Annotated in this window: 52 protein-coding genes (1 of these 52 cut by a window edge); 25 read left to right on the top strand and 27 right to left on the bottom strand. The window is 73.2% G+C overall.

Annotated elements, in window-relative coordinates; genetic code table 11:
* On the bottom strand, positions 1 to 1,118 hold the 5' portion of the coding sequence (locus tag ACZ6RC_RS28625) for a saccharopine dehydrogenase family protein (protein ID WP_453619116.1). 112 nt of this gene lie to the left of the window's left edge; the window shows 1,118 of its 1,230 coding nt (coding positions 1-1,118); its start codon is at positions 1,116 to 1,118; its stop codon lies off the left edge, out of view.
* 182 nt (positions 1,119 to 1,300) lie between these two features.
* On the opposite strand from ACZ6RC_RS28625, the gene ACZ6RC_RS28630 reads away from it, so the two are divergent.
* The 6 genes from ACZ6RC_RS28630 to ACZ6RC_RS28655 all read left to right on the top strand — a co-directional run bounded on the left by ACZ6RC_RS28630 (position 1,301) and on the right by ACZ6RC_RS28655 (position 7,590).
* Positions 1,301 to 2,023, top strand: a complete 723-nt coding sequence (locus tag ACZ6RC_RS28630; RefSeq protein ID WP_469588504.1) for a TetR/AcrR family transcriptional regulator — start codon at positions 1,301 to 1,303, stop codon at positions 2,021 to 2,023.
* Between the two features lie 128 nt (positions 2,024 to 2,151).
* Complete coding sequence (locus ACZ6RC_RS28635) at positions 2,152 to 2,535, top strand: VOC family protein (RefSeq protein WP_469588507.1); 384 nt, start codon at positions 2,152 to 2,154, stop codon at positions 2,533 to 2,535.
* A 236-nt stretch (positions 2,536 to 2,771) separates the two neighbouring features.
* Positions 2,772 to 2,906: a hypothetical protein gene (locus tag ACZ6RC_RS28640; protein ID WP_391136297.1), complete on the top strand. Its 135-nt coding sequence runs from the start codon at positions 2,772 to 2,774 to the stop codon at positions 2,904 to 2,906.
* Between the two features lie 123 nt (positions 2,907 to 3,029).
* Positions 3,030 to 3,239 carry a helix-turn-helix domain-containing protein gene (locus ACZ6RC_RS28645; protein WP_391136300.1) on the top strand — a complete coding sequence of 70 codons (210 nt, stop codon included), beginning with the start codon at positions 3,030 to 3,032 and terminating at the stop codon, positions 3,237 to 3,239.
* A complete protein-coding gene (locus ACZ6RC_RS28650) occupies positions 3,239 to 3,808 on the top strand; it encodes a Clp protease N-terminal domain-containing protein (protein ID WP_453619251.1) in 570 nt (189 codons plus the stop codon). Before ACZ6RC_RS28645 ends, ACZ6RC_RS28650 begins: the two co-directional genes overlap by 1 nt.
* A gap of 161 nt (positions 3,809 to 3,969) precedes the next feature.
* Positions 3,970 to 7,590: a LamG-like jellyroll fold domain-containing protein gene (locus ACZ6RC_RS28655; RefSeq protein ID WP_469588511.1), complete on the top strand. Its 3,621-nt coding sequence runs from the start codon at positions 3,970 to 3,972 to the stop codon at positions 7,588 to 7,590.
* 115 nt (positions 7,591 to 7,705) lie between these two features.
* Here the strand turns inward: ACZ6RC_RS28655 and ACZ6RC_RS28660 are convergent, their stop codons facing one another.
* Both ACZ6RC_RS28660 and ACZ6RC_RS28665 read right to left on the bottom strand, forming a co-directional pair.
* On the bottom strand, positions 7,706 to 8,587 hold the full coding sequence (locus tag ACZ6RC_RS28660; RefSeq protein WP_391136306.1) for a diacylglycerol/lipid kinase family protein: 882 nt from the start codon (positions 8,585 to 8,587) through the stop codon (positions 7,706 to 7,708).
* A 30-nt stretch (positions 8,588 to 8,617) separates the two neighbouring features.
* Entirely contained in the window at positions 8,618 to 10,213 is a 1,596-nt protein-coding gene (locus ACZ6RC_RS28665; RefSeq protein ID WP_469588516.1) for an FAD-binding oxidoreductase, read from the bottom strand.
* Between the two features lie 73 nt (positions 10,214 to 10,286).
* On the opposite strand from ACZ6RC_RS28665, the gene ACZ6RC_RS28670 reads away from it, so the two are divergent.
* Positions 10,287 to 10,886 carry a TetR/AcrR family transcriptional regulator gene (locus ACZ6RC_RS28670; RefSeq protein WP_469588518.1) on the top strand — a complete coding sequence of 200 codons (600 nt, stop codon included), beginning with the start codon at positions 10,287 to 10,289 and terminating at the stop codon, positions 10,884 to 10,886.
* A complete protein-coding gene (locus ACZ6RC_RS28675; protein WP_469588521.1) occupies positions 10,883 to 12,481 on the top strand; it encodes a glycerol-3-phosphate dehydrogenase/oxidase in 1,599 nt (532 codons plus the stop codon). Before ACZ6RC_RS28670 ends, ACZ6RC_RS28675 begins: the two co-directional genes overlap by 4 nt.
* Positions 12,482 to 12,538: 57 nt before the next feature.
* On the opposite strand, the gene ACZ6RC_RS28680 is transcribed toward ACZ6RC_RS28675, so the two are convergent.
* Both ACZ6RC_RS28680 and ACZ6RC_RS28685 read right to left on the bottom strand, forming a co-directional pair.
* Positions 12,539 to 13,366, bottom strand: coding sequence for a PaaX family transcriptional regulator (locus ACZ6RC_RS28680; RefSeq protein WP_469588524.1), 828 nt, complete (start codon positions 13,364 to 13,366; stop codon positions 12,539 to 12,541).
* 82 nt (positions 13,367 to 13,448) lie between these two features.
* Complete coding sequence (locus tag ACZ6RC_RS28685; RefSeq protein WP_469588528.1) at positions 13,449 to 13,949, bottom strand: ATP-binding protein; 501 nt, start codon at positions 13,947 to 13,949, stop codon at positions 13,449 to 13,451.
* A gap of 207 nt (positions 13,950 to 14,156) precedes the next feature.
* Here ACZ6RC_RS28685 and ACZ6RC_RS28690 point away from each other — a divergent pair, with 207 nt between their 5' ends.
* Both ACZ6RC_RS28690 and ACZ6RC_RS28695 read left to right on the top strand, forming a co-directional pair.
* Complete coding sequence (locus ACZ6RC_RS28690) at positions 14,157 to 15,110, top strand: alpha/beta hydrolase fold domain-containing protein (RefSeq protein ID WP_469588531.1); 954 nt, start codon at positions 14,157 to 14,159, stop codon at positions 15,108 to 15,110.
* Between the two features lie 96 nt (positions 15,111 to 15,206).
* Entirely contained in the window at positions 15,207 to 15,980 is a 774-nt protein-coding gene (locus tag ACZ6RC_RS28695) for a phosphatase PAP2 family protein (RefSeq protein ID WP_469588534.1), read from the top strand.
* 184 nt (positions 15,981 to 16,164) lie between these two features.
* Here the strand turns inward: ACZ6RC_RS28695 and ACZ6RC_RS28700 are convergent, their stop codons facing one another.
* A complete protein-coding gene (locus tag ACZ6RC_RS28700; protein ID WP_391136330.1) occupies positions 16,165 to 17,172 on the bottom strand; it encodes a LacI family DNA-binding transcriptional regulator in 1,008 nt (335 codons plus the stop codon).
* Between the two features lie 411 nt (positions 17,173 to 17,583).
* A complete protein-coding gene (locus ACZ6RC_RS28705; RefSeq protein WP_469588537.1) occupies positions 17,584 to 18,300 on the bottom strand; it encodes a phosphatase PAP2 family protein in 717 nt (238 codons plus the stop codon).
* 597 nt (positions 18,301 to 18,897) lie between these two features.
* Here ACZ6RC_RS28705 and ACZ6RC_RS28710 point away from each other — a divergent pair.
* Together ACZ6RC_RS28710 and surE are read left to right on the top strand one after the other, a co-directional pair.
* Positions 18,898 to 20,238, top strand: coding sequence for an MFS transporter (locus ACZ6RC_RS28710; protein ID WP_469588541.1), 1,341 nt, complete (start codon positions 18,898 to 18,900; stop codon positions 20,236 to 20,238).
* Between the two features lie 218 nt (positions 20,239 to 20,456).
* Positions 20,457 to 21,368, top strand: a complete 912-nt coding sequence (gene surE / locus ACZ6RC_RS28715; RefSeq protein ID WP_469588545.1) for a 5'/3'-nucleotidase SurE — start codon at positions 20,457 to 20,459, stop codon at positions 21,366 to 21,368.
* Positions 21,369 to 21,664: 296 nt separating this feature from the next.
* Here surE and ACZ6RC_RS28720 read toward each other — a convergent pair whose 3' ends face one another.
* Positions 21,665 to 22,375: a TetR/AcrR family transcriptional regulator gene (locus ACZ6RC_RS28720; protein WP_469588548.1), complete on the bottom strand. Its 711-nt coding sequence runs from the start codon at positions 22,373 to 22,375 to the stop codon at positions 21,665 to 21,667.
* A 66-nt stretch (positions 22,376 to 22,441) separates the two neighbouring features.
* On the opposite strand from ACZ6RC_RS28720, the gene ACZ6RC_RS28725 reads away from it, so the two are divergent.
* A complete protein-coding gene (locus ACZ6RC_RS28725; RefSeq protein ID WP_469588551.1) occupies positions 22,442 to 24,055 on the top strand; it encodes an FAD-binding oxidoreductase in 1,614 nt (537 codons plus the stop codon).
* A gap of 32 nt (positions 24,056 to 24,087) precedes the next feature.
* Here ACZ6RC_RS28725 and ACZ6RC_RS28730 read toward each other — a convergent pair whose 3' ends face one another.
* Both ACZ6RC_RS28730 and ACZ6RC_RS28735 read right to left on the bottom strand, forming a co-directional pair.
* Positions 24,088 to 24,627 (bottom strand): DoxX family protein, encoded by a 540-nt coding sequence (locus tag ACZ6RC_RS28730; protein ID WP_469588553.1) that lies wholly within the window; start codon positions 24,625 to 24,627, stop codon positions 24,088 to 24,090.
* 168 nt (positions 24,628 to 24,795) lie between these two features.
* Positions 24,796 to 25,185: a VOC family protein gene (locus tag ACZ6RC_RS28735; RefSeq protein WP_469588556.1), complete on the bottom strand. Its 390-nt coding sequence runs from the start codon at positions 25,183 to 25,185 to the stop codon at positions 24,796 to 24,798.
* 104 nt (positions 25,186 to 25,289) lie between these two features.
* Between ACZ6RC_RS28735 and ACZ6RC_RS28740 the strand changes: the two genes are divergently transcribed.
* The gene (locus ACZ6RC_RS28740) at positions 25,290 to 26,417 is read left to right on the top strand and encodes an Lrp/AsnC family transcriptional regulator (RefSeq protein WP_469588559.1); all 1,128 of its coding nucleotides are present in this window, start codon (positions 25,290 to 25,292) and stop codon (positions 26,415 to 26,417) included.
* A 43-nt stretch (positions 26,418 to 26,460) separates the two neighbouring features.
* Here the strand turns inward: ACZ6RC_RS28740 and ACZ6RC_RS28745 are convergent, their stop codons facing one another.
* The 4 genes from ACZ6RC_RS28745 to ACZ6RC_RS28760 all read right to left on the bottom strand — a co-directional run bounded on the left by ACZ6RC_RS28745 (position 26,461) and on the right by ACZ6RC_RS28760 (position 29,658).
* Positions 26,461 to 27,876 carry an amidase gene (locus ACZ6RC_RS28745; RefSeq protein WP_469588562.1) on the bottom strand — a complete coding sequence of 472 codons (1,416 nt, stop codon included), beginning with the start codon at positions 27,874 to 27,876 and terminating at the stop codon, positions 26,461 to 26,463.
* 116 nt (positions 27,877 to 27,992) lie between these two features.
* The gene (locus ACZ6RC_RS28750) at positions 27,993 to 28,385 is read right to left on the bottom strand and encodes a VOC family protein (protein WP_391136359.1); all 393 of its coding nucleotides are present in this window, start codon (positions 28,383 to 28,385) and stop codon (positions 27,993 to 27,995) included.
* On the bottom strand, positions 28,382 to 28,684 hold the full coding sequence (locus ACZ6RC_RS28755) for an ArsR/SmtB family transcription factor (protein WP_453619152.1): 303 nt from the start codon (positions 28,682 to 28,684) through the stop codon (positions 28,382 to 28,384). Before ACZ6RC_RS28755 ends, ACZ6RC_RS28750 begins: the two co-directional genes overlap by 4 nt.
* A gap of 116 nt (positions 28,685 to 28,800) precedes the next feature.
* Positions 28,801 to 29,658: an alpha/beta fold hydrolase gene (locus ACZ6RC_RS28760; protein WP_469588567.1), complete on the bottom strand. Its 858-nt coding sequence runs from the start codon at positions 29,656 to 29,658 to the stop codon at positions 28,801 to 28,803.
* A gap of 67 nt (positions 29,659 to 29,725) precedes the next feature.
* Here ACZ6RC_RS28760 and ACZ6RC_RS28765 point away from each other — a divergent pair, with 67 nt between their 5' ends.
* Positions 29,726 to 30,688 (top strand): ArsR/SmtB family transcription factor, encoded by a 963-nt coding sequence (locus ACZ6RC_RS28765; protein WP_391136368.1) that lies wholly within the window; start codon positions 29,726 to 29,728, stop codon positions 30,686 to 30,688.
* A gap of 93 nt (positions 30,689 to 30,781) precedes the next feature.
* On the opposite strand, the gene ACZ6RC_RS28770 is transcribed toward ACZ6RC_RS28765, so the two are convergent.
* From ACZ6RC_RS28770 to ACZ6RC_RS28790, 5 genes are all read right to left on the bottom strand, one after another.
* Positions 30,782 to 32,185 carry a carbohydrate-binding protein gene (locus ACZ6RC_RS28770; protein WP_469588570.1) on the bottom strand — a complete coding sequence of 468 codons (1,404 nt, stop codon included), beginning with the start codon at positions 32,183 to 32,185 and terminating at the stop codon, positions 30,782 to 30,784.
* Between the two features lie 219 nt (positions 32,186 to 32,404).
* Complete coding sequence (locus tag ACZ6RC_RS28775; protein WP_469588573.1) at positions 32,405 to 32,854, bottom strand: hypothetical protein; 450 nt, start codon at positions 32,852 to 32,854, stop codon at positions 32,405 to 32,407.
* Positions 32,855 to 32,938: 84 nt separating this feature from the next.
* Complete coding sequence (locus ACZ6RC_RS28780; RefSeq protein WP_469588575.1) at positions 32,939 to 33,085, bottom strand: hypothetical protein; 147 nt, start codon at positions 33,083 to 33,085, stop codon at positions 32,939 to 32,941.
* 199 nt (positions 33,086 to 33,284) lie between these two features.
* On the bottom strand, positions 33,285 to 33,590 hold the full coding sequence (locus ACZ6RC_RS28785) for an outer membrane protein assembly factor BamB family protein (RefSeq protein ID WP_469588578.1): 306 nt from the start codon (positions 33,588 to 33,590) through the stop codon (positions 33,285 to 33,287).
* 1,511 nt (positions 33,591 to 35,101) lie between these two features.
* The gene (locus ACZ6RC_RS28790) at positions 35,102 to 35,674 is read right to left on the bottom strand and encodes a hypothetical protein (protein WP_469588581.1); all 573 of its coding nucleotides are present in this window, start codon (positions 35,672 to 35,674) and stop codon (positions 35,102 to 35,104) included.
* Between the two features lie 1,075 nt (positions 35,675 to 36,749).
* Between ACZ6RC_RS28790 and ACZ6RC_RS28795 the strand changes: the two genes are divergently transcribed.
* A complete protein-coding gene (locus ACZ6RC_RS28795; RefSeq protein ID WP_469588585.1) occupies positions 36,750 to 37,163 on the top strand; it encodes a hypothetical protein in 414 nt (137 codons plus the stop codon).
* A gap of 500 nt (positions 37,164 to 37,663) precedes the next feature.
* Here the strand turns inward: ACZ6RC_RS28795 and ACZ6RC_RS28800 are convergent, their stop codons facing one another.
* From ACZ6RC_RS28800 to ACZ6RC_RS28815, 4 genes are all read right to left on the bottom strand, one after another.
* Positions 37,664 to 38,590, bottom strand: coding sequence for a LysR family transcriptional regulator (locus ACZ6RC_RS28800; RefSeq protein ID WP_469588587.1), 927 nt, complete (start codon positions 38,588 to 38,590; stop codon positions 37,664 to 37,666).
* Between the two features lie 114 nt (positions 38,591 to 38,704).
* On the bottom strand, positions 38,705 to 40,978 hold the full coding sequence (locus ACZ6RC_RS28805) for a protein kinase domain-containing protein (RefSeq protein ID WP_469588589.1): 2,274 nt from the start codon (positions 40,976 to 40,978) through the stop codon (positions 38,705 to 38,707).
* Positions 40,979 to 41,131: 153 nt separating this feature from the next.
* Positions 41,132 to 41,935: an endonuclease I family protein gene (locus tag ACZ6RC_RS28810; RefSeq protein ID WP_391136394.1), complete on the bottom strand. Its 804-nt coding sequence runs from the start codon at positions 41,933 to 41,935 to the stop codon at positions 41,132 to 41,134.
* Between the two features lie 229 nt (positions 41,936 to 42,164).
* Positions 42,165 to 43,022: a hypothetical protein gene (locus ACZ6RC_RS28815; RefSeq protein WP_469588592.1), complete on the bottom strand. Its 858-nt coding sequence runs from the start codon at positions 43,020 to 43,022 to the stop codon at positions 42,165 to 42,167.
* Between the two features lie 186 nt (positions 43,023 to 43,208).
* Between ACZ6RC_RS28815 and ACZ6RC_RS28820 the strand changes: the two genes are divergently transcribed.
* The gene (locus ACZ6RC_RS28820) at positions 43,209 to 43,505 is read left to right on the top strand and encodes an antibiotic biosynthesis monooxygenase (protein WP_391136401.1); all 297 of its coding nucleotides are present in this window, start codon (positions 43,209 to 43,211) and stop codon (positions 43,503 to 43,505) included.
* Positions 43,506 to 43,606: 101 nt separating this feature from the next.
* Here ACZ6RC_RS28820 and ACZ6RC_RS28825 read toward each other — a convergent pair whose 3' ends face one another.
* Together ACZ6RC_RS28825 and ACZ6RC_RS28830 are read right to left on the bottom strand one after the other, a co-directional pair.
* Positions 43,607 to 44,188: a YdeI/OmpD-associated family protein gene (locus ACZ6RC_RS28825; protein ID WP_469588597.1), complete on the bottom strand. Its 582-nt coding sequence runs from the start codon at positions 44,186 to 44,188 to the stop codon at positions 43,607 to 43,609.
* 4 nt (positions 44,189 to 44,192) lie between these two features.
* The gene (locus tag ACZ6RC_RS28830; protein ID WP_469588876.1) at positions 44,193 to 45,107 is read right to left on the bottom strand and encodes a DMT family transporter; all 915 of its coding nucleotides are present in this window, start codon (positions 45,105 to 45,107) and stop codon (positions 44,193 to 44,195) included.
* Positions 45,108 to 45,239: 132 nt separating this feature from the next.
* Here ACZ6RC_RS28830 and ACZ6RC_RS28835 point away from each other — a divergent pair, with 132 nt between their 5' ends.
* Positions 45,240 to 46,169, top strand: a complete 930-nt coding sequence (locus ACZ6RC_RS28835) for a LysR family transcriptional regulator (RefSeq protein ID WP_469588880.1) — start codon at positions 45,240 to 45,242, stop codon at positions 46,167 to 46,169.
* Between the two features lie 44 nt (positions 46,170 to 46,213).
* Here the strand turns inward: ACZ6RC_RS28835 and ACZ6RC_RS28840 are convergent, their stop codons facing one another.
* Positions 46,214 to 46,729 carry a putative immunity protein gene (locus ACZ6RC_RS28840; RefSeq protein WP_469588600.1) on the bottom strand — a complete coding sequence of 172 codons (516 nt, stop codon included), beginning with the start codon at positions 46,727 to 46,729 and terminating at the stop codon, positions 46,214 to 46,216.
* Between the two features lie 80 nt (positions 46,730 to 46,809).
* Between ACZ6RC_RS28840 and ACZ6RC_RS28845 the strand changes: the two genes are divergently transcribed.
* The 7 genes from ACZ6RC_RS28845 (at position 46,810) to ACZ6RC_RS28875 (ending at position 53,559) form a co-directional block, all read left to right on the top strand.
* Positions 46,810 to 47,385 (top strand): DUF6368 family protein, encoded by a 576-nt coding sequence (locus ACZ6RC_RS28845; RefSeq protein WP_469588604.1) that lies wholly within the window; start codon positions 46,810 to 46,812, stop codon positions 47,383 to 47,385.
* Between the two features lie 296 nt (positions 47,386 to 47,681).
* Positions 47,682 to 48,812: a flavodoxin-dependent (E)-4-hydroxy-3-methylbut-2-enyl-diphosphate synthase gene (gene ispG / locus ACZ6RC_RS28850; RefSeq protein ID WP_469588607.1), complete on the top strand. Its 1,131-nt coding sequence runs from the start codon at positions 47,682 to 47,684 to the stop codon at positions 48,810 to 48,812.
* The gene (locus tag ACZ6RC_RS28855; RefSeq protein WP_469588610.1) at positions 48,809 to 49,879 is read left to right on the top strand and encodes a polyprenyl synthetase family protein; all 1,071 of its coding nucleotides are present in this window, start codon (positions 48,809 to 48,811) and stop codon (positions 49,877 to 49,879) included. The genes ispG and ACZ6RC_RS28855 overlap by 4 nt, the downstream gene beginning before the upstream one ends.
* 161 nt (positions 49,880 to 50,040) lie before the next feature.
* Complete coding sequence (locus ACZ6RC_RS28860) at positions 50,041 to 51,138, top strand: terpene synthase family protein (protein WP_469588613.1); 1,098 nt, start codon at positions 50,041 to 50,043, stop codon at positions 51,136 to 51,138.
* Between the two features lie 169 nt (positions 51,139 to 51,307).
* Positions 51,308 to 51,631, top strand: coding sequence for a hypothetical protein (locus ACZ6RC_RS28865; protein ID WP_469588616.1), 324 nt, complete (start codon positions 51,308 to 51,310; stop codon positions 51,629 to 51,631).
* A complete protein-coding gene (locus ACZ6RC_RS28870) occupies positions 51,628 to 51,948 on the top strand; it encodes a polyhydroxyalkanoate synthesis regulator DNA-binding domain-containing protein (protein WP_469588619.1) in 321 nt (106 codons plus the stop codon). Before ACZ6RC_RS28865 ends, ACZ6RC_RS28870 begins: the two co-directional genes overlap by 4 nt.
* A gap of 81 nt (positions 51,949 to 52,029) precedes the next feature.
* Complete coding sequence (locus ACZ6RC_RS28875; RefSeq protein WP_469588621.1) at positions 52,030 to 53,559, top strand: ABC1 kinase family protein; 1,530 nt, start codon at positions 52,030 to 52,032, stop codon at positions 53,557 to 53,559.
* Between the two features lie 96 nt (positions 53,560 to 53,655).
* Here the strand turns inward: ACZ6RC_RS28875 and ACZ6RC_RS28880 are convergent, their stop codons facing one another.
* On the bottom strand, positions 53,656 to 54,741 hold the full coding sequence (locus ACZ6RC_RS28880; RefSeq protein ID WP_391136413.1) for a S1 family peptidase: 1,086 nt from the start codon (positions 54,739 to 54,741) through the stop codon (positions 53,656 to 53,658).
* Positions 54,742 to 55,226 lie beyond the last annotated feature (485 nt).

Consider the following 55,226-nt stretch of genomic DNA (forward strand, 5'->3'; position numbering starts at 1 on the left):
CCGGTGGCGATGAGTTCCAGGGCCACGACCGGGTTGACGGCGGTCTGCCAGACGACGGCCTGGGAGCCGTACTCGCGCATGGACCACTGGTTGTCCACCACGTGGTAGAGGTAGACCTCGCGCGGCCTGCCGTCCTTGGTGCCCTTCACCCAGGTGCCCGCGCAGGTCTTGCCGGTCATGCGCTCCCCCAGGGTGGCCGGGTCCGGCAGGCAGGCGGCGACCACGTCACGCGGGGAGACGCGTACGGAGGTGCCGTCGGCACCTCGGACGGCGACCGGCTCGGTCGCGTCGAGGCCGAGCGCGTGCAGGGTCTTCAGCTTGCCGATGAAGTCGTCGCCCAGGCCGTACTTGAAGGTGACGCGCCGGGCGTCCACCCAGCGCGGGACCAGCAGCACTTCCTCGTGCTCGACGTTGACGCACTCGACCGGGCCGATGCCTTCCGGGAAGTCGAAGACCTCGGGCTCGCTGAACGGCTCCGTGGTGAACCATCCGCGTTCCCGCTCGTAGACCACCGGCGGGTTGAGGCACTCCTCGATGGTCGTCCAGATGTTGAAGGACGGCGCGAAGTCGTATCCCTCGACGGTGAGGTTCGCTCCGTCGCGGATGCCGATCTCCTCGATGTCGTCGAAGAGTTCGTCGGCGGCGTACCGGGCGAAGACGTCCGAGAGCCCCGGCTCGACCCCCATGCCGACCAGTGCGATCCGGCCCGTCTTCTCCCACGCGTCGGCGCGGGCGAACTGTTCGTCGCCGAGCTTGACCCCGCACTCCCGGTGGGGCAGGTCGGGGTGCGGCCGGGACAGGGACATCGCCATGTCGAGGTAGTGGCTGCCCGAGGCGAGCGAGGCCTCGAACAGTGGCATCACGAAGCGCGGATCGGTGGCGTTGAGCAGGAGGTCGCACCGCTCGTCGGCGAGGAGCGCGGCGACCGCGGTCTCGTCGGAGGCGTCGACGCGGCGTGCGACGAACCGGCCGGCGGCGTCGTCGAGCGCGGCCACGGCGGCCTCGGCGCGGGCGAGGTCGTAGTCGGCGACCACGAAGTGGTCGAAGAAGTCCCGGCGGGCCGCGATCCGGGTGATCGCGGTGCCGACGCCGCCGGCCCCCACGAGCAGAACACGCATGACGAAACCCTCTCTCGGTGCGGGGAGGCGCAGGTCCGCGCCTCCTGGGAGGGGATGAAAGCCGGGCGGACGGATTAAGGTCAATGGTGTTGGCATAAGGTGCGGGGCGCCGGAGGACGAACCGGCGCGGCGGATTCCGGTGGGGTCCGGCGGTCGCTCGGACGGAGTGCGGGAGGTACGGGATGGCGAAGCAGGTGGTCCCCGAGGGGGCGCGCAGGAGGCGGCGTCCGACCCGGCAGGGCACCGTCCTGTCCGAGCGGCTGATCGTCGAGACGGCCCTGCGGATGTTGCGCGAGCACGGCAGCGACGGGCTGTCCGCCCGTCGCCTCGGCGCCGCCCTCGGCGCGGATCCGAGCACGCTCTACCGCTATTTCCAGGGTATGGACGGGCTCACGCTCGCCATCGGCGAGGAGCTGATCGGCCGGGCCCTGGACGGATGGGCCGCGACCGGCGAGTGGCGGCACGATCTGCGGGAGCTCGGCCTGCGGATCCACGGCGCCTATCTCGCGCATCCTCAGGCGGCGTTGCTGACGGCCAGCCGTGTGACGGGCCGGCCGCGCGAGATCGCCGCGGACGAGGCCGTCCTCGGCATCCTGCGCACCGTCGGCTTCCCCGACGCCGACGCGGTGCCGATCTACCACGCCTTCATCGACCAGAGCCTGGCCTTCGCGGCCCTCGACGCCGGTTCCCTGGCCCTGAGCGAGACGTCCCGGGCCTCCGACGAGCGGCAGTGGGAGTCGACGTACGCCCGCCTGCCGGCGGAGACGTACCCGCACATCGCGGCGACCGCGCGGCTGCTCTCCGCCCGGATGACCCACAGCGCGTACCCGGTGGCGCTGGACATGCTGCTGACGAGCGCGGAGGCGCGCCTTGCGGCGCTGCGCGCGGACGGTTCGGCTCCCTAGCCGGGGCGCTACGGGGGCGCGGCGGCCGCCGCCTCGCAGGCGGCGGACCGGGGTGCGCGACACCGCCCGACGTGGGCCGGGTGACATTCGACGATCGGTTTCCGGCGTCGCTGCGTACAATGCCGGGCATGGCATGCCGCATCAGTGAGCTGGTCATCGACGCCGCCAACCCCGAGCGCCTCGCCGCGTTCTGGAGCGAGGTCCTCGGCTATGTGGAACTCGGCCGGGAAGACGACGGAAGTATCGAAATCGGGCCGCCCGACGCCGGTTTCGGGGGGCCGCAGCCGACCCTCATCCTCAGTCCCAGCAGCGAGCCCCGGCGCGGGAAGCTCCCGCTGCACCTCGACGTGAACCCCACCGACCGTGACCAGGACGCCGAGTTGGAGCGCCTGCTCGCCCTCGGCGCCAAGCCCGCCGACGTCGGACAGACGGGTGAGGAGAACTGGCACGTCCTGGCCGACCCGGAGGGCAACGAGTTCTGCCTCCTGCACCGCAGGCTGCAGCCTCTCTAGCCCGCTGTACGGCGCGGAGGACGGTTGCCGGCGCACGCCCTGCGGGACGGCCGGCGGTCCGAGGCGGACCGGGACGCGAAGGCGGTCGGGTGCCGACCCGGCCGCGTTCCCCGGGGTTCGGTCAGGGCTGCGAGGGCACTCGGTCTCCGTACCGGCTGGGAGCGCGGCGGGCTCCGGTCCACCGACACGACGGCGACGGCGTGCTCTCATCCCCCCGCGGACCGCGAGGAGTTGCCATGAACGTCACCGCAGACTCGGTCAGCCTGTCCTACAAGGGTCTGGACGGCGTTCCGACGTGGGTGCTCCTGATCGTCGTGGTGCTCGTCCTGGTCTGGATGGCGGTCAGCCGGCGACGACGGGACAAGTCCTGAGCCGTGTCCGCGGCGCCCGTCACCGGGACATGAGGCGCCGATTCCGCGGAGTGGCGTGACCACCCCACCCCTGACTGTCAACCCGCATTGACACGGCCTCCGGTGTCAACGTAGATTGACGTCATGACGGAAGCAACGGATCTGGCCGAACGGGCGGGCGACCGCGACCCCCGGGTGGGGCTGCGGGCGGTCGCCGCACTGCGCAGGCTGCTGGAGCAGCTGGAAGCCGTTCAGGTCAGAAGCGCGCGCAATCAGGGCTGGTCGTGGCAGGAGATCGCCGCCGAGCTGGGCGTGAGCCGCCAGGCCGTACACAAGAAGCACGGGAGGTCGTGATGTTCGAACGGTTCACCGAGGACGCCCGGGCCGTCGTGATCGGCGCCAGGGCCTGCTCCACGCGGGCCGCCGCGTCCGAGGTCACCAACGAGCACCTGCTGCTGGCCCTCCTGGACCTCGAGGGAGCGGCGCGGACCGGCTTCGCCTTCCACGCGCTGGGAGTGCTGGACCGGCGGGCCTCGCTGGAGGCCTCCCTCGACGACGCGCGACGGCACGGGGGCATGACCCAGGCCGACCAGAAGGCGCTCGCGGCGCTGGGGATCGACGTGGCCGGTATCGTCGCCCGGGTCGAGCAGACGCACGGAGCCGGCGCGCTCGTCGGCGGCCGCAAGGAGCGGCGCCGGTGGTCCGGCGGGCCCTCCTTCGCCCGCGAGGCGAAGACGACCTTGGAGAAGTCGCTGCGGATCGCGCTGGGCAGGCGGGACCGGTTCATCGGCGCGGAACACATCCTGCTGGCCCTCACCGCGCAGGACGGCGTCGTCGCCGAGGTCCTGGCGGACCACGGAGCCACCTACGCGGCCCTGGAGCGGGCCATGTTCGGTCAGCCGGAGGCCGGTTCGGCGGCCTGAGGCTTCCCCGCGGGTCGCGGGTCGCGCCCTCCGGGTGCGGTGGGCGGAACCGGGCTGGGGAGCGGCCGTCCCGGGTGGGTCCCCGAGGCGTCCGCTCCCGCCGGCCGGTGCTCGTCGGGGCGTACCGCCGCAGCCGAAAGGGCGTCAGGTACCGTCCCGGCATGGCTACTTCAAGATCAAGACCGGTCCGGCGCGGTGTCGCGCTGCTGGCCGGGCTCGTGTCCGTCGTCTCGCTCCTCGGGGTCGGCGCCGGGGCGCCGGACGCCGTCGCGAGCGGGACCGAGCTGTCCGGCGCCCAGCGGCTCGGGACCCAGCAGGTGCTCTTCCGGTCGGGCACCGCCGGTTACGGCTGCTTCCGGATCCCCACCCTCGTGCGCACGCGCAAGGACACGCTGCTGGCGTTCGCCGAGGCGCGCACCTCCCCCACCTGCGCCGACCGCGGGCCGATCGACATCGTCGTACGCCGCTCCACCAACGACGGGCGGACCTGGAGCCCGATACGCGTGGTCCTGTCCGGGGACGAGAAGGATCCGTACGCGCCGCACGTCCGGGGCAACGGCTCCCCCGTCGTGGACCACGAGACCGGTCATGTCTTCCTGTTCTCCAACTCCGAGAGCCACATCCCCAAGACGGGCGAGTACCGGCGGTCGTGGGTGCAGCGGAGCACCGACGACGGGCTCTCCTTCGAGACGCCGCAGCCCGCCCCACGCCTCCTCTCCGGCGGCAGGGGCTGGTTCGGCACGGGCCCGTCCGCCGGCATCCAGCTGCGCGGGGGCCCGCACCCCGGCCGCCTGGTCGTCGGGGCGTACGAGACCTCCACGGACGGGAAGGAGCAGCGGATCGGGCTGCTCTACAGCGACGACGGCGGAGCCTCCTGGCAGGCGAGCACCACCCAGAACTCCCTCCGAAAGGACGCCGCGGGGAACCCGACCGCCAAGCCGGGTGAGCCGGTGGTCGCGGAGCTGCCCGGGGGCAGGGTCTACGTCAGCGCCCGGACGCCGTACGGCGACGTGCGCCGGATGCACGCCATCACCCCGGCCGGCGGGTCGAGCGTCCCGGCGCTCGACTTCACGGCCGGCTGGCAGGGCGCCGACGTCCAGGTGTCGGTCCTGGCACCCGCCAAGACGTACGAGCAGGACCCGGGCGACTTCCTGCTGATGTCCGCGCCCTCCGACGCGAACGGCAGGCGGCAGGAGATGCGGCTGCAGTACGCGCGGCTGCGGGATCCCGCGCACCCGGTGCCCAGCTGGCAGAACGTGGCCGGCGGACTCGTCAGCGCGAAGCCGGAGGACCGCGCGAGCTACTCCTCCATGGCCGAGCTGTCCTCGGGCGAGATCGGCCTCGTCTACGAAGGCGGCACCGTCTTCTCCGCGCAGTACATCTACTTCAACCGGTTCGCCCCGGACGACAGGAACGTTCCGGCGGCCGCCCGCCTGAACCTCCCGGCGGAGGTACGGACGCGGGGCACCGCGCTGCCGCACCCCTCCCCCGCCCCCGGCCGGACCACACCGGACGCGAGCCCGGAGGCGAACGACGGCTACCTGTCCCCGAGTGCGGCCCTCGCCGACGGCGCCTCCTTCGGGACGACGCCCGCCGACACCGTCGACTTCGGGCAGGGCCTCCGCCTCGACGGCGCCACCGGCCACGCCGAGCTGCCGTACAGCCGGTCGCTCACCCCCGGCGCGGGCGACGTCACCTACTCCCTGTTCTTCCGCTACGACGCGACGGCCGCCACCGAGCAGCAGGCGCTGCTGTGGGCGTACGGCGTCGGCGCGAACACGCCACAGGTGTGGGTGCGCGCGCAGCCCGGAGAGAACCGGATCATGGCACGGGTCGAGGGCGTCAACGGGCATGTGACGGCCGTCGTCCCGGGGCCACACGCCGCGCGCCCCGCGTTCGGTGACGGCGCTTGGCACCATCTGACCCTCACCCGGCGCCTCCCGACGCCGACGCAGCCGAAGGAGAGCGTCACGCTCCAGGTCGACGACCGGGTCGTCACCCAGGCGTACGAACCGGCCGTCGGGGGCGCTCCGACGCTGGGCGCGCTCGCCGAGGAACCGCTCGACCACCCGCTGGGCGTCCGGCTCGGCGACAAGCCGCCCGTGGACCCGGTCACCGACCTGAAGGACGGTTTCACGGGCACGATCGACGAGTTCCGGATGTACCGGACCGCGCTGGAGCAGCCGGAGCGCGGGGCGCTGCGCGGGCCCGGCGCCGCCGGGGTCGCCGAGGACGCGCTGGGCGCGCACCTCGCCTTCCAGGTCGTCGACACCGCCGATCCGGTGGAGCTGAGCGGCCGCCGCGTCCAGGACGACGTCGCGGGACACTGCGCGGACGCCACCATCCTCGGCACCGCCGACCTCGAGACGGAGGCCCCGGCCAGGAATCCCCGGATCGGCAAGGGCGCGCTCGCCTTCTCCAGCACCCTGCCCGGCATGGAGGTGCCGTACGTCCCGGCCGTCGACAACGGCGCGGGCGACTTCACCTTCACCGTCTGGTTCCGGTACGCCGCCACGCGGTCGACCAAGGACGCGGCGCTGATCTGGGCGTACGGACACACCTCGGGGAAGCCGACCGTGTGGGTGCGGGCCAAGCCGGCCACCGACCGGGTGACGGCGCGGGTCGAGACCCCCCAGGGGTCGGTCGCGCTCGATGTGGTGGACACCCAGGCCGCGGGCGAGAGCGACCGGGCCGCGTTCGGCGACGGCCAGTGGCACCTGCTGACCCTGACCCGTCAGAACGACAGGCTCACACTCGGCGTCGACGGCATCGATCCCGTGGCCCCGCAGGCCCGGGTCACGACGAAGGACGGTCCGGCGGGTGCCTTCACCGCCGGGAACCCCTCGCCCGGCGGCCTGCGGATCGGCTCGAAGCCGGACGGCACCGATGTCCTGACCGGCGCCCTCGACGACTTCCGCTTCTACAAGCGGGCGCAGGGCGCGGCCGAGGTCGAGACCATCCGCAAGACGTCCCCGGGCGGGTGGAGCCCGCCGAACGACCCCTCGGTGTGGTGGTCGATGGAGCCAGGCAACACCGAGAACCACCTCGTCATGCGGGCGGCCGCGGACGCGACCACTCCGGCCACCCCCGATGCCTCGGACCACTGCGGCCATGCCTATGTGCGCGGCGGGGCGGCCTTCGACGCCACCGGAGGAAAGTTCGGCGGCGGCGTCCGCTTCGACGGCGTCGACGACGCCGTCGAGCTGCCGTACGGTGCCGGCAAGGCGCTGGGGACGCGGGACTTCACCCTCGCGACCTGGGTGCGCTACCGGGCCGAGGAGAACACCACGCCGGTGCTGGCCTGGGCGTACGGGTACGGGACCGCCGAACGCCAGCTGTGGATCCGCGCCGTGCCCCGGGAGAACAAGGTCGTCGCCCATGTCCAGACCGATACGGCGACGACGACGCTCGAGGTGCGGGCCCCCGCGGGCACGGTCTTCGGCGACGACACCTGGCGGCATGTGGTCCTGCGCCGCCTGAACGGCGAGCTGACGCTGTCGGTCGACGGGGTGCGCCCGCCGGGAAAGGCCGTGACCGGGTCGGTGACGTACGGGGACGCGTTCGCCGTGCGGGGTCTCCAGTTGGGTGCCCGGCCCGACGGCGGGGCGGTCGACCGGTTCACGGGCTCGATGGACGAGTTCCTGCTGGTGCGGCGCGGCGTGTCGGACGACGAGCTCGACGCGATGCGCGGGGAGGGTCACGTGCCCGCCGCCGGGCCGGCCACGGTGGTCCGCCTCCCGTTCGACCAGGTGACGCCGGGCGGCTCGTACGCCCGGATGTAGCGGGAGACGTCGGCCCGCCCCGTACGCCCGGATGCCCGCGGAGGGCACCGGGCGGCCGGGGCGGTGATACCGGGGCGGGAGCCGGCCATGGGGGACCCGGCTCCCACCCCGGGGGTCAGGCCAGGACGTTCAGGGCGCCGGGGCACACCCGGACCGTCACGGGCAGGGTCGCGTCGACCTCGCCGTCCGCGCCGTACGGCAGGGGCCGGTCCGCCTCGATGCGTATCTCCGCGCCCCGCAAGATCTCGACCTCGGGCCGGTGCACGTGGGCGCCGGTCTTCAGCTCGTTCATGGTGGCGAAGAAGTGCCGCTTCGGGGCGGTCTTGATGATCACGACGTCCAGGACCCCGTCGTCCAGGCGGGCGCCGGGAGCGACTTGGCGGCCGAAGCCGTAGTAGCCGGAGTTGGCGGCCACGACGGTGTAGCCGGAGCGCTCGTGCGTCTCCCCGTCGACGGTGATGCGGTACGCGGCCGGCTTCCAGGCGACGACCGCGCGCAGGCCGCCGGCGTAGTAGGAGGCGGCGCCGCGCAGCAGACGGGAGGCGTTGGCGTGGCGGTTGGCGACGGCGTCGACGCCCGCGTACACGCTGCCGAGTACGTGGGTGCCGTGGTGCACGGCGGACCGTACCTCGATGGTGTCGACGGCCCGTGGGGCGCCGTCGAGCAGGAGGTCCGCGAGTGCGGCGGTGTCGGAGGGCAGTCCCAGGGCGCGGGCGAAGTCGTTGCCGCGGCCCGCGGGGACGAGTCCGAAGAGGGTGTCCGTGCCGGAGAGCGCGCCGCCCACCCGCCCGGCCATACCGTCGCCTCCGACGGCGAGCACGACGCGGCCCTCGGCTCCGGCGGCGTGGGCGAGTTCCTGGGCGTGGTCGAGGCTGCGGCTGTAGACGGTGTCGAGCCGGGCGCCCCTCTCCCGCAGCAGCCGGGCGAGCGGGAGCAGGCCCGCCGTCCCGCTGGAACCCCCAGCGGTGGGGTTGACGATGGCGGTGAAGTGGCGCATCGATCGGCCTCCGGGCGGCGGTGACGGTGGTCAGCGGATGGGGACGAGGACACCGGGGTTGAGGACGCCGGCGGGGTCCACCTCGGCCTTGACGGCCTGGAGCATACGGATGCCGAGCGGGCCGACCTCTTCGAGGTAGGCCTCGCGGTGGTCGGTGCCGACGCCGTGGTGGTGGCTGATCGTGCCGCCGGCCGCCAGGATGGCGTCGTTGGCGGCCCGCTTCACGGGCTCCCAGTGGGCGATCGGGTCGGCGCCCTGGGCGGAGACGACGGTGAAGTAGAGCGAGGCGCCGTTCTCGTACGTGTGCGAGATGTGGCACATCACCAGCGGCGGGGTGCCGGCGTCGGTGAGGGTGGTGGTGAGCGCGGTGCGGACGGCGGCGTAGAGGCCGGGGAGCGCCGACCAGAACGCGGCGGTCTCCAGCGTCTCGGCGAACGCGCCCGCGTCCAGCAGGGCGTCGCGGAGGTAGGGGGCGTTGTAGCGGCCGTGTTCCCAGCGGTCGCCGGGCTCCTCGCCGGCGTACTCGCCGCCGCAGGCCAGCAGGATGTCGCGGGCGGCGGCGCGGCGGGCCCCGGTGTCCTCGGCGGTGCCTTCGTAGCCGACGATCGCCATGCAGCCGGAGGCGGGCGGGGCGTCGGCGGCGCCGATGGCGTCCGGCTGGGCGAGCCCGATGAAGGTCTCGGTCTCGTCGGAGAGCCGCAGGACCGTGGGGCGCGGGCCGTCCTGGGCGAGGCGGCGCAGGGCGGCGGTGCCGGCGTCGAACGAGGGGAACCGCCAGCCCTCGTAGATCCGTTCGGCGGGCAGGGGGCGGATCCGGACGGTCACCGAGGTGATGACGCCGAGGGCGCCCTCGGAGCCGAGGATCAGCTGGCGCAGGTCGGGGCCGGCGGCCGAACGGGGGGCGCGGCCGACCCGGAGGGTGCCCTCGGGAGTGGCGACGGTGAGCGCGAGGACCATCTCGTCGAAGCGGCCGTAGCCGGCCGAGGCCTGGCCGCTGGAGCGCGCGGCGGCGAACCCGCCGACGGTCGCCCACTCGAAGGACTGCGGGAAGTGGCCGAGGGTCCAGCCCCGCGCGTTGAGGAGGGCCTCGACCTGCGGGCCGCGCAGGCCGGGCTCCAGGGTGGCGGTGCGGGACACCTCGTCGAGGTCGAGCAGGCGGTCGAGCAGCCTCAGGTCGAGGGCGACGAAGGGCCGCTCGGTGGTGGGCGCAAGGCCGCCGACGACGGAGGTGCCGCCGCCGAACGGCACGGCGGCGAGGCCGTGCGCGGCGCAGGCGGCCAGGATGGCGAGGACCTGGTCGTGGTCGGCGGGCAGTGCGACGGCGGCCGGCAGGGCGTCGGTCTCGCCGGCGCGGATGCGCAGAAGGTCGGGGGTGGACTTGCCCCGGGTGTGTCGGACGCGGCTCTCGGCGTCCTCGCGGAGCCGGTCCTCGGCGCCGAGTGCGGTCACGAGCGCCTTGCGGGCGCTGTCGTCCAGGGCCGGGGCGGCCACGTCGATGTCGGCCAGGGCCGGGGGGCCGCTCTCGGCGGGTGTCACGCCGAGCAGGTCCCGCAGGAGGCCGGTCACCGATTCGGGCAGGGGGGCCGCCTTGGCCGGGTCGCCCCAGCCGCTCCACAACATGTCCACGTTGAGTCGTTCCTCACGGTGTGTTTCCGGGATGGCGCTGACGCTTCCCCGCTCTGGCATTACACTGTGACAGATGACGCCCATTCGTCACAACCACTCGGACACGGATTCCGTCCTCGACGCCGCCCGCGACTGCGTCCTCGCCGTCGGCGTCCGACGCACGACCCTGACCGACGTCGCCCGCCGTGCGGGCGTGTCACGCATGACGCTGTACCGGCGCTGGCCCGACGTCCGCACCCTGGTCGGCGACCTGATGACCCGTGAGTGGATCGGCGTCGCGGCCGGGGCGATGCCGCCCCCGGACGACGGCCGCCCGGCACGCACCCGGATCGTCGAGGGGCTCACCGCGGGCGCCGCCGCGTTCCGCGCGCACCCGCTCTTCCACAAGATCCTCGACGTCGACCCCGAGCTGCTCCTGCCGTACATCCTCGACCGGCGCGGAGCCACCCAGAACGCCCTGCTGGACCTGCTGCGCACCGCGCTCGCCCAGGGCCACGAGGACGGTTCGGTACGCCCCGTCGGACCGGACCTCCAGGCCCGGTCCCTCCTCCTCGTCGTCCAGTCGTTCACCCTCTCGCTGCGCACCATGGCCGACGAGGACGACCCCGCGCTGGACGAGAGCGCCTTCCTCGGCGAACTGCGCACCCTTCTGGAGAGGACCCTCACCCCGTGAACGCCACCGCCCCCACCGGCAGCCCCGCCCTGACCGGCTCCTCCCTCACCGCCCTGCGGCGCGACCGCGAGCTTGCCGAACTCGCCGACGGCGCCCGCGTCGACGTCCTGGTCGTCGGCCTCGGCGCCACCGGCGCCGGCGTCGCCCTCGACGCGGCCACCCGCGGCCTGAGCGTCGCGGCCGTCGACGCCCACGACCTGGCCTTCGGCACCTCCCGCTGGAGCTCCAAGCTCATCCACGGCGGCCTGCGCTACCTCGCCTCCGGGCAGCTCGACGTCGCCCACGAGAGCGCCGTCGAACGCGGCGTCCTCATGGAGCGCACCGCCCCGCACCTGGTCCACGCCCAGCCGTTCGTGCTGCCGCTGACCCCGCTGGTCAGCCGGCGTCAGGCCGCCCTCACCCGGGCCGGTCTCCTCGCCGGGGATCTGCTGCGCGCCTCCGCCCGCACCTCACGCACCACGCTGCCCGCGCCCCGCGCGCTGACCGCCGTCGAGACGCGCCACCTGGCCCCGTCCCTGCGGGCGACCGGGCTGCGCGGCGGACTGCTCTCCTGGGACGGGCAGTTGTCCGACGACGCCCGTCTGGTCACCGCCGTCGCCCGTACCGCCGCCGCGCACGGCGCCCGCGTGCTCACCCACACCCGGGCCCTGAGCCTCACCGGCGACGGCGCGCTCGTCCGGGACGAGACGACCGGCCGGGAGCTGCGCATCCACGCCCGGGCGGTGGTCAACGCCACCGGCGTCTGGGCCGGGGGCCTCGTCGGCGACATCCGCCTGCGCCCCTCCCGCGGCACCCATCTCGTGCTGCGCTCGGCCGACCTCGGCCACCTCACCGCCGGCCTGCACATCCCCATCCCCGGCGAGTCCAACCGCTTCGCCCTCGTCCTCCCCCAGCACGACGGGCGCACCTACGTCGGCCTCACCGACGAGCCCCTCGACGGGGAAGTGCCCGACGTTCCGGAAGCCCCCGAGACCGACATCGGCTTCCTCCTCGACGTGCTCGGCACGGCTCTGGAGACCTCGATCGACCGCGGTGACGTCATCGGCGCCTTCGCCGGTCTGCGGCCGCTGCTGGACACCGCGCAGACCGACGGCCGGACGGCCGACATCTCCCGCAAGCACGCCGTGCTGACCTCGCCCGACGGCGTCACCACCATCGTCGGCGGCAAGCTCACCACCTACCGCCGCATGGCGCAGGACGCCCTCGACCAGGCCGTCGCGACCCACGGGCTGCCCGCCGACGCATGCCGCACCGCGTCCGTACCGCTGGTCGGCGCCACGCATCCCCGGCGCCTCGCCCACCTCGACGCGCCGCAGCGCCTCGTCCAGCGGTACGGCACCGAGGCCCCCGCCCTGCACGCCCTGATGCGACAGCACCCGCACCTGGCGCGGCCCGTCACCCCCGACCACCCGACGACCGCGGCCGAGCTGCACTGGGCCGTGCACCACGAGGGCGCCCTCACCACCTCCGACCTGCTCGACCGCCGCACCCGCATCAACCTCGGCACCGACCACCGCGACGCCGCGGAACGGGCCGCCGAGGAGGCACTCGCCGCCCACGCGGCCGGAGCGGTCCCGGGAGGGCCCGGGGCGTGAGGCGCGGGCACGGGCGCCGGGTGGCCGCCGGCAGCGCGCCGTCACGCGCCTGCCGGCTCAGGCGCGCAGACCGGTGATCTCGCCGACGTGGCGCAGGCTGGGGGCCTGCAGGACGCCGTGGAGTCCCTGGAAGACCTGACGGGCCGCCACCGCGTTCCAGTCCGGGGGCAGGAGTTCGGTGGGCAGGCCCGGGTCCAGATAGGGCAGCCGGCGCCACCGGGTGAGCAGCGGGGCGTAGTGGCAGAAGGCCTCGGCGGGTTCGGGGGGCGCCCCGGCCGTCGCCAGACGGGCGGCCAGCGGGGCGTGGGCGTCGGTGAAGGCGGCGTACTGCGTCTGGATCGCCGGGAAGTCCCACCAGGAACTCACCGTCCCCGGCAGGTCGCTGAAGGCCGCGTACTCGGCGTGGAACAGATGGACGTAGTCGCTGAGCCCGAGGCGTACGAGCATGCTCCGGGCGTCGTCGAGCAGCCGGCCCGGCGCCAGCCACACGCCCGGGGCGATGTTGCCGAAGCCGAGCCAGGTCAGCCGGGTGCGCAGCTGGTAGCGGTGGGAGCGTTCCGACTCCGGTACGGAGAACACCGCCATGGCCCAGCCGTCGGCCAGGTCGGCGGGCTCCAGGCCGGCGAAGATGCGGCGGTCGCCCTCGTCGAAGACGGGCAGGACGGCGGGGCTGAGGCGGTAGCCGGTGGCGCCCCGGCGTTCCGGTTCGAGGACTCCGCGCTTCTTGAGCCGGGAGATCGCCGAGCGCACCGCCGGGCCGTCCACGTCCAGCTCCGCCATCAGCGTGATCAGGTCCGCGATGGAGATCCAGCCGCCGAGGCGGCGCAGGAACGCGCCGAAGACCGTGTTGATCAACGAACTGGGCCTGAGGGGGCTGTCCGACATGATCGCCTTCCGTTGTCCGCGGTCGCGATCATATCGGGGGCCCCTCCTGCCCCGGGGGGGCAGGCGTACGCCGTCGGGCGGGTCAGGCGAGCGGGACGCGCAGCCGTACGGACTTCCCGAACTCGGCGGTTACGACAGCCAGTTCACCACCGGCTTCGGCCGCCAGCAGCTGGACGAGGAGCAGGCCCCGCCCACCCTCGGCCTCCGGGTCGACCTCGACGGCCGGCGTGGGGAGCCGTGGCAGGGCGGCCGTACCGTCGGCGACCTCCAAACGCAGCCAGCCGGCCCCGCAGTAGACGGCGACGCGCATACGGCCGGCGGCGGAGGCGTGCCGGACGACGTTTCCGACGAGTTCGCTGACGGCCAGCAGGAGCGTGTCCACGAGGTCGGCGGCGATCCGCCAGCTCTCCAGGAGGGCGCGGACGCGGGCACGGACCAGCGGAACGGTCGACGCGGTGGGCTCGGCGGCCCAGCGGGCGAAGGCCCGGGAGGGCGCGGAGGGGCGGATGCGCGCAGCGGGGAGGGAGGGGCCGTCGGCGCGAGCGGCGACAGGGGGCGCGGCGAAGGTGGCGGCGGTGAGCATGACGTGCTCCCAGAGGAGGTGGGCGACGGCCCCGCCGCTGGCTCGTGTAACTACTGTCGGAATTTCCAGAGCCGAGGAGCTTGCTGTGGGCGGAAATCCGTCGCTAGAGTTTTGGTAACACGTGTAACACGCTAAGCCTCCCCCGGTGCCGCGCGCAAGCATTTCGGACAAAGCGCTACGAAGCCCGGGGTCGACAGAAGGGCCGCAATGACCCGCTCCCTCCCGGCCGAGCCCGGCCCGGCCGACATGCCGTGGCCGCCTCCGCCGTACCAGCACCCGGTGCCGTCCGTGACGGACGACAACGGCGTCCGCCGCTTCGACGGGGTCACGTACGCCACCACTCCCGGCTACCGTCCCCGGCTGCTCGACGTGCTCGTCCCGGCGGGCGAGGGCCCGTTCCCGGCCGTCGTGTGGATCCACGGCGGCGGCTGGCTGGACGGCGACCGCCGCTATCCCCCGCCGACGGTGCCCGCCGATCTGCTGCGGGGGTCGGTCCTCTCCGCCGGGCTCGCGCTCGTCTCCGTCGACTACCGGCACAGCCTCGAAGCCCCCTTCCCGGCCCAACTGCACGACGTGAAGGCCGCGATCCGCTACGTTCGCCGCTTCGCCGACGCCTTCGGGATCGATCCGGACCGGATGGCCGTCTGGGGCGAGTCGGCCGGAGGGCACCTGGCGGCGCTGGCCGGGCTCGTCGGCCCCGGGAGCCCGGACGCCGAGGCGCTGGAAGGCGCGCACGGGGTGGGGTCGGGCGACACCGGCGTCCGGGCGGTCGTCGACTGGTACGGGGTCTCCGACCTCGTCGCCCTCGCCGGTCACCCCCTCCCCGGCCTGCCTCCCGGCACCGACTTCCCCGATCCGTACGACGCCCTCCTCGGCGGCACCGAGGCGGAGCGCCCGGCGCTCGCCCGGGCGGCGAGCCCCGTCACGTACGCGGACGGACCGACTCCGCCGCCCTTCCTGCTCGTTCACGGGACCCGGGACGGCCTGGTCCCGTTCAGCCAGAGCGAGGCGCTCGCCAAGGCCCTGACCGCCGCGGGCGGCGAGGCGACCCTGCGTCCCGTCGACGGCGCCGACCACATCTTCCTGGGCTGCCCCGACATCCCGGGGGTCGTGGCGGAGAGCGTCGCCTTCCTGGCCCGGCACCTGGGCGCGGGGGCCTGACCCTTCGATTCCCGCCGGGTCCGGACCGACCGGCCCGGCCGTACGTCACCCACCCAACGACCGCGGGCCTCATCCCCGCGGTCGCGAGAGGCACCCATGTCCACGCAACCGGCTCCCCCTCCTCCCCCGACCGCGAGACCCACCGGCACGGCGTCCGCGCGCCGCCCCGGTGTGCTCGCGGCCGGACTCCTCCTGCTCACCCTGGCCACGCTGCCCGCCTTCGCGGTCCGTCCGGACCCGGCCGACCCGCCGTTCCAGGCGCTCGACGACCGGTGGCTGACCTGGATGGGCGGTCCGCACGACGGACCGTACGCCGTCCTGGCCGCGGTCCTGAACTGGTTCGGCGGCCCGCTCGGCATCGTCGTCCCGCTCGGTCTGCTCTTCTTTCTGCTCCTGCGCCGGCGCTGGGTGTCGGCCGGCTTCCTGCTCGGCGTCCATCTCGCCGGCAATCTCCTCGTCGTCCAAGGGCTCAAGCACCTGGTGGACCGGCCCCGCCCGGAGAACCCGCTGGTCCGGGTGGACCACGGCTCCTTCCCTTCCGGTCACGTGGCCGGGGCCGCGCTGCTCGTGGTGCTCGTCGGGGCGCTTCTGGTCCCGGCCGCGCGGCGCCGGACCTGGTGGCTCGGGGGCGCGGTCTTCACACTGGCGATGATGTGGAGCCGTACGTGGCTGCACGCGCACTGGCTCACCGACACGGCGGCCGGCGCGGCCGCCGGCGCGGGCGCGGGGCTGGTGGCGTGGTGGCTCTGCGCCCCCGCGCTCGCCGCTGAATCCGCGGGCCGCCGCCGCGGGGCCGAGCCGGCGGCCGCGCCGGCCGTGGACGCTCCCGTCGCCCCGGAGGTACCGGAGACGGCGCCGGCCGTCGCCTGACCCGGCGGAGGCGAAACGGCGGTGACCCCCGGTCCGTGCGGATCACGGACCGGGGGGCCACCACCGTTCCCGCGCGCGGCGGTTGCCCCGCGCAGAGACGGGCCCGCGTCGGAGCGTTCCGGCGCGCGACCGCTCCGCGCAGCGGCCGAGCCGCTGCGTCCGTGTGCGGAGGAACCTGCGCGCCTCAGGAGCTCTGACGCTGGACGAGGACGGCCTCCACCGTCGGGAGCCGTGGGGCCGAGCCCGTCTCGACCAGCTCGTGCAGCGCGTCCGCGATCTGCGCCGGCGAGGCGAAGTCCAGGCGGATCGTGGTGAGCGCGGGCTGCTGGAACGCCGAGAGGACCAGGTCGTCGGAGCCCACGATCGCCACCTCGTCGGGGACCGTGACGCCCTCGGCCTGGAGCGCGTGCAGGAGCAGGGCGGCGTACTCGTCGTTGTAGGCGAAGACGGAGTCCAGGCCCAGGCTCGTCCAGCGCCGGGCCAGCGCGGTCGCCGACTCCCGGGTGTAGGCGAGTTCCAGCGGGGTGACGGTGGCCATGTGCCGGGCGGCGACCGACTCGGCTCCGGCGAGGCGCGGCCGGGCGAAGGCGTCGAGGCCGCGCTCGGGGGGCATGACGACGCCGATCCGGGTCCGGCCGCGCGCGATGAGGTGCTCGGCGGCCGTGGCGCCGATACGGGCGTGGTCGAGGCCGATGGTGTGGACGCCCGGCATCGGCCGGGACGCGAAGGCAAGCAGCCCGCGCACCCCGGCCCGGCGCAGCAGTTCGGCCGCCTGTGCGGTGAGCCGGTCGCCGTCGAGGGCGACGACCGCGGCGGGACGGAGTTCCGCCCAGGCCCGGGCGGCGTCCAGAGGGTCGGCGAAGCGACCGGCGTGAAGGACGGCGGTGTAGCCGTGCCGGTCGAGTTCGCTCTGCAGCTCGTCGACCCAGTCGCTGACGAGCCGGCCGATCGCGGAGATCGACGAGGGCATCAGGACGAGGTTGCTGCGGCCGGCGCGAAGGGAGCGGGCGGCGGCGTGCGGGACGTAGCCCAGCTGCGCGGCCGCGTCGAGGACGCGGACGCGGGTGCCCTCGCTGACCCGGTGCCCCTGGGTGTTGTTCAGGACGAAGGAGACCGTGGCACGCGACACTCCGGCGAGGCGCGCCACGTCGGCGCTGGTGATCGAGGCGGGGACGGGGGTTTCTTCTGCCATGTCGTCCCTCGACGCTCCTTGTGATGGTCGGTCGTGCCGGCGTGCGCGCCTTCTTTCACCACGAGGTTACACGAGTTAGATCACCGGGCGGCGTGCCCACCCTCCCTCCTGCGGGGGAAGACCGGGCGCCGCGCCCCTCGTTCCGCACCAGCCCGGGTGCCCGTGCGGGACGCCAACGCAGGTCACCGAGCGGGGCTCGGCGTACGGAACACCGCGGAACACGGCGAGCCCTCCCTCATCGGCACCCCGCAGGCGGCCGAGGGGGAAGTCGACGAGGGTGCGGTCCGCGTCCGCGGGAGAGCCATGGGGCTCCTTCCTGGGCCACGCGCCGGGACGTGCTGACCGGGTCGTGCGCGATTATCGCGTAATTTCATCGACCGTCAGTGAAGCGCCGCACGGAGGGCGGACTCGTCACAGCCAGAGGCTGCCGTCGGCCGTCCGCTCCGCCTCCGTCCTCAGCAGGGGGGCGAAGGCCCGCCACAGCAGAAGGCAGACTCCGGCGCCGGCCAGCGCGCCGGCCAGGGTGTCGCTGAGCCACTGGGCATGCAGCCAGGTGCGACTCCACGCCATGGCGAGGACGTACGCGGCGCCGAACAGCCACCACCAGCGTCGCGCACGCGGCGGACAGAGCACCGCCGCCACCACGATCACCAGGGTGACCGCGCTGAAGACCTGCCCGGAGGGGTACGAGCCGTCGTTGACCAGGACCCAGGGGTCCGGCGGCCGGGGGCGGTCGACGAACTGCTTGAGCGGCAGCACCACGACGACGTTGGCGAGGATGGCGGCCGTGGCGACGTACAGCGCCGAGCGCCAACGGCCGTAGACGCAGAGGCCACCGATCAGCATCAACGGCAGGATCAGGCCGATCGGGCCACCGAGCCGGTCGAGGACGGTGGCGAAGGCGGTCGCCGCGCCGGCGCGCGAATCCCCCATGAAGACCGCCCAACGCTCGTCGGCGCCCTGGAAGAACGGGCGGTTGGTGGTGCGCAGCAGCAGCCCCGTGAGCAGAGCGGCGGCCAGGAGCGCGCTCCCGGAGGCGAGCGCGCGGCGCGGAGGGGCGGCGGGGACGGGGTGGTGGGGAGGACGAGCGGGGCGCGGAGGCACGAGGGCATCGGGCGCATGAGGCATGACGGGGCCTTTCACGGTCTTCACCCGAGGCGGTGGGGGCACGCAGGGGCGAGCGGGCGCGGGGAGGTCGCGCCGGCGCGGGGGAAGCGGCGAAGAGGGTGTGCACGAGGGTGGTGCGCGAGGTGTGCACGGCCTCGACGACCGGCGGTCGTACGGGCCGAATGCGCACCGGGGCCGCCGGGGCCACGGTGCGGCACGGAGTATGGCGGACGCGCGACCGCCGCCACAAGTGCGCGAGGTTTCCGGACACGTTCGTCCTGCTCAGCCCGTCCATTTTCCTGGTTACACGTGATCGACGTGGGGTTCTCTCTCCGGTCACGATCTGCGAACCGACCCCGCGCAAGGCCTGGCGGAGGCCGGAAATGGGTGCTACACAGTCTCCAAGCACTGCGGGTGACACGTGTAACAACATCGTGTCGCCGCAGTCGTCCGCGGTGGCTTCCGGTGACACCGCCGCCCCCGCGTCCGCTCGTGCGGCGTCTCCCTCATCCGCGTACCACCACCCGCGTACCGGGACGGTGCTCCACCGCTCCGCACCCGACCCCCGACCCGTCCCGTACCCCGCCACCTCCCCGCCCCGTCCCCCGAGGAGTCGTCATGGCCACGAACGAACTCACCGATCCGATCGACCCACCCGCCCCTGAATCCGCCGCGAAAGCCGCCCAGGAATCCGCCTCGGAAGCCGCCGCGGAGTCCGTTTCGGCGGGCACCGCCGCCGCGAAGGCCGCCGAGGAGGCGGGAGCACCCCGTCAGCGCGGGCTCATGCTCCTCCTGCTGATCGCCAACTCCGCCATGATGGCCGTGTACCTGGGCGTCGGCTCCGTCCTCCTGCCCACCCAGGTCGCCGCGATCGCCCCCGACGACAAGGTCGCCGTCCTCGGCCTGATCGGTGGCATCAGCGCCATCTTCGCGACCGCTTTCAACCCGATTGCCGGCGCCCTCTCCGACCGCAGCGGCCGCCGCAATCCCTGGATCCTGGGCGGGGCCTTCGGCGCGTTGATCGCGCTGGCCTTCCTGGGCAGTGTGACCACCGCCCTGCTCGTCGGCATCGGCTGGTGCCTGGTCCAGGCGACGATGAACACCTATCAGGCGGCGGTCACCGCGATCGTGCCCGACCGCGTCCCCGCCGCCCGCCGCGGCACGGCGTCCGCGCTGGTGGGTCTCGGCATGCCGATCGGCGGCACCGTCGGTGTCCTGCTCGCCTCACAGACCGCGACGCAGGTGCGCACCGGCTATCTCGTCTTCGGCGCCATCGTGGCCCTGGCCGCGGTGCTCCTCTCCGTCTTCTGCCGTGACACCGCGCGGGCGGCAACCGTCACCAAGACGCCGAAGGGCGGCCAGATGGCCGCGTTCCTCTCGGCGTTGGCGAACCACGACTTCCGCTGGGCCTTCATCGGCCGCGCCCTGATGGTGCTGGGATACTTCGCCGTCGTCGGCTACCAGCTGTACATCCTGGGCGACCACATCGCACTCCCCGGCGGGCTGACCCCGCCCGAGGCGATGGCGATCCTGACGCCGGTGTCGATGGTCGCCGTGGCGCTCTCCACCATCGTGGGCGGCCTGCTGTCCGACCGCTGGAACCGCCGCAAGGTCTTCGTCGGCGTCTCGGCCGCGCTGGCCGGGCTGGTGATGGTCGTGCCCGTGGTCAGTCCGACCTGGACCGGCATGCTCGTGTTCAGCGCGCTCAACGGCCTCGCCTTCGGCTGCTTCATGGCGGTCGACACCGCCCTCGTCACCCTGGTCCTGCCCCGAGCGGAGGACGCGGCCCGGGACATGGGCGTCCTCAACATCGCGAACGCCGGCCCCCAGATCATCGCCCCGTTCGTCGCCTCCGCTGTCGTCACCGCCCTGGGCGGGTACACCCCGTTGTTCCTGGTCGGCGGCGCCCTGTCGCTGATCGGCGCGCTCGCCATCCTCCCGATCCGCAGCGTGCGCTGATCCGCCGAGGCCCGTCGGCCGTCCCTGGCGCCGGCAGGGCCCGGCCCACCCCGCTCCGGCGGGTGCGCGTCGAGGGTCGCGCATCCGCCGGGTTCCCCACCGCACGGCACCCGGCCCTCACGCACCGGGGCGCACCATCGCGCCCCCGCGCGCCCGGCGCTCCACCACCCCTCACCGCACCGCCCTCCGTCCCCCCTCCACCTCCCGAGGAGTCTTCTGTGAGACGTACGCGAGTCCTGCCGCCGGCCATGCTGCTCCTGTGCACCGCCACCCTCACCGGCACGGCACCGGCCGTCGCCTCGCCGCAGGCGGCCCCGGCGCCGACGGCGCCTCTGCGGATCCTGCTCACCAACGACGACGGCTACAACGCCCCGGGCATCCGGAAGGCGTTCGAGCGGCTGACCGCCGCCGGGCACGACGTCACGATCGTCGCGCCGCTGACCAACCAGAGCGGTACCGGTACGAAGATCTCGAGCGCCCCCACGATCACGGTGAAGCACCCGGAGCCGAAGGTCTGGGCCATCGACGGCACCCCCGGCGACTCGGTCGCCTTCGGCCTCTCCGAGGTGTTCGAGGGCCGCGCTCCCGACCTGGTCGTGTCGGGCACGAACTTCGGTCCGAACGTCGCCGGTCTGGCCAACCACTCCGGCACGGTCGGCGGCGCGATCGCGGCGGTGGAGGCCGGCGTGCCCGCCATCGCGCTGAGCACGGGCGGGCTCTCCGTGCCCGACCCCGTCGCCACCGTCAACGCCATGGGCCCGACGGTCGACTTCGCCGTCAAGCTCATCGACCGGCTGCGGGTACGAGCGAGGTCCGGGCCGCTGCTGCCCAAGGGCGTCGGCCTGAACGTGAACCACCCCGTGGTCGGCTCCGAGGGCAGGGGCACCGCCGCGGGCGTGACCACCACCTTCCAGGACCCGCAGACGCTCCTCAAGGCGGACTTCACCGACGCGGGGGACGGCACTTGGAAGGTCGGCGTGGCGGTGGACCTGCGTCCGCCGGCGCGGGGCGGGGACGTGGAGGCCGTCGCCAAGGGCCGGATCGCCGTCAGCCCGGTGAACGCCGATTGGAACACCGGCCCGGCCGCTCAGGCCGTCACCGCCGCCCTCCTAGCCGGTCTGCGCCCCTGACCACGGCCCTACCCCCCCAGCTGCGTCAGGAGGACGGATGAAGCGGCCCGGACGACGGCCCTCATCGGCAAGGCCCCTGTTCGATACGGCTCGCGCCCTGCTCGCCCTGCTCGCGTCGACACCCTCGGCCGCGGCCGGCCCGTTCCTTCTGGCGGACCCGACCGACCCGTTCGCCGTTGTAGCCGCGGGCCGTCGCCGGGCTCGGGATTTCGGCACCCGCGCCGTCCTGCAACTCGCCCCCGGGAGGCAGGACGGCGTCCGCCGTTTCCGCACGCGCGGCACGGGCCTTCGCCCGGCTACGCGCGGCCCGCTCGGCCGCCGTGGGCGAACAGGGCGCCGAGGACGCGGTGGAACCGCGCGTTCATCGCCTCGGCGGTCTGCTCGGGGTGGTGGCGCCACCAGCGGACGACGGAGCCGACCGTTCCGTACCAGAGGTGGGTGAGGAGGTCGGCGTCGAGCGGTTCGACGGCCGGGGAGGCGCCGAGGATGTCGGCCACGCCGGCCGCCCCGATGCGGTTGAGTTCCCGTCGGTGGACGGCGGCCGCCGCGTGCAGGTCGCCGTCGGCCGGCACGGTGGTGTCGTAGACCAACTCCCAGTCGTACAGGCGCGCTTCGAGGGCGCGGAAGATGGCCTCCATGGTGCGGGCGGCCCGCGAGAGGTCCGGTGGCCCGTCCTGCGCGGCCGCGACGGCGGTGACGAGGCGGGAGCCCGCGCGGTCGAGGCAGGCCAGATAGAGGCCGTCCTTGGACCCGAAGTACTCGTAGATCATGGGTTTGCTGATCCCGGCCCGCGCCGCGACGGTCGCGGTGGAGCCGCGGGCGTAGCCGTGGTTCCCGAACTCCTCGGCGGCCGCGTCGAGGATGAGCCGTTCGCGGTCCCTGCGCGGCATGCCCTTGGTGCCCGCGCCGCGCTTCGCGCCGGCGCCCCCCGTCGTGCCTGTGCCGCCCGGCGCTCGTCCGGCGGGCGGGGTGCTCGCGTCGCGCGTGTCCTTCTCCTGCTTGCCCATGCCCTCATCCTATGCAATCTTACCCGGAGGTAATTTACCCTTCGTTCAGATCGGTGGTGTCGGACGATGCAGAGCACGACGCGCTCGTGGTGGGGTTGGGGCAGGGTCGAGGACGCGGTGGTGGGCCGGGAGCGGGAGGCGCTCACCCGCAGGGTCGCCGAGCTGCTGCCGGGCGCGGACCTGACCGTCCACGAGGCGCCGCCGGTCGAGTCGTTCGGCATCGCACCCGGCAAGGTCGTGGCTCCCCCGGCGTTGGCACCGCTCGTCTCCGAGGACGCGCGCGACCGGCTGGCACACAGTCACGGGCAGGCGTTCCGCGACGTGGTCCGGGCGTTGCTGGGCCGGCTGCCGCACGTGCCCGACCTCGTCGTCCGCCCCACCTCCGAGGCCGAGGTCGTCCAGGTGCTCGACTGGTGCGGCGACGCCGGCATCGCCGTGATCCCCTTCGGAGGCGGCACGTCGGTCGTCGGAGGGGTCGAGCCGCGCGTGGGCGGCGACTACGCCGGTACGGTCAGCCTGGACCTCACGTCGATGGACCGGGTCCTGGAGGTGGACCGCACCAGCCGGGCCGCGCTGGTCCAGGCCGGGGTGCTCGGTCCGGCCCTGGAGGACCGGCTGCGGCCGGAGGGCTACACCCTGCGGTTCTTCCCGCAGTCCTTCGAGTTCTCCACGCTCGGCGGCTGGCTGGCCACCCGCGCCGGAGGCCACTTCTCGACGGTGCTCACCCATATCGACGACCTCACCCAGTCGCTCCGGGTCGTCACGCCCGCCGGCGTCGTCGAGTCGCGCCGGCTGCCCGCCTCGGGCGCGGGCCCTTCCCCCGACCGGATGTTCCTCGGCTCCGAAGGGTCCCTCGGGGTCATCACCCAGGCATGGGTACGGCTCCAGGACCGCCCGCGGTGGCGCGCCGGGGCCTCCGTGGGATTCGCGGACCCCGCCCACGGCGTGCGGGCGGTCCGCGCGCTGTCCCAGTCGGGGCTCCATCCCTCGAACTGCCGTCTCCTGGACCCGGTGGAGGCGTTCGTCAACGCCGGCTCCCCGACGTCCGTGCTGGTGCTCGGCTTCGAGTCCGCGGATCACCCGGTCACCGCCCGGATGGACCGGGCCGTGGAGCTCTGCCGTGACCACGGCGGCACCCTGTCCGAACCGCCGCACCACACCGACACGGCCGGCGACTCCGCGCACGGCGGGGCCGCGGACACCTGGCGGGCGTCGTTCCTGCGGATGCCGTACCAGCGCGACGCGCTCGCCGCGCAGAGCATGATCGTGGAGACCTTCGAGACGGCCTGCACCTGGGACCGGTTCGACAGCGTGCGGGCGGCCGTCGAGGAGGCGGCCCACGACGCCATGCGGCAGGTCGGCGCCACGGGCGTGGTCACCTGCCGCTTCACCCACGTCTATCCCGATGGACCCGCGCCCTACTTCGGGATCTACGCCACCGGCGTCTGGGGCAGGACGGTGGAGCAGTGGGACGAGATCAAGGCGGCGGTCTCCGACGCCCTGATCACGTCCGGGGCCACCATCACGCACCACCACGCGGTGGGCCGCGACCACCGGCCGTGGTACGACCGGCAGCGCCCGGACCTGTTCGCCGCCGCGCTCCGCGCCGGCAAGGCGACCCTGGACCCGGCGGGCATCCTCAACCCCGGCGCCCTCATCGATCCCCTGCGCCCCGCCTGACCCCCCGTCACCCCGTTTGACCGTGAGGTCCTTCAGGGGCTGTTCCGGCCCGGGGCGGGCGGCGCAGTGCCGGCCGGGGGTTCCGCCGCCGTCGCCGCGACCGTCCGGCGAGGGCGGTGGCGATGGCGGTGGCGGTGGCGGACGAGGACGGTGACGGTGGCCGCGAGGAAGACGAGCTGCGTGGCCGTGCGCGGGCCGAGCTCGTCCCACCAGGGCACGTCGCCGCCGGCGGCGTACACATTGGCGGGAAACATCCCGATCAGCATCGCGGTGAGCACGGCGGCCGACGCCCGGGCGGTCCGGGACCACAACAAGGCCAGGGCGCAGCCGAGTTCGGCGATGCCGGTCAGGGTGACGAGGAGCCCCGGCGCGGGCAGGGCGGGCGGCACCATGGCGATCAGTTCGTCGCGCATGCCGACGAAGTGCGCGCCCGCGGTGAGGGTGAACATGGCGGCCAGCCCGCCCCGCAGGGCGACGACCGGCCCGCGGAGGCGGGCGGCCCATGGGACGTGTGTCGCCCCGGCGAGCAGCAGCAGGCCGGTGACGGCGACGAGTGTGACGAGCGGTTCCATGTCGAGGTCTTCCTGCGATGACGAAGGGGCGGCGGTCGGACCCGCGGCGTGGAGGTGCCGACGGGCTCGCCGAGGTGTCGGGGCTCCGCGACCGGTGGGTACGGGGTGGGCGGGAGGGGCGGGCGAGGGGGGCGGGGCCGTACCAGGGGGATCCCCCTCGCCCGCCGGTCAGACGGAGTCGCCGGCCAGGGCCGCGGCCGACCTCCGCACGGTGTCCGGGTCGATGTGCTGGATCTGCACGACGACCCCGTCCGGGTCGGTCACCCGGATGCTGTGGCCGAAGTCCTCCTCGAAGAGCTCGTAGGGGTAGCCGTCGCGTTCGAGACGCTTCGCCACCTCCTCCAGCGGCTCGTCGGTCGTGAAGTCCAGTTCGGTGGCCCCCGGCCGCCGCCCCTTCGAGACGGCGGCGGCGTGGATCCCGACGGCGCCGCCGCCGGCGGCCAGCCGGACCCAGACGGCGGCTCCGGGCTCCTGCCGGAACGTCAGCCCAAGACCGGCGTAGAAGTCCCGGGACGCTTCGACGTCGGCCACGTATCTGATGGGAAGGACGGTCAACATGATCTGCCTTTCTGCGGTGGTCGCCGCCAGCGTCCTGCCCGGTGCTCCCCCGCGCGCTGTACAGTCCCCGGGATGCACGGGATCGGACATCGGAGGGGGACCTGATGACGCGATCCGTCACGCTCGACGCGCTGGACCGTCGTCTGATCCACGCTCTGCAGATCGACGGGCGGGCGTCGTTCAGCAGGATCGGCGCCGTCCTGGGGGTCCCGGAGCGGACCGCCGCCCGCCGCTATCACCGGCTGCGGTCGGCCCTGGTGGTGCGGGTGGTCGGGCTGGTCGACAGCGGACGGATCGGGATGCTCGACTGGTTCGTCCGTATCGACTGCGCGCCGGACGCCGCCGACGCGCTGACCGCGGCCCTCGCGCAGCGGGACGACACGTCGTGGATCGCCCCGCTCGCCGGCGGGACGCGGCTGACGTGCATGGTCCGCACCCCCGGCGCCGGATCGGCGGACGGACGCGGGCTCTTCGACGATCTGCTCCGGACGCCGGGGATCCGGGACGTGGAGGCCGGCTGCGTGCTGCGTCCGGTCGCCGGGGTCGGCGGCTGGACGGGCCGTACGAGCGCGCTGGACGCGTCCGAACGGGCAGCCCTCCTCGGCTCGGCCGAAGCACCGGCCCTCGGCGACGGGCCGGGCCCCGGCGGCGGAACAGGCGCGCGCGAGCCTTCCGGCGGCGGTGAGGCGACCGGCCCCGGCGAGGCTCCCGGCTCCTGGGGTGAGGCGGAGGCGCGGCTGGCGGGCGAACTGGCGCTGGACGGCCGGGCGGAGGTGGCACGGCTGGCCGCCGTCACCGGATGGTCGGCCTCGACCGTGCGCCGCCGCGTGGCCGGCCTGCGGGCCGCCGGGGTGCTGCACTTCGAGGTGGACGTGAGCCCGTCCCACTTCGGTTTCCCGGTGGAGGCGCTGCTGTGGCTGGAGGTGTCCCCGGCCGCGCTGGCCGAGGTGACCGAGGCGCTGTCCCGGCACAGCGCGGTCGCCTTCGCCGCCGTCACGACCGGCCGGGCGTCGGTCTTCGCCATGGTCCAGTGCCGTGACACGGCCGCCCTCTACGCCTACCTGGCGGGCGACCTGGCGGCGCTGCCGGGCATCGGCCGGGTGGAGACCGCCCTCGTCCAGCGCCGCGCCAAGCGGGCGGGGCCGCTCCTCCTGCCGGCGGCGGAGCGCCCCCGTCGTTCCGTGTCGCCGGCGCGGCGACCGGCCGCCTCCCGGCCCGCCCGCCGGAGGTGACGGCCGCGCCGCGACGGCTCCGCGTGGAGTGTCGCGGCGCGGGTCACACGTCCTGGATGCGTCGGAAGGGCCGGTCGGCCTCCAGCTCGAAGGCGAGCTCAAGGAGCGTCCGCTCCTTGCCGGGGCGGCCGGAGAACAGGACGCCGACGGGCAGCCCGTCTTCCGTGGCGCCCGGGGCGGGCAGGGAGAGCGACGGATTGCCGACGACGTTGTTGACCGGCGTGAACGCCACGTAGGCGAGGATCCGCTCGATGAGCGTCGCGTAGGGGACGTCCGGTCCGAGGTGGCCGATCGGCGGCGTGGTGTGGGCGAGCACGGGGGTCAGCACGAGGTCGAGCCCGCGGAACGCCGCCGCGTACGCCTGGCTCGTACGCTTCAGCCTCCGCAGCACGCCGGGGGTGCGCCGCCACTCCCGCACGTATGCCTCGCGCAGTCCCCGGCTGAGGCCGTCCATGCGGCGGCGGTCGAAGTCGGCGCCGAGGGTGCGGCCGGTGACGCCGAGGAGGAAGGACAGCATGCCCCAGTAGACGAGGAAGTCCTCGGTGAAGCGGGGGTCCAGGTCCAGCTCGACGGGTTCCACGGTGTGCCCGAGCCGTTCGAGCGTCGTGACGGTCTCCGTGACCGCCGCCCGGGTGGCGGCGTCGGTGGGGACGCCGTTCGGGGAGTCGACGAGGAACCCGATGCGCAGCCGTCGCTGCGAGGGCCCTTCGACCAGGCCCAGGGGCGGCAGCTTCGGATTGCGCCAGTGGGTCTCGGCGGCGGCGAGGAAGGTGGCGGTGTCCCGCACGGAGCGGCTGACGATGCCGTCGGTGACGATGTCGAGCGGAAGCTGCCGGCTCTGCGCGTTCGGCACGACCCGCCCCCGGGTCGGTTTGAGGCCGACGAGTCCGCAGCAGGCGGCGGGAATGCGGATCGAGCCGCCGCCGTCGTTGGCGTGCGCGATCGGCACCGCTCCGGCGGCGACGAGCGCGGCGCTGCCGCCCGACGAACCACCGGCCGAATAGCCGGTGTTCCACGGGTTGCGGACCGGCTCGGCGCCCTCGTACTCGGTCGTCGGGCTGAACCCGAACTCCGGCAGCCGGGTCTTGCCGAGGACGGTGACGCCGCTGCTCAGGAGCTGCCGGGCGAACGGCGCGTGCCGGCGCGCGGCCCTCGGGGTGAAGGCCGCGCTGCCGTGGCCGGTGGGCAGCCCGAGAAAGTCGGTGTTGTCCTTGACGAAGGTCGGCACGCCGTAGAAGACGCCGCCCGCTCCCGGGGCGGGCGCCGGGGCGTCGACGTGGGTCTGGACGGCGTGGAGGCGCTCCTCCACGCTCCGCACCCGCTCGGCGGCGTCCCGGGCCGCCTCGGCGGCGCCGACCTCGCCTCGGCGGATCGCCTCGGCGAGACCGACGGCGTCGTGCTCCCCCAGGGCGTCGTCCCGGAAGGCGTGCACCGTGGTCCGTTCCTCGAAAGTCGTCACCGTCTTCTCAGCCCCAGCCGTGTCGATCGTCTCTCGTCACCATGACTTACCCATAGGTAACACGCGGGGAGGCGGCCGTTCAGGTGTACGGGTGAACTGCCGATCGGCGTGCCGGACTACTCCGGCTGTGTGGCGATCTGGATGAGGTTGCCGCAGGTGTCGTCGAAGACGGCGGTGGTGACGGGGCCCATTTCCTGAGGCTCCTGGAGGAAGCGCACGCCGAGGCCGCTCAGGCGCTCGTACTCCGCTGTCACGTCGTCGACGGCGAACTGGGCGAGCGGGATGCCGTCCGCGACGAGCGTGTCGCGGTAGATCTTGGCGACCGGGTGGCCGACGGGCTCCAGCAGGAGCTCGGTGCCGCCGGGGTTCTCGGGCGAGACGACGGTCAGCCACCGGTCCTTCTCGCCGATCGGGACGTCGTACTTCTTCACGAAGCCGAGGATCTCGGTGTAGAAGCGCAGGGCCTTGGCCTGGTCGTCGACGAAGACGCTGGTCATATGGATTCTCATGGGGTGCTCTCTTCCGGTCCGGGTACGTCGGGCTTGAGCCACCGCTCGGTGATCCGGCGCAGCGGGGCCGTGTTGAGGTCGTGGAATTTGTAGCGGCCCTCCCGCCTGGTCTCCACGAGCCCGGCGGCCTCCAGCACGGCGAGGTGCTGGGAGATCGCCTGGCGCGAGAGGCCGAGCCGGTGCTTCATGGTCAGTCGCGAGCAGATCTCGAACAGTGTCTGCCCGGACTTCTCGGTCAGCTCGTCGAGGATGGTGCGACGGGTCGGGTCGGCCAGGGCTTTGAACACGTCGTCGGCCACGACTCCACGATAGGCAAACATTCACTTGCCTATCAAGTCGGGAGCGCGGCGCGTCCCGGCCCATCGCCCGCCGCCTCCCCGCCCCACCGACCGCCGCCACGCTCCGATCGGCGGCGTCAGCGGTCGGCGTCGGCCCGCGCCAGAAAGGCGGTGATCGTCGCCACGAACCGCTCCGGGTCGTCGAGCCACGGGAAGTGACCGGCCTTCGGCTGGACGGCCGGCTCCGCGTACGGGAAGAGGGCGACGAGTTCGGCCAGGGCCCGGGGAGGGGCCGCCGGGTCCACCTCGCCCGCGAGCACCAGCACCGGCGACGCGAGGCGCCCGAGCGCCGCGCGGGTGGCGTCCGGGTCGAAGGCCCCGTCGGAAGCGAAGACCGCCGCGGCCTCGGCGTTCCGCTGCCCGTCCTCGGCGGCCCGATGGGCGGCCGCCGCCGCGTCCCAGCGTCCGTACCAGAACGGGGCGACCGCCTCCCAGGCGTCGGCGGCCGCGCGGCCGGTCACGATCGACTCCAGAGCGGCGAACGCGCGCGGGAACCACGGCTCGCCCTCGCGGAGCCGTGCGGCCCGGAGCCGGTCCTCGCCCGTGATCGTCATCCCGGCGGCCATGACGCTCGGCGTGATCAGCAGGAGCCGGTCGACGCGCTCCGGGTGGCGGCTCGCGTAGAGCGCCGCCAGGTTCGCGCCGGCCGAATGCGCGAGGACGTCCATCCGGTCGAGCCCGAGGTGGGCGCGCAGGGCTTCCACGTCGTCGACGAGCCGGTCGCAGCGGTACGTCCCCGGGTCCGCCGGCCGCGCGGAACGCCCGGTGCCCCGCAGGTCCGGCATGATCAGCCGACGGTGGGCGGTCAGGCCGCCGAGGTCGCCGAGGTAGACGGAGTCCTGCATCGGCCCGCCGGGCAGGCAGAGCAGGGCGGGGCCCTCGCCGCGCACGTGGCAGGCGAGTTCGGTTCCGTCGTACGCGGTGAAGAGTTCCATGCGGGCCAGCCTGGGCGAGGCCGCGCGACCGGCCTATCGTTGAGCCACAGCTACATGATGGGATGGGATGGCGGTCGGGATCAGGTTCACGGCGGAGGCGGTCGCGAAGGTGCGGTTCGCCCTCTCGCCGCTGGGCGAGACGGTGCTGGCGCTGCGGATCCTCCTGGGCACGGGCGGCCACGCCGTCCATCGGCCGTGGGCGCGCCGGGCGCGTCCGACGCTCGCGGACGAGCGTGACCTGCCGCTGCTGCGAGCGCTCATCGCCGGGCCGATGCCCTCGTTCCTCTTCCCGGTGCCGGCCGAGCGGCTGCCGTCGGCGGAGGCGGAGCTGGAGCGGCTGCGGGCGACGGAAGAGGGCTTCTTTCGGCGGGAGTACGGCGCGGTCCTGGGTCTGTCCGCCGAGGAGACCCCCGAACCGGCGGCGGTGCTGCCCCGGCTGGCGGAGGCGCTGCGCCGCTGCCACGACGCGCTGATCGCGCCCCAGTGGGAGCGGATGCGCGCGGTGCTGGAAGCCGACCTCGGCCGGCGGGCGCTCACGCTCGTGGACGGCGGGGTGCAGGCCCTGTTCGCCGAGCTGCACCCGGACATCGCCTGGGACGGCGACCAGTTGGTGGTGCACGGCCGGCGCACCGGACACCCGGCGCATACGGTGGACACCCGCGGGCACGGCCTGGTCCTGCTGCCCAGCGTCTTCAACTGGCCGCACGTGGGCGTCGACAAGGCACCGGTCGCGGCCGCGTCGATCCGCTACCCGGCGGTCGGCGTCGGACTGCTCTGGGAGGCACCCCCACCGACCCTGGCGGGCCTCGCCCCGGTCCTCGGCCGTACGCGGACGGCTCTGCTCACCGCCCTGGCCGAACCCCTGACGACGCCTGCCCTGGCCGGCCGCCTCGGCATCACCCCGAGCGCGGTCTCCCAGCACCTCGGCGCGCTCCGCGGGGCGGGCCTGGTGTCGACGCAGCGCAGCGGCCGCACCGCCCTCCACCTGCGCACGGAACGGGCGACCCACCTGCTGGGCGGCGGCCCCTGACGGTGCCGGACCGGCCCTCGGCGGGCGCGCCCCGGTGGCGGGCCCCGGTGGCGGGGCCCGGGGTCCGGGTCCCGCCACGGGCCTCGGTCACCGTCAGACGCGCTGCCACAGGGCGGGGACCACGGGCGGTTCCCATCCGGTCTGGGCCTGGTGGCCCTGGAGGCAGCGGTAGCTCGCGCCGCCGTACGTGACGACGGCCCCCGCCGCGTAGACCTTGCCGGCCGACCAGGTGCCGCCCGGCTCCGGCTCGCCGGGCCCCGGGCCGGGACCGGGATCGGTACCGGTGGTCTTCAGCGTCAGGCCGTAGTTCTGCAGCAGCGGGTTCAGCGGCTGGAAGAAGGTCGTGCCTCCACTGGAGCAGTTTCCGGATCCGCCGGAGGTCACCCCCTGCGCCTGACTGCCCGAGATGTACGCGCCGCCGGAGTCGCCGGGCTCGGCGCAGACGGTCGTGCGGGTCACGCCCGAGATGGTGCCCTCGGGGTAGGTGACGCTGGTGTTGTGCTGTTGGATCGTGCCGCAGTGCCAGCCGGTGGTCGACCCCGAGCGGCACACCGACGCGCCGACGGGCTGCAGGACGGACCCGGTGACCTGGGTGTTCGCCCCGCCGGAGCCCTTGACGTACGGCGTGGCGGTCCAGTTGGCGTTGGTGGCGACCCAGGCCATGTCGTTGCCGGGGAAGACGGAGCCCTGGAAGCTGCCTTGGGCGACCTGGTTGTATCCGCTGGTGCTGGTGCCGGCGCGGCCGCAGTGGCCGGCGGTCGCGAAGCCCTGCGTGGTGCCCCGGGTGACGGTGAAGCCGACGGAGCAGCGGCCTCCACCGCCCATGTAGTACGCGTCGCCGCCTCGGATGTCGTACAGCGGGCGGGGTGCGGCGGAGGCACCGACGACCCGTACGAGGTCCCGGCGCACACCGGTGTCCGCGAGGAGGCGCGCGCCGGCTCCGGGCCGGACCTCTTCGACGACCAGGAGGTTGGCGCGGACGTCGACGTAGCGGACCGGGGTCGCGGCGGTCGCCGCGCGGTCCAGGGACGCCCTGGCCCGTTCGAGGTCGGCCAGGCCGCGCGTCACGAGCCGGGCTTCGGCCCCGGCCGCCCGTATCGCGGCCGCGTCCGCGGCCCGGGTGGTGGCCACGGTCAGGCGGCCGGCCTCGGCGCCGTCGACCCACGCCCCGGCGAACGCGGTGCCCAGCGCCTGGCGGAGCCCGGCGGCGGTCGCCCCCGCCTCGGCTTCGTTGGCGAGCCGGGCCCGGGCCTGAGCGGGTGTCAGGCCGAGGTCGCGCTCCAGGGCGCGAAGGAGCTCCGGCCGGGCGGAACCGGCGCCGAGCGCTTCCGCGGCGGACCGGACGCCGGCCCCTTGTCCCTGGCCCTGGGCGGCGGCCCCGGTGTCGTGCGGTCTCGGCGGCGGCGCGGCCGTGGCGGACCCGGCCTGGAGGCCGGCCAGCATCAAGCCGGCGGCGACCAGGGCGGTACACGCCGTGCGCGCGTGTCGTCGGAGCATGGGGATGTCTCCTCGGTCTCGGTGGGGGTTCTGCCGGAACCGTAGGGAGGACGGGAGGCGCGCGGCAGATGCCGTTCCTCCCCTGACACCGCGTTATGGCTCCGTCGCTCGCCCCGATCCCGAGTCGCGCGGGCGCACGTTCCGCGATCGCAATCTTCCGTTGCACCGTAGCCAGCGGAATCGGCATGGCCGGTGTTCCTGTGGCACGCCAGCCCCGACTCAGAAGCAGGAGTGCACCGCAGTCTCCCAGGCGCCGGAGCTCCGGCAGTGGTTCCTGTGCCCCGCGGTGAGCACATGGTGCAGTTCGGCACGGTGCTGAGTGTTCATCGGCAGAGCCAACTGGTCGAGGAGAGCCAGCGCGGCGACCGGCTCCAGATCGCCGTAGAGGTCGTGGAAGCTCGTCAGAAGGCCCCTGAAGACGGCATGGTGCAGGGCAGGGACCCGCATGGCGGTGCGGTACGTCGGCTCCTTCACGGCCCAGCGCACCGGGCCTGAGCACTCCAGGACACGACGGGCTCGCCGGATCAGGGCTTCCGACCGGTCGGCCACGACGCGCTCGATGTCTCTGCCGAGTACCTCGGCGAAGGCCGTGTCCGAGGTTGTGTGGTCCTCGAACCAGTCCACCCACAGTGAGTAGGTGACGGTCTCGGCGTCCGACTCCGCCTCCAACCGCTGCCGGTAGCCGTTCCACAGCGCGTCGGCCGGCAGGGGGCCTTCCTCACTGTCGTCCGCGATTCGGATCTCGTAGGTGACTCAGTACTCGTCGAGGAGGTCCAGCAGTCCGAAGGCCAGCTGCACCTGGTCGGCAGCCTCCACGTCCTCGGCGAACACATCGGCGGCATAGGAGTGCGCCACCTGGCCGGCCGTGAGCACCGCGTCCGTTTCTCGTCGCTCACCCACCCGTCGCGCACCTGAATGACGCCCTGATCGGCCAGCCAGCGCCGCGCCGCCTCCGCAGCTTGCTTCTCCACTCGGGAAGTATGACTAGTCCAAGAGGGAGCTACCTGCGCGGTATTCCGTTCTTCCCTCCGGCCGGGGGACACTGCCGCGCCCACAGCGGTCCGTGTGCGTGGCGACCGGATCAGAGCCCGACCGCGTACTACAGGATTCGGCCGTCGACGGTCCCCACGAGCAAATGGTCTCGGGGCACAACGGCAAGCGACAGGGCAACCGTGGGCACGCCATCAACCTCGATATTCGTGCGCCAGAGCAGCGAGCCGTCGTCGGCGTCCAGGGCCGCGAGGGCACCGGAGCTGTAGGCCACGCAGACCGTTTCGCCGTCGGTATGGATGGCAGGGTGATCGGAGCGGTGTTCCCACTGCCGGGCGCCGCTCAGGAATCGTCGAACGACGTAGACGCCACCGGGTTGCGACTCACGTCCAGGGTGCGCGGTGCCGGCGTACACCAGGGACCGCCCGACCTCGACCGCCGGACCGCCGGACCGCCGGACCGCCGAAATAGTGTTCCGTCGGCTCCTAGGAGTGGGGAAGGAGTCGGCACCGTGTCCCACCGGCTCCCAAGGCGGTGACCCACGTGTCCTGACGCTCGTCCGGATCAGTGGCGACCAAGGCGTACGGGCGCCGGGGCCCCACCTCCACCAGGGTCCCGTCGAGAGCGGCCAGCACCCGGCCGTCCTCCAGCCCCTTGACATCCCATACCCGTCGACGTGCGTATCAGCGTTGACCAGTCGCCGCGGCAAGATCGGCCAGGAGGCGGCGTGCCTCACGACTGGGTCCAACCGGACAACCGGCTCTGCAGGTGCGGCCAGTTCCTTGGAGGTGATGGCCCCCTGTCCGACGTCGTACCAGTCGGTGCACGTGACAACGGCTGCATGCCCTTGCTCGTGCGCGAGCGGGTTGCTCGAGTCGTCGCATGGCGCGAGGAGTAGACGCAGTTCCGTCCGGCTGAGCCATTCGACCGTGAGAACTTCCCGCCCGGACGGCAATGCGGACACGATGGTGCCGGCATCCAGGCGGATGAGCAACAGTTCGCCGTCGTAAGAGTGACCGCCGTCGTAGCGTCCGTTCCGACAGTCAGCAGAGGCAATGCGGGGTAAAAGGCGAGAGACCGCACGGGGTACTGAGATCGGACCAGGTGCAGGCATCGCAGGCTGTCCCGCTGGTAGATCCCTATGCGGTACCCAGTCCACGTCCAGTCTGTGGCCGGACTGCCGCTCCAGTGGAGATCCCCAAGGTCCCCACCGGCAGCGACCAACAGTGAGTGATCGTCGGCGATGGCCACTTCCGGGTGCCCCAGCTCGGCGAACGGCCCGTTGCCGAGCACGCCTTGGACGCATGGTCTAACGGTCATGCAAGATCAGCCCCGAACGGCACCCCAAACACAGCGTGTCCGCCGCCCCCGGCGGCATCCTCACCCGCAGGCGCCGCAGGAGCTCTCTGCGCCAGGCGGCCCCGCCCATCGTAGGGATCCGCGCGCGGCCAGGCGATCCGAAGCCCATGGTGGGCTGACTCGCGTACGCGTACGTGCGCACAGGTCAGTCTGCCTCACGGGCACGCAGGGCCGGCAGAGGCCCGGCAGCCTGCGCAGAGCCTCGCGGTCGCCGGCTGCCGTCGCGGCACGGCCTTTATCGTTTTGCAGAGGGTCAGGCCGCCTGGGGTTACACCGGCGAGCATCTCCCGCGGTGGTGACCGTCGCGTCCGGATGCTGGGCAGGGCCGTGGACCGTCTCGACGGTACTTTCGTCACGGCGGGCGTGGAAGACCTTGCGGGAGATGCGCAGCCCTGTGGCAGCCCGGGCACCCCTCTGGCGGCAGGATGAGCCATCGGACGGACCCGCCTCAAGCCAGCCCCGAGGGACTGAGAACCTGCAATCCAACCGCTGACGGAGGGCTCACAGGCGAGATACGGTTCTGACTCACATCGCGGCGCGCAGGCTCTCAGTCAGGTCGGAGCCGGGTCAGGGAGATGACAGAGCCCGCACGTGGTCAGGCGAGAGGTGCAGCTCATAGGGCAGGCAGCAGTCAGAGCAGAGGGTCGCGACTAGCGTCCCGCACGCGCAGATCTGATTCAGTCCCCCATCGGGGGTCGCTCCGCAGCAGGCGGCGGAGACGTGCCGCGTCGTCAACCCGCGGCAGTCGTCCGGGTTCATGACGATATTGCCTTGTGCCCCCTGCGAGACCAGTGGCTGCCCTTCGCTGTTGTAGCGAGTTCCGTGCCGTGGCATCACCGGGCCGGGTACCTCGGCAACGACGAGAGGCGGGCCGTACGGTTCCGTCTCGATCGCGTAGCAGCCGGACGGCACAGTGGCCGGCGACGGCCCCATTTCCTCCGCCTCCCACCAGGCGTAGTCGGGAGCCTCCGGCACCGCCGGCAGACGCTTCAACGGCCCTGTCAGCACAACGCCGCAGGCAGCGCACGCGAACACGGTCCTCTCCTGCGCGGCCCGCTCGGCCATAGCGGCGTCACGCACGGCAGCCTGCTCGCTGCCCAGTTGGAGACCCGCTCCATCCTGAAGACGCTGATCATCCACTCGAGGAACCGTACTAGGTTCTGTCCGGCCGATCTTGGACTGTGGGAGGATGCCATCCATGACTTGCATCCGAAGGGGCCGTGCCGCGTAGAACACCAGCTTCACTTCGGTCGCGGGAACGCGGCTGGGGAAGACCCTGGGTGCGGTATCGCGATGTCCCAGGTTTGTCGGGAGCGGCGAATGCCGCCGTCCGTGTCCTCGAACGGGAGCGATTGTCTCCGGGCATCGTGGCAGTGGCGCTGAGCGTGTGGTCCGTGCGCGTCCACGGCACCAAGCGCCGGTGGAGGCAATGGGAGGCCGAGTTCGCCTGTCCGTGCTGTGGTGCGGGGTGGGCCCGGGACAAGCTGCGAGACGCTCTGTACATGCTTCCGTCAGGGGCCGCCGGCGAACTACGGGTGCAGGTGGAGCGCCTGGACATGGTGCTCCTTTGGCGAACGCATCACGAGCCGATGTCAGACCCTGAGTTGGCGTGGTGGCATCGCAGGTGCTGACCGCACCCACGCCTCCCACTGATTTATCGGCTCTTGTATGACTCGCCGGGGGGATCTGACAGAGGCGGAGTGGCGACGCCTCGGCGACGACGGTGCCTTGTCTACGGAGGTGCGCTGCCGGAGACACCCAGGAGCTGCACACCTGTACAGGTCGCATGACGCCGTCCAGGACCCAGCCCTCGGGCAGCTGGGCCGCCGCGGTGGCCAGGTCCGGGGAGCGGTCCTGGAACAGGGCGCCGCGCCGTGACTGCGACAGCGTCGGCCCGCCGGGCCGGGCCGGGGTGAACAGCAGCGCGCGCAAGCCGTCGAACTTCGCTTCGACCGCCAGCCCGCCAGGAAGCGCCCCGGACCGGGGACGATCTCGCGGGCCTCGGCCAGCATCGGTTCCACCGGAGGCGTCAGCATCCTTCCGATCTACGCCGCCCGCCGCCGGTTCGTGAGACGGTCCGATACGTGAGTGCGCCGGCGACCGGCTGCTTAGCCCTGCGCACGCGATCGGTGGTGGTCAGAGCCGTCCTGGCGATCACCGCCCGGACAGCTCGGTGGTACTTTGCGCGGAAGTCCAGGCGGGAGTGAACAGGCAAGTGAACTGGGAGTCGCGGCGCGCCGCTGTCGAGGCGCTGGCTGAACTCGGGCGAAGTCACGACTACCGGGACCGGGCTGATGCCGGTCGCGGCCTGGCAGGGTTTGCCGAGATGCCGGTGGCCCTTGAACTGCTGCTGGAGCTCGTGCTCGACCCTGGTGACACCTTCGTCACCAGGGTGACCACAGAAGCCCTGCTGCGGCGAAACGACAGGGCTGGGCTGACGGCCGTCGCGTCCGCGTTGGCAATCGCCGACTCAGATCACGAGGAGTGGATCCACACCGCAATCGCGGATGTCTTCCGCATCTTCTCCCAGGACCGGGATGAAGCGATCAGGTTGTGCGAGGAGCTTTCACGGGAGGATGACGATTGCGTTGCCCGAGGGGCTCGTCAGCTGTACGAAGCTCTGGCTTAGATCGATCCCGCAAGGCCTGGTCGAGGTCATCGACGCGAAGGAACAGCCACCATAGGCCGCAGCCAGCCGCGGGCGAGGAGGCACCGGTCGGGCAGGTCGTCGACCTGATGGCCGCCTGAAGAGTCGGTAGCGAAGACAAGGGAGTCCCGGTTGCCGACGACATCTACGCTGTCTCCTTCCTCACCGACAACGAAGACGACGACCCTCGTCAGCCAACCTTGACGATCGGCTACACCACTGAAACTTAAGGCCCGACGTAGCATCCAGGACGCCTCTGACCAGGCAGAAGCCCGCTGGAACTACGCTTTCTGGATCCAGAAACGAGCTGACTGGTCGGCGACCTGACCAGCCACCCCGCCGGGGCCACAGCTCGCCAGGAGTGGATCGCCGAACTCGGACTTTGGTACGACGAGCGGACCGACCTCGCCGGCGTCATCGCAAGTTCTATCGGCCGAACGTGCACGGCGTCGCCCGTGAGCAGGCCGGCGTCGGCGGAAAAGTCACTTCGCGCCGGTCGCACGGCCCGCGCTGCGGGTCAGTGCCTCGCTATGGGCGTCCCGGGCGTGCTGGAGGACGGTGGGGGCCCGGCCGGCCGCGCGGCCTTCGGGGTGCCAGCCCAGCAGGTGGCGCCAGACGAGCGGGGCCCCGGCCAGCGGGCGGGTCACGAGGCCGGGGGTGGCGGGGAAGGTGGCGCGGCAGAGGCCGACGGCGCGGCCGACTTGTACCAGGTGGACGCAGGACGCGGTGTCCGTCTCGTAGACCCGGGCCGGGGTGAAGCCCGCCCGTACGCACGCGGCGGCGAAGCAGTCCCCGAAGCAGCCGTCACCCGGCACGTCGGTCCACGCCTCCCCGGCCAGTTCGGCCAGCGGGAGTTCGGTCCTGCGGGCCAGCGGGTGGGCGGTGGGAAGCATCACGTACACCGGATCGCGCGCGACCTCCGCCCAGGCCAGCCGGTCCGCGTCGAAGGGGCCACTCTCGCCGCAGACGCCGACAAGGGCGAAGTCGAGCCGCCCCGCGGCCACTCCGCGCGCGATCTCCCGTTCCGACCAGGACGTGTGCGTGCTGACCGACGCCTCGGGCTCGGTCCGCGCAAGCCGGTCGACCAGCCCGCCGAGCAGCGGTCCGTGCGTGCCGCCGAGGCGGTAGCCGTCCGCCCCGTCCCGGGCGAACCGCACCGCCTCCTCCTGCAGTTCGCAGACGGCGGGGAGCACCACCCGGGCCCGGTCGAGCACCAGGTCGCCGAGGGCGGTGGCCCGCACCCCCTCCCGTCCGCGCTCGAACAGCACCCCGCCGAGCGCCCGCTCGATCCGTTTGAGCTGGGCACTGAGCGCGGGCTGCGCCAGGCCGAGCGCGGTGGCGGCGCGGGTGAGACTCCCGGCCTCCGCGATGGCCCGGATCGTCTTGAGGTGCCGCAGCTCCAAATCCATACGCAGAGCTTGACCCCGCTCCCCCCATAGGTCCAGACCAAATGCGCGGTCGGACGATCGGCGTGGGGAGAGCGCGCCTGCCCGGGCGGTGGGATACCGCTGGGGGCGGGGGCGTCAACGCCAGTTGGGGTGTCCCTCGGCGGTGGTGCCGGCGGTCAGCGAGCGCGGTTCGGTGCCGTCCCGGCGGACGGCCCAGATCCAGGGCTGCTCGTAGGGCCCACGGACGAAGGCGAGCCAGGCGCCGTCCGGGGACCACGTCGGGTCCATCTCGTGGACGCCGGTCGCCACCACGGCGCGGTCGCCCGTGCCGTCGGCGGCGACCACGTGGATGTCGCCCTGCGAGCCCTTGCCGTACCGGCCCGCGGTGTAGGCGAACGAGCGCCCGTCGGGCGACCAGACCGGGTCCAGCGCCTGGTGCGGCAGCCGGGTCACCTGCCGGGGGGCGGTGCCCGGGGCGGCCGGATCCACCACGTGGATCTGCCAGTTGCCCTTGCCGGCCTCCAGACAGACGGCGATCCGCTTGCCGTCCGGCGACCAGGCGGGGTCCTCGACGCGCGCGGTTCCGGTGGTCACCTGCTCGGCGGTCCCGGTGGCGAGGTCGATCGTGAACAGCTGCTGGACGCCGTTCGCCTTCCGGAGCACCGCGAGCCGCGTGCCGTCGGGTGACCAGGAGACCCGGCCGCCGGCGATGGACGCGCGCCGCCGCGGCTCGCTGCCGTCGGCGCGCGCCGTCCAGACGGCCTGGCCTTCCGGGGTGATCCGCGTGTAGGCGATGAAGCGCCGGTCCGGGGACCACTGCGGCAGGACCGAGCAGGTGTCGTCGTCGGCGATCAGACGGACGGGCGCATCGGCCCCCGGGTCACGGCGGGCGATGACGCCGTGACACGTGCCCGGCCAGCCCGGGGCGGTGTCCTGGCGGATCAGCATCGGCTGCGTGGGGAAGGGGGCGGGGGTCGAGGAGGGCGACGGTCCGCCGGTTCCGGCGCCCTTGTCGCTCCGCCCCGTCTGGCCGGACCAGGGCTGCCAGACCAGTACCCCGGCCGTGGCCAGCGCCACGACCACGCCGACCACGACCGGACCGACCCGGCGCCGACCCGTCCGCCGCTGTCCGGCGGGTCCGTCGACGGTCCGTACGAGCTCGGCCGGCAGAGCGTCCGTCCGCGGAGCCTCGACCCGCACGGACTCGTTCCCGGCCGGTCCGGGAACGGTCCGTTCGGCGACGCTCGAGGCGGAAACGGTCGGTGCGGAACCGGTCGGTGCGGTAGCGCTCCGGACGGAAGGGGTCGTCGCGTCGAAAGCGGGCGCTCCGTGCCCTGTCGGTACGGGTCCGGCCGCTCCGTTCTCCGTCGGTACGGGCTCGGCCGGCTCGGATTCCTGCCGTACGGGCGCCGGCCGGGCCGTCTCCGGACGCGGCGTCCCGGTCCGTACGGGTGCGGCGGCCGCGAGGGAGGCGCGCGGGTCCTCCGGGGCGACCGGCGTCCGCGCGTCCTCCGGGGCGGCGGGCGTCCGCGGGTCGACGGGCGCCGGATCGCGCCGGGGTAGCAGCGCCGTGGCCGCGTCCGGGAGCCAGTCGCCGCCGTCCCGGTGCCGGACCGTCAGACGCCGGAGGCAGTCCGTCGGGGTGGGCCGGGTCGCCGGGTCCTTGGACAGGCAGTCGGCGACCAGGTCCCGCAGCGCGTCGGGCACGGCGGTCAGGTCAGGGTCCTCGTGGACGACCTGGTACAGACGGGCCGCGGACGGCCCGTCGCCGAACGGCGAGCCACCCGCGGCCTGCGCGAGCACCACACCCAGCGCGAAGACGTCGACGGCCGGGGTGACCGTGCCCCGGGTGAGCTGCTCGGGAGAGAGGAAGCCGGGGGTGCCCACCTGGAACCCGGTGCGCGTCAGCGTCGTCCCGTCGAGGGCGCGCGCGATGCCGAAGTCGATGACCCGGGGGCCGTCCTCGGCGACGATGATGTTCGCCGGCTTGAGGTCGCGGTGGATCACACCGGCCCGGTGGATCGCCTCCAGGGCCTCGGCGAGCCCGGCGGCCAGGACGGTGAGGGTGTCCTCCGGCAGGGAGCCGACGCGCGCGAGGACGGCGGCCAGCGTGGGGCCCGGCACGAACGCGGTCACCAGCCAGGCCGGGTCGCCCTCGGGATCGGCGTCCACCACCGAGGCCGTGTGGAAGCCGCCCACCCGGCGCGCGGCCGCCACCTCGTCGGCGAACCGGCGCCGGAAGCCGGGTTCGGTGCTCAGCTCGGGCCGTACGACCTTCACGGCCACCGCGCGCCCCGAGGGGGAACGGCCGAGGTAGACCACGCCCATGCCGCCCTGGCCGAGCCGGTGGGTCAGCTGGTATCTGCCGTCGCCGACCGAGGTGGGATCCCCCGGTTCCAGTGGCTTCATGCGTATGTCCCCCGTTCCGCCCCCCTTCACGAGGGTCAGGCCATTGACTACCCGTCGCGGCGCACGGCAGTCAAGCCGGGGGCCTCCGGCGGGCTCGTGGCCTGCGGCCGGGCTCCCCGGTCGGCGGCGAGCCCAGCGTACGTCCCGCGGGGTCTACCAGATCGCCTCGACCCACTCCGGGTGGTCGATGAACGGGTTCCGGTTGCCCTGGTACGTGGAGTACACGATGTCGTTGCGGCGCTCCTCGAAGGCGCTCGGCGGATCCTGCTCGTTCCACTGCTTCAGGACGGAGAGGCGGCCGTGGTAAGGCACGCTGCCGTTGGTGGTCGAGTCGTTGGGCTCCAGGTCGGCCCAGGCGTCGTCGCCTTCGTAGCGGACGGCCATGTAGAGGATCATGCGGGCGACGTCGCCCTTGTCGGCGTCGCGCGGCTCGAAGGAGTTGCTGTCGGTGTAGCTGCCGGAGGCGCCGCTGACCGGGCTGCCGCCCCGGTCGAAGTCCTTGTTGCCGCGGACGCCGTTGACCTGCACGTCAGCCGCCCGAAGGTGGTGCAGGTCGGTCCCGGGGCCGGCCGAGGTGCCGAAGCCGCCGTGCGACTGGGCCCAGACGTGCTCGCGGTTCCAGTCGCCCACGTCGCCGCCGTTGAGGGACTTGCTCCGTGAGGTGCCGCTGTACAGCAGGACGACGTTGGCGCTGTTGCGGGGGTCCTGGTCGGTGACCTTCAGCGCGTTCCAGACGGCGTCGTACGAGATCCTGGTCTGGCTGCTGATGATCGTGTGCAGCGAGCTCTTGAGGCTGGTCCCGGTCTTGCCGATCGCGTTCTTGTAGTACGTGCTGTCGTAGGCGGTGGTCGTGGCGCTCGCGGGGGTCGCGGTGACCGAAGGAAGGGTGAGGCCGACGAGGACGGCGGCTATGCCGGCCGTCCACGCCTTCCATCTGCCAATCTGCGCAACGGACATGGGGGGCCCTTTCCCGGGGACTGCACGCAGCGGAACGCCGTGCCGCGGGGACGGCACGGCGCTCTACGCGTGTTGACGTCGTGTCATCGGGAGAGTGGCACGGGGGTGGGGAATCGGGCGTAACGCGGAGAAGGCTTTTCCATGACGTTCTCGCATATGCGACCGCCGGCCCCGCCCGCCCCATGAGCGGGGCGGGGCGGGGCCGGCGGCTCCCCTCGCCGGGGCGGGTTCAGCGGACGCGCAGGGCCGTGACGGTGAAGCGTTCGACCTCGGCGACGTGGCCGCCCGTCGACGCGACGACGGTGAGCACGGAGTCGCGGGCTCCGGAGAAGGAAACCCGCGCGTTCCACGGCTGGTCGGTGCCGCCGCCGGGGGTGCAGCACGGCGAGGTGCCCAAGGGGGCTTCGGACGAGGGCTGCCGCACCTCGACGCGGATGCTCTCGTCCACGCCCGTGATCGTGCCGCCGACGTTCAGCGGGGAGCGCGCGAGCGCGCCGTACGCGGGCACGGTCAGGGAGAAGGTCGTGTCGTCGGTGCCGACGACCTCCCAGGGGGCGTCGGCACCGGTGCCGAACCGCACGAGGTGGATCACGGCCGCGGTGCCGCCCTCCGGGCCGCTGGGCGCGACGCCGATGTGGGCGTGGCGGCCGCTGACCGTACGCGAGGTGACCTTGTCGATATCCGCGAAGCCGAGGTAGTCCCGGGTGAAGCCCAGGGCGGTCGCCTCCGGGTCGCGGTGCCAGGGCTGGTGGCCGCCCGAGCGGTAGGAGCGTTCCCAGGCACGCGCCTGGGCCGGGGTGGCGAACGGCCACATCGGGTGGAGGCCCCGGGTGCCCGGCGGGGGCGTACCGCGCGGCGCGGGGACGGTGGGGCTCTTCGTGGCCGACGCGTCGGCGGACGAGGGGGCCGAGGGTGTCGCGGAGGCGGACGGGGGTGGCGCGCTCTCGGAGTGCGCGCTGGGCGCGGGTGCGGCGGTCGTCGCTCTCGAGGCGCTGGGAGAGGTCCCGCCGGAACCACCGCACGCGGTGAGCGACAGGCCCAGGGCGGCCGCCGAGGCGAAGAGTCGGAACGGGAGCGAGATGTTCATGAGTGCCCCAGAAGATGGTGGAACCGACCGTCGACCGGTCTGTCCGGCCATCGTGCCACCAGTCCGGCACCCGCCACAGGGGTATGCCCGGATTGTCACTCGCGCTCGGTATCTTCCGCCGGCGCGGTGCGGAACGGGCCGCAGGGGTGAAGACACGCCCCGCGCCCGTGTGGCACGCTGGCGGCCGTGATCATCCGAGTGAGCGAGGCGCGCGTCCGGCCCGAGCGTTTCGACGCGTTCCACCGCCTGATCGTCTCCGCGGTCCGCGAGTTCCCCGGCCGCTATGCGGGCCTGGTGGACCACGAGGTCCTGCTCGCGCCGCCCGACTCGCTGCTGTACGTCAGCCGTTGGCGCGGCGAGGAGGACCTGGTCGCCTACGCCGGCGAGGACTGGCGGGACCAGCCCGTGGTTCTGCCCGGGGAAGAGGAGTACCTCCTCGCACCGCTGCGGGTACGGCACTTCACGCGCGACTCTCTGACCTGACTCCCCCGGACCCGACTCCCCCGGCGCGCGCGCCACATGGGCGGCCGGCCCCGCCCGGCGGGCCGGCCTCGGTCTCGGGTGCCCGGCGGGCCGTGCGAGGGCTACGACGGTGTGGTGCCCGCCGCTCGCAGGGTGTCCATCGCCCGGGCGAGCCGGGCCTGCCGGCTCTTGGGCGTGACGGCCGTGAGCAGCGGCAGGATCACCTGGTAGCGGCCGGTCCTGTCGAGCGCCTCGAACGCCCGGCCGGCGTCCGGGTCGGCGGCGAGCGCCGCCGCGAGGTCGGGTGGCACCGTGGCCGTACGCTGCGAGGCGTACGCGGCCTCCCACCGTCCGTCCGCCCGGGCCTTGCGTACTTCCGCGAGGCCCGGTTCGCGCATCCGGCCGGCGGCGGTCAGCGCCTCGACCTTCTCGACGTTCACCTGGGACCAGAGGCTGCGGGGCCGGCGGGGCACGTACTTCTGCAGGTAGTGGCGCGTGTCGAGGGACCGGCGTTGACCGGAGATCCAGCCGTAGCACAGGCCGATGTCGACCAACTCGTCAGCGGTGACCGAGGGGATGCCCGAACTCTTCTTCGCCACCTTGATCCACACGCCCTCGTGGCGGCCGTGGTGCTCGGCGAGCCAGCCTTCGAACGCCGCTCCGTCCGCGCAGGCGATGATCTCCACCCCGTCGATGTGGTCCATCTCCTCAGGCTATCCCCGCGCCCTTCGCCGACTCGCCCGTGACCGGGCCCTCGGCGCGGGCGGTCGCCTCCGCAGCCGGTTTCCTCCGTCGTGTCATGCCGACTCCGACGAGGACCACGGCCATGCCGAGGGCGATGCGGAGGCCGAACGGTTCGTCGAGGACGAGCGCGCCGAGGCCGACGGAGACCACGGGCAGCAGATAGCCGACGGTGGCCGCGTCGGTGGCGCCCTCGTCCGCGATGATCCGGTAGGTGAGGTGGAAGGTGACGCCGGTGGCGAAGACCCCCAGGACCACCACCGCGACGAGGACGGTCAGGTCGATGCGCGGCGGTGTGAGGCCCCCGGCGGGCAGGCTCAGCGTGGTGAGCCCGGACGCGGCGAGGAGCTGGGCCGTGGAGAGGGAGAGGGTCGCGTACCCCCTGCCGACGAGGTGCCGTCCCATGTAGGCGAAGGCGAGGGCATAGCCGGCCGCGGCGGCGACGATGGCGAGGGCGCCCCCACTCACGATCCCGTCCTGCTGCCACGGGGCGAAGATGAGCACCACCCCGCCGAACCCGAGCAACAGCCCGACGAGGCGCACCGGGCGGACGCCGCGCTCCGTGCCGAGGGCGATGCCGACGAGGAGGGACCACAGCGGGGTGGTCGCGTTGAGGACCCCCGCCACCCCGGAGTCGACGGTCCGCTGGCCGAGGCTGAACATCGCGAACGGGAAGGCGTTGCACCAGAAGGCGGCCACGAGGACCCGGCCCCAGACGGCGCGCTCCCGGGGGAGCCGCTGCCCGGTCCTCAGGCAGAGCACCAGGAGGGTGCCGGTGCCCAACACGCAGCGGGCGAGCGTGACCTGGACCGGGGAGAGGCCTGTCAGGGCCAGTTCGATCCAGAGGAAGGTGGACCCCCAGAGCAGGGCGAGCACCCCCATCCGGACCGTCGCCCACGTTCTGCCCGCACCGTTCACGTTCGCCTCCCGGGTTGCTGCCACGGGAAGGAACGATGCCGTCGACTACACGTAAGCACAATCAAAAGATTCTGCATCATGGTTAAGCTGGTCTACATGCTCGACGTGAGACGGATGCAGGTGCTGAGGGCGGTCGTCACCAGCGGATCGGTGACCGCGGCCGCGGCCCACCTGGGGTACACGCCCTCGGCGGTGAGCCAGCAGGTGGCGGCGCTGGAGAAGGAGGCCGGCATCGCCCTGCTCGAACGCGTGGGGCGGGGCGTGCGACCGACGGCGGCGGGCCGGCTCCTCGCGCAGCGCACGGCGGTCATCAGCGAGAGCCTCGCCGAGGCGGAGACGGCGCTGGCCGATCTGCGCGCCGGACGCACCGGCAGGCTCTCCGTCCGGTACTTCACCTCGGTCGGCCCCACGCTCGTCGCGTCGGCCCTGGCCAGGCTCCGCCGCGAGCACCCGGACGTACGGATCGACCTCCGGCTGATCGATCCGGAGGACCCGCTGGCGGAGGTGGAGCGGGGCGAGGCGGACCTGGCGATCGTCGTCAGGCCCCGGCACGGGGGCCAGGAGGGCGTCCGGCTGGTCCACCTCCTCGACGACGCCTACCTCGCCGCGCTCCCCGCCGGCCATCCGCTCGCCGCGCAGCGCGTCGTCGACCTCGCCGACCTCGCCGGGGAGCCGTGGATCGGCAGCGAACCGCCGGGGCCCTGTCTCGACGTGATGCTGGAGTCGTGCGCCGCGGCGGGTTTCGCCCCCGACTTCGTCGCGAGCAGCGAGGACTACGCCACCGCCCTCGGCTTCGTCGCCGCCGGCCTGGGCGTCGGGCTCGTCCCCCGCCTGGGGGCGGCCGGCCGCCGGACGGGCGTCGCGCTGCGCCGGGTCCGGCGCCCGGAACCGATCCGCACCATCCACGCGGCCGTCCGCGAGGGGACCTTGTCCCAACCGGCCCTGCGCGGCCTGCTCGACGCGCTCGAGGAAGCCGCGCGGCACTCCGCACCGGCCGTGTCCTCCGCCGCGTCCGCTCGCCGTTGAGCGGGCCGGACGCCGTGGGAACGCCGGGTTCGGGGGGCGCCCCGTCAGCAGTCGAACACCGACCAGCAGATGTCGTTGCGCAGCCTCTGGTCGTCGAGGACGAGTTCCCTGATCGCCTCCGGGAGCCGGTCGCGCTGCCACTGGCACTCGAGGCGTCCCGCGGCCTCGCTCTCGTCCTTCGGTGCCGCCGCCCGAACGGCCTTGATCGCGTAGGCGGCCGCGCCGAGTTCGTGCGCGGCGACGTGCGCGACGGCCCCGGCCTGGCCGGCTGCGTACGCGGCGTGCCGTGCGGCGCCCTGCAGAGGTCGCGCCGCCCCCATCGCATGGCCGCCCGCCGCGCGGGCCCGCATCATGGTGACCTCGCCACGCACCCAGGCCCAGGCGTGCTCGATCGCCTCGCGCGGTCGGGGGTCCTCCGGCCGGACCGCTTCGAAGAGTCCCAGGACGTGCTCCGCACACGTGGCCGCCCAGAGAGCCAGGAGATGGTGATCGGCGTCGGTGAGGGTCCCGCCACGGCGGATCGTCACGAAGCGGGGATCCCGCACCTTCGGAAGGATCATGACGTGCCCTCACCTCCGCGCGTTTCGGGTGCGCCACCTTACGGCAGTCCGGGCGGCACCTCCCGGGCGAGGGGGGTGTGATGAGCGGACCCACGGCCGGACTGTGGTTGGCGGAGGCGCGCGGGGCGCTCGACGCCGTACCGTGGCTGGAGGGCTTCTGTGACGTGCGGGCCGAGGACGACGCCTGGATCACGTTCTGGGTCCGTGAACCCGCCGCGATCGGCCTCGGCGGGCTCGCACACGCCTCGTCCGCACGGTTCCAGCTCGGCCCGGAGACCCTGGAGGACTACCAGGAGCTGGGCTTTCCCGGCCTCGACCGGCCGCCCGTGGCGGAGCTGGCGCTGCTCGCCTCGTCCGGGGCGCGGGAGAACCATCTGCTTCTCGGCCGCCTCGCGCTGTTCCTTGCGGAACGGTTCGACGCACTGATCGACTTCGGCGGCCTGCTCGGGTACGGCCCTGCCCTCGACGACCTCCCCGCCGAGGAGGAGACCGTGCGCCTGGCCGAGGCCCGGCGTCTCGTCTCGACACTCCCGGGCCGCGTCCGGGAGGTGCCCTACACCACGTACGACGGCGGCCGCTGGTACAGCCATGTGGGCGACCGCGCGTTCCTGTCCGCCTGGCTGAAGCATCCCGACTTTCACCTGCTCGCCGGCTGACGGCTCACGTGGCGGAGTGCATCGCGACGTCGGCAGAACAAGTCCCGGGCGCCTGCGCCGTGTTGCGCGGGCGGGTGGCCGATTTCGGCGGGCGTGCGGGGCGATCACCTCACGCCTGGGGCGTAGCCGCGCAGCACATGCGCGCGTCAAATGCGACTCCGTGCTCTCTTCCCGCGGACGAAGGGCCCGACGATCCTGGGATGGGGATGATCCGCCCCGCCGATCATGCCCACGGCCTTTCGTGCCCGTTCCGGTAGACCCAGCCAGCCTGACTGCTTCTGCAACGGAGAGTCGGTATGACCGCAGTCGACCTGCCCCAACCAGCCCTTGCCCCGTCCGCCTGTCGCCGCCGCCAGACCCGTCAGGTGCGGGTCGGTGACGTCCTCGTCGGCGGCGGTGCGCCCGTCACCGTCCAGTCGATGACCACCACCCCCACCGCTGATGCCGACGCCACCTTGCGGCAGATCGCCGAGCTCACCGCCGCCGGCTGCGACATCGTCCGGGTCGCCGTGCCTTCCCAGGACGACGCCGACGCCCTCCACCGGATCGTCGCGAAGTCGAGGCTTCCGGTGATCGCGGATATCCACTTCCAGTCCAAGTACGTCTTCCAGGCCATCGACGCCGGCTGCGCGGGAGTCCGCGTGAACCCGGGCAACATCCGGAAGTTCGACGACAAGGTCCGGGAGATCGCCGACGCCGCGTCCGCCGCGGGGATCCCGATCCGGATCGGTGTCAACGCCGGTTCTCTGGACCAACGGCTGCTGACCAAGCACGGCGCGGCCACCCCGAAGGCCCTTGCCGAGTCGGCGCTGTGGGAGTGCGCGCTGTTCGAGGAGCACGGGTTCACCGACCTCAAGGTCAGCGTGAAGCATCACGACCCGCTGACGATGATCGCCGCCTACCAGGAGCTCGCGGCGCACTGTGACCACCCCCTCCACCTGGGGGTGACGGAGGCCGGACCGCCGCCGCAGGGAACCATCAAGTCCGCGACCGCCTTCGCGATCCTCCTGAACGAGGGGATCGGCGACACCATCCGCGTGTCGCTGACCGCGCCGCCCGTCGAGGAGGTCAAGGCCGGCATCCAGATCCTGCAGGCCCTCGGTCTGCGGCCCCGTCGGCTGGAGATCGTCTCCTGCCCTTCCTGCGGCCGCGCCCAGGTCGATGTCTACCGGCTCACCGCCGAGGTCCAGGCCGCTTTCGAAGGCTTCCCCCATCCGCTGCGCGTCGCTGTCATGGGCTGTGTCGTCAACGGCCCCGGCGAGGCGCGTGAGGCCGATATCGGCGTCTCCTGCGGCAACGGCAAGGGTCAGATCTTCATCCGCGGCCGCGTCGTCAGGACTGTGCCCGAATCACGCATCGTCGAAGCGCTCCTCGACGAGGCTCTCGAACTGACCGACTCCGACCGCACCCCGGATGGCGCCTCGTGACCGCGATTGCCACCTCCCCCGCCGCCCCGCTCGACCCGGACGGCATCCGTGCCGCCGTCGACGCCGTGCTGTTCGCCTTCCTCGACGAACAGGAGGAAGCGGCCCCCGACATCCCCGAGATCGCCCTGTTCACCGGCATGCTCAGGACCATGCTCGCCGCCGGCGGCAAACGCATCCGCCCCCTCCTCTGCGTCACCGGTTGGGCGGCGATCAGCGACCAGGCGCCGCCGCCCGCGCTCTGGCGGGTGGCCGCCTCCCTGGAGCTCTTCCACGCCTTCGCCCTCATCCACGACGACATCATGGACAAGTCCGATACCCGCCGTGGCCGGCCCACCGCCCACCGCGCCCTGGCAGCCCACCACGCCCACCGCCCGGACGCCCACGCCCTCGGCGTGAACGCCGCGATCCTGCTGGGCGACCTGGCCCTCGGCTGGTCGTACGAGCTCCTGCACGTAGGCGACGCCCGGGTCAACCGGACCTGGAAGCTGCTGAACACGGTCCGTACCGAAACCCTGATCGGCCAGTACCTGGACCTGACCGCGACGGCGAATCCGAGGGCCGCCGCGGAGACGGCGTGGCGCATCATCCGCTACAAGACGGCGAAGTACACCGTCGAGCGGCCCCTGCATCTGGGCGCAGCCCCGGCCGGCGCCGACCCCGCGCAACTGCGGTCCCTGTCCGCCTACGCGATCCCGCTCGGTGAGGCGTTCCAGCTGCGCGACGACCTCCTCGGCGTCTTCGGCGACCCCGCGCGGACCGGCAAGTCCACCCTGGACGACCTGCGCGAGGGCAAGCACACCGTGCTGGTCACCACCGCCCGCGCACGGGCGACCCCTGCCCAGCGGCGCACCCTGAACAGCCTTCTGGGCGACCCCTCTCTCGACCAGGCGTCGGCGGACGACCTGCGCGCGGTGCTGGTCACCACGGGGGCGGCCGCCGCCGTCGAACAGATGATCACCGACCGTCTCGACGCCGCTGAACGAGCGCTGCGCGACAGCGCCCTGCGGATCCCCGCCACCACCACATTGAGGCACCTGGCCACCGTCACGGGCAGCCGCACGTCCTGACGAACAGGCTCACCGCACCGGCCAGGCCGGGCCGGTGCGCGCGCCACTGCCCGTACCTCTCCGGCCCCGACGGCCTGTCACCACCGCCGTCCCGTATCGGGCTGTCATCCGACCGGCGGGAACGCCACCCCCATCACCCGCACCCACGAGGGAGCCACACCATGTCCACGATCCCGGACACGACCACCGCGCGACTGCTGCACGTGCCGCCGCTGTACTGCCCCATCGACGCGGCCGTTCATCCCGAGTTCGAGACCATCGACCGCGATTCCCGGATCTGGCTCGACCGCTTCCGCCTCTACACCAGCGACATCGACCGGTCCTGGGTCATCGCACGGAACTACGCGGACGCGATGGCCCGCATCTACCCCGAAGGCCTCACCGACCGGGTCGCGCTCACCGCCCGATGGCTGCACTGGATCTTCTACGTCGACGACGTCCGTATGGAGACCGCCGTCACCCCCTCCAAGCTCGCTTCGGCGATCGGCCTCACCAGCCACCTGCTTCGCGTCATGGAGTCCCCGGCCACCGAACCGGCGGCGGATCGGACCGGCCCCATCGCCGCGCTGCAGTCGCTCATGGCCTCGGTGCAGGCCGTCGCCACCCCCACCCAGCTCTACCGGTTCGTCGAGGCTCACCGTAAGTGGTTCCACGCGATCCTGTGGGGGATGGCCAGCCCCGCCCTCTCCAGCCTGGACGAATTCGTGCACCAGCGGATGCTGAACGCCGGCGGCGCCGCCAGCCTGTGCTGGTCGGAGATCACCAACGGGGAGGAGATCCCCAACGACGAACTGCACTCCCCCGCCATGCGCGCCCTGCAGGAGTCGTCCTTCCTGATGATGGCCCTCGACAACGATCTGCTCTCCTACAACCGCGAGCTGCTCATCGACAAGACCCAGATCAACGTCGTGATGCTGCTCGCCCGGCTGAACGACTGCCCGCCCGAGCAGGCCATCCACCAGGCGGTGGCCCTGCGGGACCGCCTGACCACCCTGTTCCTGAGTCTGCGCGAGCAGGAACAGCCGAGGCTGAGCGCCCCCGCGAGGGCCTACGTCGCGGACCTCGCCTACGCGATCCGCTCCAACCTCGACTGGGGCGCGCACTCCGCCCGCTACACCGCCGTCACCTCCCGCACCCAGCCCCCGCCGGTGAATCCCGCCCCCATCCCGCTGACCCTCACCGACCGTCCCAGCGACCCCAGCACCGAACCCCTGCCCTGCCCCTCGATCGCCTGGTGGTGGCAACAGCTGCGCGGGTGACCGGACCCAGCCGATGACGGCCCTGTACGGCGCTCGCGCTCCCGCGCTCCGGGGTGCACGCCGCACAGGGCCCGGCAGCGGGGCGCACACGGAAACGAACACCCTCCCTTTCGCGGAGCCCCTGAGAGCCTCCGCCTACGGCGGACCCGAACCGAAGGAGCAGCCCCTCATGAGCAAGACCTGGCCGCGTCGCGGCATCATCAAGTTCGCCGGCACCGTCGTGGACGGCGCCATGGACGGCGCCGACGGTCTCCTCGACCGTTTGGCGGAAGTGGAGGGCAGGGCCCGGGAGACGATCATCGCCCTCCTGGAGGAAGAGGGAGACAAGGACGCCACGGCCCATGGGACCGCGCAGACCGCACCGGCCCAGGCCGCGGACCTCACTCGGGTGTGGGAAGCGCTGGCCGCGCTGAACACGAAGCTCGACGGCCTGGCCACGCCGCAGCCGCGGGCCGAACCGGCCGACGGTCAACCCTCGGCGCCCCGGGCATGACCATGCGGGCCCATGTCGGTGCGGACGGGGAGCGCCTCCTCGTCCGCGCCGAAGGGGGGCGGTTGTTCGACGCCCTCACGTGCCGGCCGGTCACCTTGGAGGGGCTGGCCGACGACGTGCGGTGCGGGCGCCGTTTCCGGGTCACGGAGAGCGAGAGCGGCAGCGAGTGCACCTACCAGGTCCTGGCCCGGGTGCTCAGCATCGGTCTTGCGCCGATGCTGCCCGGGAGGGCGCAGGCCGCGAGCGGGGCCTCGGGCGTGGTGGAGTCACTGCTCGGGCGGGTGGCGACGACGGATCGCCTCCCCGGCGGAACGTGACCGCGGACGGTTCGCGGGCGCAGGGGCCGGTGGCGGCGAGCGCCGTCGGCAGGGACGTGTGTGACTGGCTGGGGAGGCTGTGTGTCATCTCGCGCCCGGTACGTCGCCGGTGTGCTGGGCGGTCTCCTTGCGCAGGAGGCGCGCCGGTCCCGACGCGGTGGCGGCGGGGATCGCGGGGAGGAGGAGCGAGCGCGCGCCCGGGCGGTGCGTGAGGCGCTGCAGTCACTCGGACCGTTCTACATCAAGGCCGGGCAGCTGCTCTCCACCCGCCCCGACTTCGTGCCGGCGGCGATGATCGAGGAACTCGCCCGCCTCCATGACGAGGTCACTCCGGTGCCGTTCGATGTGCTGGAGCCGGTCCTGGTCCGGGACTTCGGCGCCCGCTGGTCACGGCTCTTCCGCGAGATTGATACCGATACGCCGCTGGGGGCCGCTTCGCTGGCCCAGGTACACCGCGCCGTGCTGGCCGACGGCAAACCGGCCGCGGTGAAGATCCAACGCCCTGGCGTCGAACAGATCATGGCGCAGGACATGGCCGTTCTGCGCCGGACGGCCCGTCTGATCAGCAGGGCCGCCCCCCGGTTCGCCGCCGTGATCGATCTGCCGGCCATGCTGGGGGTGCTCTTCGACGCGATGGAGGGTGAGGGCGACTTCCGCAAGGAGGCCGCCCACATGCGTACCGCCCTCCGTCTGACCGAGGACTTCAAGCACCTGACCGTCCCCGTCGTTCTCCTGGATCCCACCCGTCGGGTTCTGGTCCAGTCGCTCGCCCCCGGCGCCTCGGTCCACGCCGCCGACCCGGAGGAGCTCACCGCCGACGAGCGCGCCGGCATCGGGCGCGACCTGATGGCGTTCATGTTCCGGGGGTTCTTCCTCGACCGCTCCTTCCACGCCGATCCCCACCCGGGAAACATCTTCGTCGCCCCCGGGCACCCCGCCCATCTGATCGACTGGGGCATGACGGGCCGGGTGGAAGCCAACGTCAGCAGGAGCCTGGTCCTGGCCCTGCTCAACGTGGCCGCCAATGACGGCACCGGACTGGCGAAGACCTGGACGGAGATGGGCCGGCCCACTCCCTGGGCCGACCTGGCCGGCTTCCGTACGGACATGGCCGCCCTCGTACCCAAGGTCACCTCCGCCTCGCTGGAGGAGCTCGACTTCGGCGTCACCCTCACCGCCGTCCTCACCCACGCCACCCGCCGCGGCATCCAGTCCAGCCCCGCCATCGCCCTCCTCGGAAAGTCCTTCGCCAACCTGGAAGGGTCCGTCCGCCACCTGTGCCCCGAACTGTCCATCACGGACGTCTTCCAGGAGAACCTGCGCACCATCATGTTCGGCCTCGCCCAGGAGACGCTCTCCGAGCAGCAAGCCGCCCGCACGGCGCTGGAGATCATGATCGCCGCCCCCGGCGGCCTGCAACAGGGGCGCGAGATCCTGCGCAGTCTCGCCGAGCGCCCCGACACCCCGCGGGCGACGGAGAGGGCCGCGTTCGACGGCAGCCGGCCCTCGGCCGGCGCGTCCCACACCCGCGCGGCGCTCATCCTGGCCGCCGCCCTCATCTGGAGCGGACGCGGCCGGGCCAGGGGGTGGGCAGGGCCCGGACCGGCGTGAGTGATGAGGCCGGCAGCAGAGCCGGCCGGCTCCGGAAAAGCACGGCGGGACCGCCCCCTTGTCGGGGGCGGTCCCGCCGCTCACAGGATCCGGCCGTCAGCCGATCTCGGCGCCGAAGGTCGCGAGCGCCTCGGTCACCGGCTGGAAGAACGTCTCTCCACCCGAGGAGCAGTCGCCGCTGCCGCCGGAGGTGAGGCCGATCGCCGTGTCGCCGGCGAAGAGCGAGCCGCCGCTGTCGCCGGGCTCGGCGCAGACCGAGGTCTGGATGAGGCCCTCGACGACGTCGCCGTTGCCGTAGTTCACGGTCGCGTCGAGGCCGGTGACCTCACCGTCGTGGACCTGGGTGGTCGAACCGCTGCGCTGCACCTGCATGCCGACCGTGGCGTCGCCCGCCTTGGTGATGGCCTGGGCGCTGCCGTTGTACAGGTTGACCTCGCTCGGGTGCGCGGTGTCGCCGCTGTACTTCACCAGCGCGAAGTCGTTGCCCGGGAACTGGGAGTCGACCATCGAGCCGATGGCCGCGCCGCCCGCCGAGTCCGACCACTCGCTGCCGGTCTCACCGCAGTGGCCGGCGGTGATGAAGTGCGGCGCGCCGTCCTTCACCACGTTGAAGCCGAGGGAGCAACGGCCCCCGCCGGAGTGGATCGCGTCGCCGCCGGCGGCGAAGGGCTTGAACTCTCCCGCGGTGCGCTTGAGTTCGGCCTTGCCACCGAGGTTCTTCACGACCTCCTGGAGCTTGGTGAGCTTCGCGCCGGTGACCGTACGGTCGGCCGTGACGACGACCTTGTTGGTCACCGGGTCGGTGGCCCAGGCGGTGCCGGGGATGGCCGCCTTCTCGGTCAGCGCCTTCCGGGCTCCGGTCAGCTCGGCGAGGGTGTTCTCGACGACGCGGGCCTTGCCGCCCGCCTCGCGCACGGTCCGCGCGGCGTCCTCGGACACCACGTTCACCACCAGCGCCTTGGTGGCGGCGTCGTAGTAGGCGCCCGCCTCGTCCGTGCCGAGGTCCGCCTTGAGGGAGAGGGCGAGCGTGCCGGCGGCCGGCGCGCTGAGCGCCTTGACGGTGAACTGCTCCGTGGCGTCGGTGGCGTTCGCACTCTGGAACGAGATGCCCGCGATGACCAGTGCGGCGACCGCACCACCCGCGACGGCGGTCTTGCGCCTGGCTATGCGACGGTGCTTCAAAATGACCTCCTGTGGGGGGCCGTGCCCGGACGATGTGGGGTGTCCGGGTACGGAGGATGACCCGTCGAACTATTCCGACGCGTCGCAGTCGCACACAAGACCGTCTCCCGTACGCACACCTGACAACACCCCTGCGTTCACAGGTCCTTCACGGACGCGGGCCGTTCGGGCCCCGCGCTCGCCGCTCCGACGGCCGGCCCGCGCGGCGAAGCACCCGTCGATCCGCTGGGCGAGGCCGCCGATCGGCAGGGCGAGATTCACTCCGACCCGCCCGAGGCGCCGGCCCCCGGTCTCCGCGCCCCTCGGAGATGCCCCGGCGCGCGGGGCCGGCCCGGTCGCGCCGACCGGAGCGCGCCGCCGGTCCGTACGACCGCCCTTTGGCCGCTCTCGCGTGAGGTGCGCCACAGCGGGTCCCCGAGCTCCGAGCCTCCCGACCCCGCTCCACGGTCGCGCGTGCGCCTCAATTCGGTTTCCGGCCGCCGTCG

The sequence above is a fragment of the Streptomyces sp. NPDC048353 genome, from assembly GCF_055587165.1.

Bases quoted from the DNA above. Each gene is read 5' to 3' on its own strand.
- ACZ6RC_RS28630 (WP_469588504.1), top strand. From the start codon at position 1,301: ATGGCGAAGCAGGTGGTCCCCGAGGGGGCGCGCAGGAGGCGGCGTCCG.
- ACZ6RC_RS28635 (WP_469588507.1), top strand. From the start codon at position 2,152: ATGGCATGCCGCATCAGTGAGCTGGTCATCGACGCCGCCAACCCCGAG.
- ACZ6RC_RS28640 (WP_391136297.1), top strand. From the start codon at position 2,772: ATGAACGTCACCGCAGACTCGGTCAGCCTGTCCTACAAGGGTCTGGAC.
- ACZ6RC_RS28645 (WP_391136300.1), top strand. From the start codon at position 3,030: ATGACGGAAGCAACGGATCTGGCCGAACGGGCGGGCGACCGCGACCCC.
- ACZ6RC_RS28650 (WP_453619251.1), top strand. From the start codon at position 3,239: ATGTTCGAACGGTTCACCGAGGACGCCCGGGCCGTCGTGATCGGCGCC.
- ACZ6RC_RS28655 (WP_469588511.1), top strand. From the start codon at position 3,970: ATGGCTACTTCAAGATCAAGACCGGTCCGGCGCGGTGTCGCGCTGCTG.
- ACZ6RC_RS28660 (WP_391136306.1), bottom strand. From the start codon at position 8,587: ATGCGCCACTTCACCGCCATCGTCAACCCCACCGCTGGGGGTTCCAGC.
- ACZ6RC_RS28670 (WP_469588518.1), top strand. From the start codon at position 10,287: ATGACGCCCATTCGTCACAACCACTCGGACACGGATTCCGTCCTCGAC.
- ACZ6RC_RS28680 (WP_469588524.1), bottom strand. From the start codon at position 13,366: ATGTCGGACAGCCCCCTCAGGCCCAGTTCGTTGATCAACACGGTCTTC.
- ACZ6RC_RS28685 (WP_469588528.1), bottom strand. From the start codon at position 13,949: ATGCTCACCGCCGCCACCTTCGCCGCGCCCCCTGTCGCCGCTCGCGCC.
- ACZ6RC_RS28690 (WP_469588531.1), top strand. From the start codon at position 14,157: ATGACCCGCTCCCTCCCGGCCGAGCCCGGCCCGGCCGACATGCCGTGG.
- ACZ6RC_RS28695 (WP_469588534.1), top strand. From the start codon at position 15,207: ATGTCCACGCAACCGGCTCCCCCTCCTCCCCCGACCGCGAGACCCACC.
- ACZ6RC_RS28700 (WP_391136330.1), bottom strand. From the start codon at position 17,172: ATGGCAGAAGAAACCCCCGTCCCCGCCTCGATCACCAGCGCCGACGTG.
- ACZ6RC_RS28705 (WP_469588537.1), bottom strand. From the start codon at position 18,300: ATGCCTCATGCGCCCGATGCCCTCGTGCCTCCGCGCCCCGCTCGTCCT.
- ACZ6RC_RS28710 (WP_469588541.1), top strand. From the start codon at position 18,898: ATGGCCACGAACGAACTCACCGATCCGATCGACCCACCCGCCCCTGAA.
- ACZ6RC_RS28720 (WP_469588548.1), bottom strand. From the start codon at position 22,375: ATGGGCAAGCAGGAGAAGGACACGCGCGACGCGAGCACCCCGCCCGCC.
- ACZ6RC_RS28725 (WP_469588551.1), top strand. From the start codon at position 22,442: ATGCAGAGCACGACGCGCTCGTGGTGGGGTTGGGGCAGGGTCGAGGAC.
- ACZ6RC_RS28730 (WP_469588553.1), bottom strand. From the start codon at position 24,627: ATGGAACCGCTCGTCACACTCGTCGCCGTCACCGGCCTGCTGCTGCTC.
- ACZ6RC_RS28735 (WP_469588556.1), bottom strand. From the start codon at position 25,185: ATGTTGACCGTCCTTCCCATCAGATACGTGGCCGACGTCGAAGCGTCC.
- ACZ6RC_RS28740 (WP_469588559.1), top strand. From the start codon at position 25,290: ATGACGCGATCCGTCACGCTCGACGCGCTGGACCGTCGTCTGATCCAC.
- ACZ6RC_RS28750 (WP_391136359.1), bottom strand. From the start codon at position 28,385: ATGAGAATCCATATGACCAGCGTCTTCGTCGACGACCAGGCCAAGGCC.
- ACZ6RC_RS28760 (WP_469588567.1), bottom strand. From the start codon at position 29,658: ATGGAACTCTTCACCGCGTACGACGGAACCGAACTCGCCTGCCACGTG.
- ACZ6RC_RS28765 (WP_391136368.1), top strand. From the start codon at position 29,726: ATGGCGGTCGGGATCAGGTTCACGGCGGAGGCGGTCGCGAAGGTGCGG.
- ACZ6RC_RS28770 (WP_469588570.1), bottom strand. From the start codon at position 32,185: ATGCTCCGACGACACGCGCGCACGGCGTGTACCGCCCTGGTCGCCGCC.
- ACZ6RC_RS28800 (WP_469588587.1), bottom strand. From the start codon at position 38,590: ATGGATTTGGAGCTGCGGCACCTCAAGACGATCCGGGCCATCGCGGAG.
- ACZ6RC_RS28805 (WP_469588589.1), bottom strand. From the start codon at position 40,978: ATGAAGCCACTGGAACCGGGGGATCCCACCTCGGTCGGCGACGGCAGA.
- ACZ6RC_RS28810 (WP_391136394.1), bottom strand. From the start codon at position 41,935: ATGTCCGTTGCGCAGATTGGCAGATGGAAGGCGTGGACGGCCGGCATA.
- ACZ6RC_RS28815 (WP_469588592.1), bottom strand. From the start codon at position 43,022: ATGAACATCTCGCTCCCGTTCCGACTCTTCGCCTCGGCGGCCGCCCTG.
- ACZ6RC_RS28825 (WP_469588597.1), bottom strand. From the start codon at position 44,188: ATGGACCACATCGACGGGGTGGAGATCATCGCCTGCGCGGACGGAGCG.
- ACZ6RC_RS28830 (WP_469588876.1), bottom strand. From the start codon at position 45,107: ATGGGGGTGCTCGCCCTGCTCTGGGGGTCCACCTTCCTCTGGATCGAA.
- ACZ6RC_RS28835 (WP_469588880.1), top strand. From the start codon at position 45,240: ATGCTCGACGTGAGACGGATGCAGGTGCTGAGGGCGGTCGTCACCAGC.
- ACZ6RC_RS28840 (WP_469588600.1), bottom strand. From the start codon at position 46,729: ATGATCCTTCCGAAGGTGCGGGATCCCCGCTTCGTGACGATCCGCCGT.
- ACZ6RC_RS28845 (WP_469588604.1), top strand. From the start codon at position 46,810: ATGAGCGGACCCACGGCCGGACTGTGGTTGGCGGAGGCGCGCGGGGCG.
- ispG (WP_469588607.1), top strand. From the start codon at position 47,682: ATGACCGCAGTCGACCTGCCCCAACCAGCCCTTGCCCCGTCCGCCTGT.
- ACZ6RC_RS28860 (WP_469588613.1), top strand. From the start codon at position 50,041: ATGTCCACGATCCCGGACACGACCACCGCGCGACTGCTGCACGTGCCG.
- ACZ6RC_RS28865 (WP_469588616.1), top strand. From the start codon at position 51,308: ATGAGCAAGACCTGGCCGCGTCGCGGCATCATCAAGTTCGCCGGCACC.
- ACZ6RC_RS28870 (WP_469588619.1), top strand. From the start codon at position 51,628: ATGACCATGCGGGCCCATGTCGGTGCGGACGGGGAGCGCCTCCTCGTC.